The 57,671-nt window shown below is 59.0% G+C and carries 54 protein-coding genes (1 of these 54 running past the window's edge); 19 read left to right on the top strand and 35 right to left on the bottom strand.

Annotation, left to right across the window (positions count from 1 at the left end; genetic code table 11):
- A protein-coding gene (locus ACNA0J_RS18615) for an SDR family NAD(P)-dependent oxidoreductase (protein WP_415820342.1) crosses the window boundary here: on the top strand, window positions 1-54 show its 3' portion. The gene continues 741 nt to the left of window position 1, outside the view; 54 of the gene's 795 nt are visible here — the last part of the coding sequence; its start codon lies off the left edge, out of view; it ends in the stop codon at window positions 52-54.
- A 3-nt stretch (window positions 55-57) separates the two neighbouring features.
- On the opposite strand, the gene ACNA0J_RS18610 is transcribed toward ACNA0J_RS18615, so the two are convergent.
- The 4 genes from ACNA0J_RS18610 to hisC are packed head-to-tail and all read right to left on the bottom strand — an operon-like array spanning window position 58 to window position 5,632.
- Window positions 58-1,473, bottom strand: coding sequence for an aldehyde dehydrogenase family protein (locus ACNA0J_RS18610; protein WP_415820341.1), 1,416 nt, complete (start codon window positions 1,471-1,473; stop codon window positions 58-60).
- Window positions 1,473-3,149: a thiamine pyrophosphate-dependent enzyme gene (locus ACNA0J_RS18605; RefSeq protein ID WP_415820340.1), complete on the bottom strand. Its 1,677-nt coding sequence runs from the start codon at window positions 3,147-3,149 to the stop codon at window positions 1,473-1,475. Before ACNA0J_RS18605 ends, ACNA0J_RS18610 begins: the two co-directional genes overlap by 1 nt.
- Before the next feature lie 55 nt (window positions 3,150-3,204).
- Window positions 3,205-4,530 (bottom strand): FAD-binding oxidoreductase, encoded by a 1,326-nt coding sequence (locus tag ACNA0J_RS18600; protein ID WP_415820339.1) that lies wholly within the window; start codon window positions 4,528-4,530, stop codon window positions 3,205-3,207.
- Window positions 4,523-5,632 carry a histidinol-phosphate transaminase gene (hisC, locus tag ACNA0J_RS18595; protein ID WP_415820338.1) on the bottom strand — a complete coding sequence of 370 codons (1,110 nt, stop codon included), beginning with the start codon at window positions 5,630-5,632 and terminating at the stop codon, window positions 4,523-4,525. Before hisC ends, ACNA0J_RS18600 begins: the two co-directional genes overlap by 8 nt.
- A 227-nt stretch (window positions 5,633-5,859) precedes the next feature.
- Here hisC and ACNA0J_RS18590 point away from each other — a divergent pair, with 227 nt between their 5' ends.
- Both ACNA0J_RS18590 and ACNA0J_RS18585 read left to right on the top strand, forming a co-directional pair.
- On the top strand, window positions 5,860-6,795 hold the full coding sequence (locus tag ACNA0J_RS18590; RefSeq protein WP_415820337.1) for a LysR family transcriptional regulator: 936 nt from the start codon (window positions 5,860-5,862) through the stop codon (window positions 6,793-6,795).
- A gap of 176 nt (window positions 6,796-6,971) precedes the next feature.
- Entirely contained in the window at window positions 6,972-8,327 is a 1,356-nt protein-coding gene (locus ACNA0J_RS18585) for an MFS transporter (RefSeq protein ID WP_415820336.1), read from the top strand.
- Between the two features lie 141 nt (window positions 8,328-8,468).
- Here the strand turns inward: ACNA0J_RS18585 and ACNA0J_RS18580 are convergent, their stop codons facing one another.
- From ACNA0J_RS18580 to ACNA0J_RS18500, 17 genes are all read right to left on the bottom strand, one after another.
- The gene (locus ACNA0J_RS18580) at window positions 8,469-9,434 is read right to left on the bottom strand and encodes a Bug family tripartite tricarboxylate transporter substrate binding protein (protein ID WP_415820335.1); all 966 of its coding nucleotides are present in this window, start codon (window positions 9,432-9,434) and stop codon (window positions 8,469-8,471) included.
- A gap of 47 nt (window positions 9,435-9,481) precedes the next feature.
- Entirely contained in the window at window positions 9,482-10,612 is a 1,131-nt protein-coding gene (locus tag ACNA0J_RS18575) for an alpha-hydroxy acid oxidase (RefSeq protein WP_415820334.1), read from the bottom strand.
- Window positions 10,613-10,616: 4 nt separating this feature from the next.
- Window positions 10,617-11,417, bottom strand: a complete 801-nt coding sequence (hpaI, locus tag ACNA0J_RS18570; protein ID WP_415820333.1) for a 4-hydroxy-2-oxoheptanedioate aldolase — start codon at window positions 11,415-11,417, stop codon at window positions 10,617-10,619.
- An 8-nt stretch (window positions 11,418-11,425) separates the two neighbouring features.
- Window positions 11,426-12,241, bottom strand: a complete 816-nt coding sequence (gene hpaH / locus ACNA0J_RS18565) for a 2-oxo-hept-4-ene-1,7-dioate hydratase (protein WP_415820392.1) — start codon at window positions 12,239-12,241, stop codon at window positions 11,426-11,428.
- A complete protein-coding gene (locus ACNA0J_RS18560) occupies window positions 12,241-12,678 on the bottom strand; it encodes a 5-carboxymethyl-2-hydroxymuconate isomerase (RefSeq protein WP_415820332.1) in 438 nt (145 codons plus the stop codon). Before ACNA0J_RS18560 ends, hpaH begins: the two co-directional genes overlap by 1 nt.
- A 1-nt stretch (window position 12,679) precedes the next feature.
- A complete protein-coding gene (gene hpaD, locus ACNA0J_RS18555) occupies window positions 12,680-13,543 on the bottom strand; it encodes a 3,4-dihydroxyphenylacetate 2,3-dioxygenase (RefSeq protein ID WP_415820331.1) in 864 nt (287 codons plus the stop codon).
- A 2-nt stretch (window positions 13,544-13,545) separates the two neighbouring features.
- Window positions 13,546-15,015: a 5-carboxymethyl-2-hydroxymuconate semialdehyde dehydrogenase gene (hpaE, locus tag ACNA0J_RS18550; RefSeq protein WP_415820330.1), complete on the bottom strand. Its 1,470-nt coding sequence runs from the start codon at window positions 15,013-15,015 to the stop codon at window positions 13,546-13,548.
- A 12-nt stretch (window positions 15,016-15,027) separates the two neighbouring features.
- The gene (locus ACNA0J_RS18545; protein WP_415820329.1) at window positions 15,028-15,795 is read right to left on the bottom strand and encodes a fumarylacetoacetate hydrolase family protein; all 768 of its coding nucleotides are present in this window, start codon (window positions 15,793-15,795) and stop codon (window positions 15,028-15,030) included.
- A complete protein-coding gene (locus ACNA0J_RS18540; protein WP_415820328.1) occupies window positions 15,792-16,451 on the bottom strand; it encodes a fumarylacetoacetate hydrolase family protein in 660 nt (219 codons plus the stop codon). The genes ACNA0J_RS18545 and ACNA0J_RS18540 overlap by 4 nt, the downstream gene beginning before the upstream one ends.
- A 41-nt stretch (window positions 16,452-16,492) precedes the next feature.
- Window positions 16,493-17,467: a Bug family tripartite tricarboxylate transporter substrate binding protein gene (locus ACNA0J_RS18535; protein WP_415820327.1), complete on the bottom strand. Its 975-nt coding sequence runs from the start codon at window positions 17,465-17,467 to the stop codon at window positions 16,493-16,495.
- A gap of 38 nt (window positions 17,468-17,505) precedes the next feature.
- Window positions 17,506-19,155, bottom strand: coding sequence for an FAD-dependent oxidoreductase (locus tag ACNA0J_RS18530; RefSeq protein WP_415820326.1), 1,650 nt, complete (start codon window positions 19,153-19,155; stop codon window positions 17,506-17,508).
- A 164-nt stretch (window positions 19,156-19,319) separates the two neighbouring features.
- Entirely contained in the window at window positions 19,320-19,502 is a 183-nt protein-coding gene (locus ACNA0J_RS18525) for a hypothetical protein (protein WP_415820325.1), read from the bottom strand.
- Between the two features lie 36 nt (window positions 19,503-19,538).
- A complete protein-coding gene (locus ACNA0J_RS18520) occupies window positions 19,539-20,123 on the bottom strand; it encodes a 3-phenylpropionate/cinnamic acid dioxygenase subunit beta (RefSeq protein WP_415820324.1) in 585 nt (194 codons plus the stop codon).
- A 10-nt stretch (window positions 20,124-20,133) separates the two neighbouring features.
- A complete protein-coding gene (locus ACNA0J_RS18515) occupies window positions 20,134-20,943 on the bottom strand; it encodes an SDR family NAD(P)-dependent oxidoreductase (protein WP_415820323.1) in 810 nt (269 codons plus the stop codon).
- Complete coding sequence (locus ACNA0J_RS18510) at window positions 20,940-22,295, bottom strand: aromatic ring-hydroxylating oxygenase subunit alpha (protein WP_415820322.1); 1,356 nt, start codon at window positions 22,293-22,295, stop codon at window positions 20,940-20,942. The genes ACNA0J_RS18515 and ACNA0J_RS18510 overlap by 4 nt, the downstream gene beginning before the upstream one ends.
- Before the next feature lie 31 nt (window positions 22,296-22,326).
- A complete protein-coding gene (locus tag ACNA0J_RS18505) occupies window positions 22,327-23,328 on the bottom strand; it encodes a 2Fe-2S iron-sulfur cluster-binding protein (RefSeq protein WP_415820321.1) in 1,002 nt (333 codons plus the stop codon).
- A 12-nt stretch (window positions 23,329-23,340) separates the two neighbouring features.
- On the bottom strand, window positions 23,341-24,309 hold the full coding sequence (locus ACNA0J_RS18500; RefSeq protein ID WP_415820320.1) for a Bug family tripartite tricarboxylate transporter substrate binding protein: 969 nt from the start codon (window positions 24,307-24,309) through the stop codon (window positions 23,341-23,343).
- Between the two features lie 172 nt (window positions 24,310-24,481).
- Here ACNA0J_RS18500 and ACNA0J_RS18495 point away from each other — a divergent pair, with 172 nt between their 5' ends.
- The gene (locus ACNA0J_RS18495; RefSeq protein ID WP_415820319.1) at window positions 24,482-25,273 is read left to right on the top strand and encodes an IclR family transcriptional regulator; all 792 of its coding nucleotides are present in this window, start codon (window positions 24,482-24,484) and stop codon (window positions 25,271-25,273) included.
- An 81-nt stretch (window positions 25,274-25,354) separates the two neighbouring features.
- On the opposite strand, the gene ACNA0J_RS18490 is transcribed toward ACNA0J_RS18495, so the two are convergent.
- Together ACNA0J_RS18490 and ACNA0J_RS18485 are read right to left on the bottom strand one after the other, a co-directional pair.
- On the bottom strand, window positions 25,355-26,272 hold the full coding sequence (locus ACNA0J_RS18490) for a LysR family transcriptional regulator (RefSeq protein WP_415820318.1): 918 nt from the start codon (window positions 26,270-26,272) through the stop codon (window positions 25,355-25,357).
- A gap of 59 nt (window positions 26,273-26,331) precedes the next feature.
- Window positions 26,332-28,740 carry a DNA internalization-related competence protein ComEC/Rec2 gene (locus ACNA0J_RS18485; protein WP_415820391.1) on the bottom strand — a complete coding sequence of 803 codons (2,409 nt, stop codon included), beginning with the start codon at window positions 28,738-28,740 and terminating at the stop codon, window positions 26,332-26,334.
- A 344-nt stretch (window positions 28,741-29,084) separates the two neighbouring features.
- Between ACNA0J_RS18485 and ACNA0J_RS18480 the strand changes: the two genes are divergently transcribed.
- The 3 genes from ACNA0J_RS18480 to ACNA0J_RS18470 all read left to right on the top strand — a co-directional run bounded on the left by ACNA0J_RS18480 (window position 29,085) and on the right by ACNA0J_RS18470 (window position 31,580).
- Window positions 29,085-29,693, top strand: a complete 609-nt coding sequence (locus tag ACNA0J_RS18480; RefSeq protein WP_415820317.1) for a helix-turn-helix domain-containing protein — start codon at window positions 29,085-29,087, stop codon at window positions 29,691-29,693.
- On the top strand, window positions 29,690-30,238 hold the full coding sequence (locus ACNA0J_RS18475) for a GNAT family N-acetyltransferase (protein ID WP_415820316.1): 549 nt from the start codon (window positions 29,690-29,692) through the stop codon (window positions 30,236-30,238). Before ACNA0J_RS18480 ends, ACNA0J_RS18475 begins: the two co-directional genes overlap by 4 nt.
- Window positions 30,239-30,365: 127 nt before the next feature.
- On the top strand, window positions 30,366-31,580 hold the full coding sequence (locus tag ACNA0J_RS18470) for a diaminopropionate ammonia-lyase (RefSeq protein ID WP_415820390.1): 1,215 nt from the start codon (window positions 30,366-30,368) through the stop codon (window positions 31,578-31,580).
- Window positions 31,581-31,635: 55 nt separating this feature from the next.
- Here ACNA0J_RS18470 and ACNA0J_RS18465 read toward each other — a convergent pair whose 3' ends face one another.
- Entirely contained in the window at window positions 31,636-32,352 is a 717-nt protein-coding gene (locus tag ACNA0J_RS18465; protein ID WP_415820315.1) for a 2OG-Fe(II) oxygenase, read from the bottom strand.
- Between the two features lie 280 nt (window positions 32,353-32,632).
- Here ACNA0J_RS18465 and ACNA0J_RS18460 point away from each other — a divergent pair, with 280 nt between their 5' ends.
- The 6 genes from ACNA0J_RS18460 to ACNA0J_RS18435 all read left to right on the top strand — a co-directional run bounded on the left by ACNA0J_RS18460 (window position 32,633) and on the right by ACNA0J_RS18435 (window position 40,388).
- The gene (locus ACNA0J_RS18460) at window positions 32,633-33,853 is read left to right on the top strand and encodes a CaiB/BaiF CoA transferase family protein (RefSeq protein WP_415820314.1); all 1,221 of its coding nucleotides are present in this window, start codon (window positions 32,633-32,635) and stop codon (window positions 33,851-33,853) included.
- Window positions 33,854-33,879: 26 nt separating this feature from the next.
- Complete coding sequence (locus ACNA0J_RS18455; RefSeq protein WP_415820389.1) at window positions 33,880-34,671, top strand: enoyl-CoA hydratase/isomerase family protein; 792 nt, start codon at window positions 33,880-33,882, stop codon at window positions 34,669-34,671.
- Window positions 34,672-34,766: 95 nt separating this feature from the next.
- Window positions 34,767-35,990, top strand: a complete 1,224-nt coding sequence (locus tag ACNA0J_RS18450) for a CaiB/BaiF CoA transferase family protein (protein ID WP_415820313.1) — start codon at window positions 34,767-34,769, stop codon at window positions 35,988-35,990.
- Complete coding sequence (locus ACNA0J_RS18445; protein WP_415820312.1) at window positions 35,987-38,317, top strand: acyl-CoA dehydrogenase; 2,331 nt, start codon at window positions 35,987-35,989, stop codon at window positions 38,315-38,317. The genes ACNA0J_RS18450 and ACNA0J_RS18445 overlap by 4 nt, the downstream gene beginning before the upstream one ends.
- A gap of 34 nt (window positions 38,318-38,351) precedes the next feature.
- Window positions 38,352-39,329 (top strand): Bug family tripartite tricarboxylate transporter substrate binding protein, encoded by a 978-nt coding sequence (locus ACNA0J_RS18440; RefSeq protein WP_415820311.1) that lies wholly within the window; start codon window positions 38,352-38,354, stop codon window positions 39,327-39,329.
- A 96-nt stretch (window positions 39,330-39,425) separates the two neighbouring features.
- Entirely contained in the window at window positions 39,426-40,388 is a 963-nt protein-coding gene (locus ACNA0J_RS18435) for a LysR family transcriptional regulator (RefSeq protein ID WP_415820309.1), read from the top strand.
- A 23-nt stretch (window positions 40,389-40,411) separates the two neighbouring features.
- Here the strand turns inward: ACNA0J_RS18435 and ACNA0J_RS18430 are convergent, their stop codons facing one another.
- The 11 genes from ACNA0J_RS18430 to ACNA0J_RS18380 form a co-directional block, all read right to left on the bottom strand.
- Complete coding sequence (locus ACNA0J_RS18430; protein WP_415820308.1) at window positions 40,412-41,314, bottom strand: amidohydrolase family protein; 903 nt, start codon at window positions 41,312-41,314, stop codon at window positions 40,412-40,414.
- Complete coding sequence (locus ACNA0J_RS18425) at window positions 41,311-41,925, bottom strand: carboxymuconolactone decarboxylase family protein (protein ID WP_415820307.1); 615 nt, start codon at window positions 41,923-41,925, stop codon at window positions 41,311-41,313. The genes ACNA0J_RS18430 and ACNA0J_RS18425 overlap by 4 nt, the downstream gene beginning before the upstream one ends.
- A gap of 25 nt (window positions 41,926-41,950) precedes the next feature.
- Complete coding sequence (locus ACNA0J_RS18420; protein ID WP_415820306.1) at window positions 41,951-42,568, bottom strand: glutathione S-transferase family protein; 618 nt, start codon at window positions 42,566-42,568, stop codon at window positions 41,951-41,953.
- Between the two features lie 183 nt (window positions 42,569-42,751).
- Window positions 42,752-44,071 carry an MFS transporter gene (locus ACNA0J_RS18415; RefSeq protein WP_415820305.1) on the bottom strand — a complete coding sequence of 440 codons (1,320 nt, stop codon included), beginning with the start codon at window positions 44,069-44,071 and terminating at the stop codon, window positions 42,752-42,754.
- 52 nt (window positions 44,072-44,123) lie between these two features.
- A complete protein-coding gene (locus ACNA0J_RS18410; RefSeq protein WP_415820303.1) occupies window positions 44,124-44,597 on the bottom strand; it encodes a RidA family protein in 474 nt (157 codons plus the stop codon).
- A complete protein-coding gene (locus tag ACNA0J_RS18405) occupies window positions 44,594-45,661 on the bottom strand; it encodes a DUF4392 domain-containing protein (RefSeq protein ID WP_415820302.1) in 1,068 nt (355 codons plus the stop codon). The genes ACNA0J_RS18410 and ACNA0J_RS18405 overlap by 4 nt, the downstream gene beginning before the upstream one ends.
- A gap of 11 nt (window positions 45,662-45,672) precedes the next feature.
- On the bottom strand, window positions 45,673-46,674 hold the full coding sequence (locus tag ACNA0J_RS18400; RefSeq protein ID WP_415820301.1) for a threonine ammonia-lyase: 1,002 nt from the start codon (window positions 46,672-46,674) through the stop codon (window positions 45,673-45,675).
- Window positions 46,675-46,858: 184 nt separating this feature from the next.
- Window positions 46,859-47,785, bottom strand: coding sequence for a LysR family transcriptional regulator (locus ACNA0J_RS18395; RefSeq protein ID WP_415820300.1), 927 nt, complete (start codon window positions 47,783-47,785; stop codon window positions 46,859-46,861).
- 132 nt (window positions 47,786-47,917) lie between these two features.
- Window positions 47,918-48,724, bottom strand: a complete 807-nt coding sequence (locus ACNA0J_RS18390) for a TatD family hydrolase (RefSeq protein WP_415820299.1) — start codon at window positions 48,722-48,724, stop codon at window positions 47,918-47,920.
- Window positions 48,725-48,748: 24 nt separating this feature from the next.
- The gene (lolD, locus tag ACNA0J_RS18385; protein ID WP_415820298.1) at window positions 48,749-49,456 is read right to left on the bottom strand and encodes a lipoprotein-releasing ABC transporter ATP-binding protein LolD; all 708 of its coding nucleotides are present in this window, start codon (window positions 49,454-49,456) and stop codon (window positions 48,749-48,751) included.
- Window positions 49,449-50,681 carry a lipoprotein-releasing ABC transporter permease subunit gene (locus ACNA0J_RS18380; RefSeq protein ID WP_415820388.1) on the bottom strand — a complete coding sequence of 411 codons (1,233 nt, stop codon included), beginning with the start codon at window positions 50,679-50,681 and terminating at the stop codon, window positions 49,449-49,451. Before ACNA0J_RS18380 ends, lolD begins: the two co-directional genes overlap by 8 nt.
- A gap of 230 nt (window positions 50,682-50,911) precedes the next feature.
- Between ACNA0J_RS18380 and ACNA0J_RS18375 the strand changes: the two genes are divergently transcribed.
- From ACNA0J_RS18375 to ACNA0J_RS18350, 6 genes are all read left to right on the top strand, one after another.
- The gene (locus tag ACNA0J_RS18375; protein WP_415820297.1) at window positions 50,912-51,892 is read left to right on the top strand and encodes a hypothetical protein; all 981 of its coding nucleotides are present in this window, start codon (window positions 50,912-50,914) and stop codon (window positions 51,890-51,892) included.
- Window positions 51,874-53,574: a single-stranded-DNA-specific exonuclease RecJ gene (recJ, locus tag ACNA0J_RS18370; RefSeq protein WP_415820296.1), complete on the top strand. Its 1,701-nt coding sequence runs from the start codon at window positions 51,874-51,876 to the stop codon at window positions 53,572-53,574. Before ACNA0J_RS18375 ends, recJ begins: the two co-directional genes overlap by 19 nt.
- 47 nt (window positions 53,575-53,621) lie before the next feature.
- A protein-coding gene (prfB, locus tag ACNA0J_RS18365; protein WP_415820295.1) for a peptide chain release factor 2 occupies window positions 53,622-54,726 on the top strand; the annotation gives its coding sequence in 2 pieces (ribosomal slippage) (window positions 53,622-53,702 and window positions 53,704-54,726; 1,104 coding nt in all).
- A gap of 56 nt (window positions 54,727-54,782) precedes the next feature.
- Window positions 54,783-55,538: an SDR family oxidoreductase gene (locus ACNA0J_RS18360; protein ID WP_415820294.1), complete on the top strand. Its 756-nt coding sequence runs from the start codon at window positions 54,783-54,785 to the stop codon at window positions 55,536-55,538.
- Window positions 55,539-55,543: 5 nt separating this feature from the next.
- Complete coding sequence (gene lysS / locus ACNA0J_RS18355) at window positions 55,544-57,067, top strand: lysine--tRNA ligase (protein WP_415820293.1); 1,524 nt, start codon at window positions 55,544-55,546, stop codon at window positions 57,065-57,067.
- A gap of 15 nt (window positions 57,068-57,082) precedes the next feature.
- Window positions 57,083-57,400: a hypothetical protein gene (locus tag ACNA0J_RS18350; RefSeq protein WP_415820292.1), complete on the top strand. Its 318-nt coding sequence runs from the start codon at window positions 57,083-57,085 to the stop codon at window positions 57,398-57,400.
- The last annotated feature ends 271 nt before the right edge of the window (window positions 57,401-57,671 follow it).

Below are 57,671 nucleotides of genomic sequence, written 5' to 3'. Positions count from 1 at the left end.
GCCGCCTACGTCACGGGAACGCTGTTAGTGGTGGACGGCGGGTCGAGTCTATAAACATCAAGCACCGTGCAGCGAACGATACGTCAAACATTCCTCCACCCCGAACCGGCCGTTTTCGCGTCCCAACCCAGAATCACGCCTGCCACCAAACGGCGTGGCCAGATTCTGGGGTGCGCCATTGATGATGACTTGTCCCGTGATCATTTCACGGGCAAAACGCGTGGCACGATCCTGATCCGAGGACCATACGGCGCCAGACAGCCCGTAACGCGTGGCGTTGGCAAACGTTAATGCCTGCGACTCCGAATCATAGGGCATGACCGCGAGTACCGGGCCAAAGACTTCCTCCTGCGCAATCGTGAAATCCGGATCGATATCCGACAGGATGGTCACGGGGCAGAACCAACCCTTTGTAAAGCCCGCTGCCCTGCCCGTCCCACCGGCGACCCGTCTGGCGCCTTGATCCAGGGCCTGCTCGACCAAACGATTAATACGAATGAATTGCCGCTGGTTCGCCACGGGACCTAATCGGGTAGCCGGATCAAGCGGGTCACCGATGGACCAGTCGCCTAGCAACCCGGTCAGACGTTCTTCAATCTGACCGAGGCTCTCGCGGGGCACGATCAGGCGGGATTGACTGACACAGGCTTGGCCCGAGTTGGCGACCGCCATGCGCAGGGCCACGGGAATGGCCTTGTCCAGATCCGCATCGGGCAGCAAAACCGCTGCCGACTTGCCCCCCAGCTCCAGCGTGACGCGTTTGAACGCATTGGCCGCATCGACCGAGACGGCGCGTCCCACGGCGGTGCTGCCGGTAAAGCTGATCTGATCGACCTGCGGATGAATGACCAGTTGTCTGCCGATATTCGCATCACCCCACACCAAGTTCACCACACCCGGTGGCAAGCCGGCATCGTGGCACGCTTGAATGAACGCCCACGCCGCACCGGGCGCGAGCTCGCTCGGCTTCAACACGACAGTGCAGCCCGCCGCGCTCGCGGCGGCGACCTTGGCAACAATCTGATGCACCGGGAAATTCCACGGCGTAATGGCAGCGATCACGCCGACAGGAATGCGCTCTACCAACCCATTGCCTACACGCTCCTGCCATACGACCTGGTCCAAAGCGTCGCGAGCGAATTCCAGGCCCTTCATCGCCATAGGTAATTGCATCATCTCACCCAACCAGACCGGGCAACCCATTTCACGAGCCAAACTGTCCACCACGTCGGATGACCGCTGTTGCAATGCGGCAGCCAGCTTCTGTAGTGCGGCACGCCGCTCGTCGAGTGTGGAACGAGACCACTGCGGTAGCGCATCGGCTGCACACTGTATGGCACGATCCAGATCCTGCGCGGAGCAAGATTGGACATGTGCAGTAATGGCCTCTGTGGACGGATTGCACACAGGCAACGCGGCCGCTCCTGTGCAAGCCTCAAAACGCCCCCCCAGATAAAACTGTTCGTAGCGCATCAAAAGACTCCATCAAGTGGATTAGCGGGTGCTGCTGGCCCTGCCATGCCTTTCATCGGCTGCAGGCGCAGCAAGTGCCATGGGCTGGGCACCACGCCGATTTTGACCTCGACCATGACGGGGCCTTGTGCGGTCATCGATTGCTGAACCACAGACCGCAATGCGTCGGGCGTATCGACTTGCTCAAAATTCACGCCAAACGCCTTTGCCAACAAACCGAAATCGGGATTGGCCAATTCGACGGCGACTTCCGCATCGAACGTTCGACGCTGGATAGCGCGAACATTCCCGTAGTGCCCGTCGTTGAACACGATCAGCGTCACGGGCAGGTTGTAGCGCTTCGCTGTGGCCAGCTCTTGCAGGTTCCAACCGAAGCCGCCATCTCCAGTAATGGAGACCACCCTGCGCCCGCCTCCCCCCACCGCTGCGCCAAGCGCGACAGGGAATCCGTAACCCAAGGTGCCCTGATAGCCGGGACCGATATAAGTACGAGGCTCATATACAGGAAACGCAATTCGTGCCAGGTAGCCGATCTGGGTCAATTCATTCACAAAGATCGCATCATCAGGCATCGCCTCTCTGAGGGCATGTACATACTGTGCCTGGGGCGTGATCGCATTGATCTGATCCTGTGCCCAACGCTTGACTGACAGGGCGTCGGTTTCCTTGATGGACTGCCTGGGCTTGAGCCGTTCGGCGAGCTGCGGCAACACGTCGACGGCATCGGCAATCAAAGCGATGTCCGGCACTCTGGGAGCAGTAACGTCGGCGGGATCGATATTGATATAGACATACCGCACACCATCGCCAGCAGGCCAGGAGGCGGTAGGCGTCATGGCGTCGATAAAACGGCTGCCGACGACCAGCACGACGTCCGCGTGCTGAAAGACCGCGCGGCCCGCCAGAGAGTTCATCGCCAGCGGGTGCCTGTCGCTGAGCGCGCCGCGTCCGTTATCGCTGGCCACCACGGGCGCGCCGATCCTCTCTGCCAACGCCTGCAGCGCTTTTCCGCCCTCTGGGTTGCTGACTCCGCCGCCCGCATAGATGATCGGAAATTTCGCCGAATTGATCAACGTCGCGGCGGCGTCCAGCAATTTTGCATCGACGGGCCTGGCTGTCTTGTCGGTTACCGCCGCCTTGCCGGTATGGCTCTGATCCACCGTGGTATGCAGATAATCATGTGGCACCTCTACGCCGACGGGACGCGGGCGGCCCGATTCCAACTGGGCGAAGGCTTCATCGAACGTCACGGAGATACGATCGGCTGATTCAACCACCGTATTCCATTTCGTCAGTCCAGCCACGAAACCTGTCTGGTCCTTGATTTCATGGAGCAGCCCATACCCCTTGCCAACGCCTTCAGAGTGGATCTGAGGCGTAACAAACAGGACTTTCGAATTGGATGCGTAGGCAGTTGCCAATCCCGCGCCCGTATTCAATGCGCCGGGCCCAGGCACCACCATCGCGGTGCCGATTTTTCCCGAGGCGCGGTAGTAGCCATCCGCCATGTATGTGGTCGTCTGCTCATGCCTGGGCACGAATAGATTGATCTCCGAGGCGCGCTGACGCAGTGCGTCCACGGCCCAGTCCAATTGGATTCCGGGAATCAGGAAAAGATCTTTTACGCCGTGCTCAATCAAACTGCCGGCCAACGCCTGTCCACCTGTCATTGTCATTATCTAATTGCTCCTGCTTGCTAGCGATGAATTGTCTCGACCAGGCCCACACGGCCTAGAGATCAAAAATTCTTCCGGGATTAAGGATGTTCTTGGGATCCAGCGCGCGTTTGATTGCGATCATTGCGCCGATGTCGGCCTGGGTACGGGCGCGGCCAAGCATGGATTTTTTCTTGCGGCCCACCCCATGCTCCGCTGTCACGGTGGTGGTGTAGGCCGGCAACAGGTCATATAACGCTGCCTCTACGCATGCCCGAACGTCATCTGTCGGGCACGGTCCGATGACCGCATGGAGATTGCCGTCTCCTGCATGGCCAAAGAAATACGACTTGATGGGCAGGCCCGTTGATTCCAGATTGCTGCGCGCCGCTGTGACGAACGCATCGTATTGGCTTGCCGGCATGCCCAGGTCAAATCCTGCATAGGGGCGGATATCTCGTTGAATTTCTCCCACCGACTCGCGAATCGCCCACAATGCCTGTCCGTCCTTGATCGAACTGGGCAGGACGATGTCACGAACGATATTTTTGTCGTAGAGCTGTGAGAGCACTTCCTCTAGCTGTGCGCCGATCGCGGTCTCTGATTGACCCTCGACTTCGATCAATACAGCACGCATGCCATCGAATCCTTCTGGCAAACGCCGAACGTCTGCCTTTTCGGACAATGCCGCCTCGACGTACTCGGGCCACATGACCTCGAATGCGGACAACGACTCGCCAAACCCGACCCGGCAACAACGCAGCAACTCATCTACGCCAATCTGAGGCGCGACCGCCAATAACGCAGCCAGCCGTACAGGTGGCGTAGGGACCAATCGGAGCGCGACTTTCGTGATGACTCCTAGCGTGCCTTCGCTGCCGACAAGCAACTGCGTCAACGAGTAGCCGGCATTGTTCTTCACCAATACGTTCGGAGGCCCGATGACCGAGCCATCAGCCAATACGGCCTCGACGCCCAGCACCATATTGCGCATGTTGCCGTACTTGATGACCCTGCAACCGCCTGCATTTGTGGCCGCATTGCCGCCTATCTGACAGGATCCCCGGGACCCCAGATCCAGAGGCAGGGTCCAGCCCTCCTCCTCCACCAGCGCTTGTACGTCGGCGAGGATCATTCCCGACTCCACGACGATCACTCCCGCCTGACGGTCAAAGCTGATCACCTCGCGCAGGTTTTCGAGAGAGAGGATGTGCTCACCATCGCCCGGCGCAGCGCCACCAGACACGCCTGTGCGGCCGCCTTGCAACGCAACGGGGGACCCGTCTTCGTTGCAACGCTTCAGCCATTGCGCCAGGCTCGTCACGCTGCCGGGTTTTTCCAGCGATAGCGGCTGCCCATATCGCGTACCGCTCCAATCATGGAGATATCGTTCGTCAATCATGGACTAGGCTGACCTCCACCTGCAACGCGCGCAACAACCGTTCATTGTTCTGCTCGGACCCGACGGAAGTTCTCAGCCACGCAGGCAAGCCATATCCCCCCACCGGCCGGACGATCAATCCATGCTGTTCCAGTTGTTTGGCCATCGCAGCGCCATTGCCCACGTCTACCAGGACAAAATTGGCGAACGATCGCACATACCGCAGTCCCAGCTCGTCAAAGCCGGCATACAGTTGCTTGAGCCCGAGCTCGTTAACGCTGACGGTCCGGTCCAGAAATTCGGTATCTGATAGTGCGGCAATGGCAGCGGCTTGCGCCATCGCGGTCACCGAGAAAGGCGCGCGCAGACGGCGCAGCATGGCGATTACTGCTGGTTGGGCAACGCCGTAGCCGACCCGCAGCCCTGCCAAGCCATAAGCCTTTGAAAAGGTGCGGGTAACGATGAGATTGGGATACCGCTCTACCAATTCGAGCGAGGTCGGCCCATCGTCCTGAGGCACGTATTCAAAGTACGCCTCGTCCAACACGACAACAATCTGCGCCGGTACTCGAGCCATAAAATCGGCGATTTCTTGCTGTGGCAGTCTAGTCCCAGTAGGATTGCCCGGGTTCGCCAAATAGATCATCGACGTATTGGGACGAATCGCGTCCAGGAGCGCCGATGTCGAAACAGTGAAATTCGGCGACGGCACCTCGATGGCCTCTGCGCCAACGCGCTGGACAGCATTCACGAATGCCTGGAATGAGTATTGCGTGTAAACCGCTGACCGCTCGGCAGAAAGAAAGGCTGCCGCCGCAATGCCAAGCACGCTCTCTGAACCAGCACCAATCACAATCTGGCCTGGCGCGACATTCAGCGCCTCGCTCAATGCATCGAGTAGCAAGGTGCAGTCATTATCCGGATACAGCGACGGGTCTATGGCCGCTTCCCGCATGGCCGCCAATGCCAGCTCGCTGGCACCCAATGGGTTTTCGTTTGAGGCGAGCTTGGCGATTTTCTCGACCGGCATGGCCAAGCGTCTGGCCAGGTCCTCGATCGGCAGACCCGGTACGTAGGCCTTCAGGCCGGCAATATGATCGGGAACATTCGGAGCATATGACATGTAACGACACCATTATTATTCGGAGAGTAAAGCCGGATTCCTCGATGCCCTGCTCCTGAACATCGAGCTTATCGGGTGAATGGAATACGGCGACCGGTATGGCATCTTCCCGATCTGCGGCCGCCCACGTCAACGGCAACTCGGCTATCGTGATTCCTAACGGCAATCGCCTTGGACGTCGTATGATCGCGCTATCGCTCCCTCTCTAAAGGATGATTGGCGTGGCCATGACACTGCAGCAACTTCGCGACTTTCTCGCCGTGATAGAACACGGCGGATTTCGCGCGGCGGCACGATCACTGAACGTTTCTCAAGGGGGGCTGACCAAGAGCGTGGCCAAGTTGGAAGACGACTATTCGGCCATCCTTGTCAGGCGCGACGCCAAGGGTCTGCAACTCACGCCCGAGGGGGAAGCCTTTGCCCCCATGGCCCGCGCCGTGGTGCTGGAGGCTGACCGGGCGTCGGCCTGGCTGTTGCAAACCAGCGAACGGCTGCGTCCCACTATCAATGTGGGCGTATCCATTGACCCCGCGCTCAGGCTGGCCCCCACGGTCTTCAGCGATTTTCGGCGCAGCAATCCCAATGTCGCGCTCCACATCACGCATTCGATCACCAGCGACCTGCTCGTGCAGCTGCGCGATAACCGTATCGAATTGGCGCTGATTCGTATCCCACCCTCATCATCACCCGAACTGTCAGACGACATTCACGTCGAGCCCCTGTATGACGGCGAACCCGTGATCCTGGCCAGAGCGGGCCATCCGCTGAACGACGTGGTCGGCGTCAGCGCATTGACGGCCTACGATTGGATTGTCGTGGGCGGCGCGCCGGACGAGAAAACCGGCGACGCGAGTCTGGTCGAACTGTTCGACAACTTCAATATTGGCCGCCCCAAGGTCGCTGCTTATTCGTCGTCGCTGTTTGATGCGGTATCGCTATTGTTGAATTCCGATTATCTCGCCCGGTTGCCGGGTGTTGTACTGCAACATCCGCTCGTCAAAGGCAAACTCAAGGCGATCAAACTCAATGAGCCCGCCGCCAAGTACAAAGTCGCGCTTGTCTACAAATCAGGCCGCAAACTCAGCCGGGAGGCCCAACGGTTGAGTGCCATGATTTCGTCCTTTGTGAGGATTGACGCAGCGCGCAATAGCCAGCGCACATAAGGCCACGGATCATCTCTTTTGCCGGCCAGGTTTGGCCAGCAGCTACGCGGTACACCGTCTCCAGTATTCCAAATTCTCATCGCGATCACTGTGACGCGATTGACGCTCTGAGTGCCCAAAATCCAGAATTTGCGACGGCGATTATTCGTCAAGAAAATTCTAATTTAGGGACAAACATGCATATCCACGCAACGACCTCAACGGTGAACAAACAGAAACCGTGGAAAGTGATTCTCTCTGCCACGATAGGCAATGCGCTCGAGTGGTATGACTTTATCGTCTACGGCTTTCTCGCCGCTGCCTTGAGCCGTAATTTCTTTCCCCAAGACGACCCCAAGGCGGCGATTCTGCTCACTACGTTGAGCGTCGGCATCGGATTCGTGGCCCGCCCGCTGGGCGCGATCCTGCTGGGAATCTACGCGGACCGCGTGGGTCGTAAGCCTGCCATGATGCTGGTCATCGGCCTGATGTTCATTTCCACGGCCATGATCGCATTTGCGCCGACCTACGCCCAGGCCGGGATCTGGGCGACATTGCTGGTCGCTTGTGCTCGATTGATTCAAGGCTTTTCCGCCGGCGGTGAATTCGGCACGGCAACGTCATACCTGATCGAATGCGCCCCGGCGCATCGCAGGGGTTTTTACGGCAGCTGGCAGATGTTTGCACAAGCTTCCGGTGCTTTGCTGTCGACGATCGTCGGCGCGCTGCTATTTCAGTTCTACAGCCAGGCCGAGGTCGATGCCTGGGCATGGCGCCTGCCATTTTTCCTGGGTCTGTTGATCGGGCCTGTGGGCCTGTACATCCGGCGCCATCTTCACGAGGCCGACGAATTCGTCCAGACCAAGAAACAACACGTTCCGTTCAACGTGCTGTGGAATCAACATCTGACGGATCTGTTCGGCGCGACCGCTCTCAGCGCCGCCATCAATGTCATGTCTTATGTGATCATCACCTATCTGCCGCTCTATGCCAAACAAACGCTGGGCATGAGCCAGGAGGATGCCTTTCTCGCCTTGTTTATCGCCGTGGCCCTGCGGATGGTGCTGATCCCGCTATTTGGTCTGTTGTGCGATCGACGCAGCCGCAAGAGCATCATGGTCTGGTCGCTGCTCTTGTTTGTCATCACGATCTATCCGGCATATAGCTATATCCTGGACAATCCGCGGTTTGTTCCACTTTTGCTCGTCGAACTCTGGTTCGCGGTGTTGATTGCTGCAGCCTATGCACCCAGTCCCACCTATTTGTCGGAGATGTTTCCTCCCCAGGTCCGCGCCACGGGGCTGTCGATTTCCTACAACGTGGCCGCTACGATCTTTGGCGGATTCTCGCTGTTCTTCGTTACTTATATCCAACAGGTGACCGGCAGCAAATTTGCTCCTGCGCACTATTCGTTTTTCTTCTTTGCCATCGCATTGCTAGTATTGCTGACGCGGCGCGACAATGCTGCAGACAAGAATGCCGCAGGCTCACACCCGACGACACAAAGCGCAAATGCCGCTACTGACAATCACATGACCATCACATCAACTTAAAACCCCGCCGATCACATACACGGCCTCAAAAGAATGCCCCGGGACCATACGGAACCGGGGCATTTTCATGTATATCGTTCAAAAAAAAGCTATTTCACTTCACCTCGGGCAACGCACCTTCTGATCCTTGTTTAGTGTGCGTCACATGGCTCCTACGGCCTTGACCACGCCGCCCCACTTTTGAGTCTCCTCATTGATATAAGCGGAGAACTCCTTGGGACCAAGGTAGGCCGGTTCTACAGCCAACGTTGAAAACTCAGATTTGACTTTGGGGTCGGCCAATATCGTTTTTAGTTGTGATGACACTTTATTCACGATGTCGTCAGGTGTCTTGGCCGGGGCGAACACACCCAGCCATCCGCCTGCGGAATATTCCGGAAATCCCGATTCGGCAATCGTGGGAACCGTGGGTGCGTCTAACGCACGGCGGGCACCCGTCACGGCCAACGCCGTTACTTTGCCGGCCTTGATCGCACCGATGGCAGACGTCAAATCCACAATAGCCAGCGGTATCTGTCCGGCCATTACATCCGTCAATGCAGGTGCGCTGCCTCGATATGCGACGGACACCATATCTGCTTTGGCCTGTGAGGCGAAGAGTTCGCCCGCCAAATGATGCGATGTGAACTGGCCTGATGTGCCATAGCTCAATCCGCCGGGTTGATGCGAAGCAGTGATCACCTCTTTCAGACTTTTCAGGCCAGATTTCCCGCTGGCGACCAACACCAGAGGGATATCCGCCACTTTCGACACCGCACTCAATTGCGTATCGGGGTTCAGAGGAGCAGCATCCGGCAAATGCCGATTGACGGAAATCGCGCCGGTCGCGCCAATACCCAGGGTATAGCCATCCGGCTTTGCATGCGCCAGGGCGATCAGGCCGGTTGTTCCGCCTGCGCCTGCGCGATTCTCCACGATCACGGTCTGCCCCAGGGACTGCGACAGTTGCCGCGCGATCAGCCTCGCCACGCCATCCGCGGAGGCACCCGGCGCAAAGGGGGCAATCAATGTGATGGGCTTGTTCGGGTAAGCCTGTGCACTGGCCACGCCTGCGCTACAGAGCAACGACATTCCTATCACCGCATGAATACACACTTTAATTTTCACGATCTTGTCTCCGTGTTGTTGTGACTACTGATTTTTAGAATCGACGCTCACGCGCCCTTGATCAAAGACCCATCGAGTTCTTTGATTTTGTTTGCGCCAAGCAAAGTCATCGCCCTGCGCATTTCATCTTCAAAAATCTTGAGAACATCCGCCGCGCCTGCCGGCCCGCGCGCGGCGATACCGTATAACGTGGCGCGCCCCAGCCAGACACAGTGCGCGCCCATGGCCAACGCTTTCACGGCCTCGCTGCCGCGGCGAAAGCCACTATCGATCATGACCTTTACGGTGGACCCCACCGCGCGCACGATTTCCGCCAGTATCCGCATCGGGCTCTGCGCGCCATCCAGCTGCCTACCGCCATGATTCGACACCACGATGGCGTCGGCACCCATGTCCCGCGCCAGCAGCGCATCCTCCACGCACTGGATACCCTTAACGATCAACGGCCGATCCCAGTTCTTGCGCAACCAGGCCATATCGTCCCAGCCGATTCCTCGTTTCAGATGCTCTTCCATGATGAAGGGCGTTTTTCGCGAATACGGAAAATTCGCCAAATGGGGTTCGCCGTTCAGAAGCATCTGGATCGTCCATAGCGGATGTCTTGCGAAATCCAGGATCTTGCGTGCGTCCAAGTGCAATGGCAGACGAGCTCCCCCTCGAATGCTCGCCTCGCGTTTTCCCGCGCAAGGCGTATCGACTGTCAGGACGATCGCCTCATAGTCGGCGTCCCAGGCGCGCTGCAGCATCGCCGCCGTCGCGGCCTGGTCCTTGAGCAAATAGAGTTGAAACCACCGACTGCCAGCTGGGTTGCTGCGTCTCGCAACGTCCTCGATAGACATCGTCGATGCCGTCGACAGCACAAATGGGATTCCTGCTGCGGCCGCACAGTCTGCCAGTCCCAGATCCGCGTTGGGCCAGAACAACCCGGCAAAACCAGTAGGGCCAATCACCAGAGGCAGTCTCGACGCTTTCCCGAAGGTTTCCACCGACAAATCGATCTCGCCCAGCGACGTTCCTCTCAGTACTCTGGGTTGAAACTGAATCGCTGCCAGCTGTTCCCGGTTCATCCGGCACGTGATCTCATCCTCTGCGCCGGGATCCAGATAATCAAAGGCGATCCTTGGCAGGCGACGGGACGCCTCTCGACGATAGTCCTCCGTGTTTACAAACGTCCTCATCTGCTCAGTACACCGATTGAGATGTACTAACGGGCGCAACACCCTTGAACTCACCTACTAGCTGTCGCGCGGCCTTTACCAACAGCGTCGTATCAACTCCTACAGCCACAAACACCGCGCCGGCTTCGATATAGCGCTTGGCCAACTCGGTATCGGCACACAGAATGCCCGCCGCTTTACCGGCTGCTCGCACTCGCTTGATCCCTTCGACAATGGCGTTTTGCACGTCGGGATGATTCGGCTGCCCCAGATGTCCCAGAGAAGCCGACAAATCCGCCGGTCCGAAAAACACGCCATCGACACCGTCCACTGCCGCGATCTCGTCCAATGCATCCAGTCCAGCCCGGGTTTCGACCTGCAGCAGTACGCACATCTGCTCGTCCGCTTTGTGCAGATACTCGGGAATCTGGTTCCAACGCGAGGACCGGGCCAATGCGCTGCCTACGCCCCGAATGCCTCGTGGCGGATACCGGGTAGCCGCCACCATTTGCGCGGCCTGCTCTGCGGATTCGATCACCGGAATCAACAAGGTCTGCGTCCCGACATCCAATATCTGCTTGATCAGCGGAACATCGCCAATCACCGGACGGACGATAGGATGTACGGGATAAGGGGCAACCGCCTGCAACTGAGCGAGCACCTGACGCACATCGTTGGGCGCATGTTCCCCGTCGATCAACAGCCAATCAAATCCGGTCCCGGCGAGTGCCTCGGCCGCATAGGCATCCGCCAACCCTACCCACAAGCCTATCTGCAGCTTTCCCTCGCGGATGGCTTCCTTGAAAGTATTACGCGCGATATCCATGCCATCCCTCACACAAAGCGGAACTGCAGTTTGCCGAGCGCGCCGTAATCGGCCTCGAATTCATCTCCGCGACGCGCGGCCACCGGACGAGTAAAGGAGCCGGCAAGCACGATCTGCCCGGGCTCCAGGCGCTCGCCCCATGGTGCGAGCTTGTTTGCCAACCATGCCACGCCAACGGCGGGATGGCCTTGAACGCCTGCGGCCAGACCCGTTTCTTCCACCACCCCGTTTTGCCGCAACACCGCGCCACACCAAGGTAGATCCACCGCCCCGGGTTTGACGCGCTTGCCGCCAATGACGACACCGGCATTCGCAGCGTTGTCGCTGATCGTGTCGAACACCTTGCGCATTACCTTCGTGTGACGATCGAGCTGCTCTATGCGGGCATCGATGATCTCGATGGCCGGCGTGATGTAGTCCGTGTTGTACAAAACGTCCTCGAGCGTGACATCAGGCCCAGCCAGAGGATGTTTCAACACAAACGCCAACTCGACCTCGACCCGTGGCGCAATGAACTGGTCCATGGGCAGATCCAGTACACGTCCCGGCTGACACGTAAAAAGCATGCTGTCCAGCAAGGTGCCGAAGTCCGGCTCATCGATCTGGCTCGCCTGCTGCATCGCGCGCGAGGTCAAGCCAATCTTGTGGCCGATGACTTTGCGTCCCTCTGCCTGCTGCAACGCGACCCAGGCGCGGCTGATCCGATAGCCGTCTTCCAGGGTCATCTCCGGATAGCGTTTGGAGAAATGCTCAACTTGCACCCGGCTTTTTTCCGATTCGTGCAGCGATTCGGCCAGCGATTGAATCAGGGTATCGCTCAACATCATTTGCCTCCTTGTTGAAACAGCGGGTGCAGGTTTCCGAACTTGGCGTCGAATACCTCCGGCCCGACATCTATCTGAAACGTCAGCCCGACTCTGCCTCTCGCCATCAACGGACTCAGTTGTTCCTTGGCCACCGCAGTGATCGCCTGTCCGGCGTGTTCGATGGTTTCCGGTGTACGGCCGCGTCCCATACGCAAATTGAGATAGACAAAGCCATACTCGCCTGACTCACCCGCCGCGCGGCCCGCCTCACCGGCATCGGCGATCGCGTGATACGCCGCCGGGTACGCCAGCACACGGATTCCGCCTATTGGAAAAACGGGCTTTCCAGCATCATCCTTTACCTCGCGCATCGCGCCCGCCAGAGCGCGGCATACCGCGCTCATGTCCAGCTCACGTTCCAGGTTGCCGGAATAAAGCATCACCAAATGCGGCATCTCAGCCTCCTAGCGGCGTTACGGGAAAGATCGCATTGATCTGCCCTGTGCCCGAGCTGCCGAAGTACGGCGTCACGACCTCGGCAGGCGCCCTATAGTCCGTCCATCCGAGCGCGCCCAGCAGCATGGCGGTATCGTGCATGCCGCCCTCGCCCCAGCATTTCTCGTTGTACAGATTCAGCATGGGGCAAAAGGTCTGCCAATCGCCGCGTTCCCACAACTCGACGACACGGCGATCGACCTGTTCCAGAAACGGATCCCAGACCTTATGCATATACTCTGGCGCGGTGCCGTTCTCGGCGAAATGATGGCTGAGCGAGCCGCTGGCCAGAATGGCGACCGTGCCGTCGTAGCGTTCTTCTATCGCTTGACGCACCGCACGCCCAAAGCGCACGCTCGTGGGCAGGTCATGCCACACGCACCACCCGGAGATGCTCACGACCTTGAAATGCTGGTCCTGGTTCATGTAGCGCATCGGGACCAGCGTGCCGTATTCCATTTCCAACGTGGTGTCGCTATGCGCACGTGTGGCAATCCCCTGCTCGTTAGCAACATCCGCGATCAAATGACCCAACTCAGGATTCCCGGGATACTCATACGAGAGATTCTTGATGAAATGCGGCAGCTCGTTGCTGGTATAGCAGCCGGAAAAACGGGGTGCGCAATTGATGTGGTATTCGCTGTTCACCAACCAGTGCACGTCGAACACGACAATCGTATCTACACCCAGCTCACGGCAGCGTCGGCCTATTTCGATATGGCCGTCAATGGCGGCCTGGCGGCATCCTTTGTTCGGGCCATCCAATTCACTCAGATACATCGAGGGCACGTGTGTGATCTTGGCGGCCAGGGCTAGCTTTCCCATCGTCAGACTCCCCAGTGAGGAATGTGATGGCCACCGAGCGATACCGCTACGTTCTTCGGTTCGCAGAAGACTTCGTAGCTCCAGGTCCCGCCTTCGCGACCGGTGCCCGAGGCCTTGGTTCCGCCGAATGGTTGGCGCAGATCGCGTACGTTCTGGCTATTGACGAAGCACATACCAGCCTCGATCGCCGCGGCGACGCGGTGTGCACGGCCGATGTTCTCCGTCCACACATAGCTGGACAAGCCATACTGTATGTCGTTGGCCAACTCGATCGCATGCGCCTCGTCGCGAAAGGGAATCAGGCAGGCGACGGGGCCAAAGATCTCGTCTTGCGCGATCTTCATGCGGTTGTCGACATCGGCAAAAACCGTGGGCCATACATAGTTGCCATTGCGTACACGCTCGGGCAGGTCTGGCGCATAGGACGGCTGATCCAACCCGCCACACAACAGGGTCGCGCCTTCTTTCGGGCCGAGCTCGATATAACCGCGAACCTTGGCCAGATGCGCTTTGCTGATCAACGGGCCGACAATGGTTTTCTCGTCCAGCGGGTCGCCCACAGTAATACGGCGCGCGCGCTCAGTGAATTTCTGTACGAAATCCGCGTAGGCGTTCTGCTGAATCAAAATGCGGCTGCCCGCCGTGCAACGTTGGCCGTTATTGGAGAAAATCATGAAAATCGCGGCATCCAGGGCGCGATCCATGTCCGCATCGTCAAAAATCACAAAAGGACTTTTGCCGCCCAGCTCCATGCTGAACTTTTTCAGCCCGGACGCCTGCACGATGCGATTGCCCGTCGCGGTCGAGCCCGTGAACGACACGGCACGCACATCGGGATGCGCCACCAGCGGCTCGCCCGCATCGCGGCCATAGCCGTGCACCAGGTTCAGGACACCCGCAGGAATTCCCGCCTCCAGTGCCAGCTCGCCCAACCGCGCCGCTGTCAGCGGCGAGAGTTCACTCATCTTCAGCACGGCAGTGTTGCCAAAGGCCAGGCAGGGTGCGACCTTCCAGGTGGCCGTCATGAACGGCACATTCCATGGGCTGATCAAGGCGCAGACGCCCACCGGATGGAAAAGCGTGTAATTCAGATGCGTCGGCGTCGGGTACGTATGACCATCGACCCGAGTGCACATCTCGGCGAAATACGAGAAATTGTCCGCGGCGCGCGGGACTAACTGCTTGCCAGTCTGCGCGATCACCTGTCCACAATCATTCGTCTCGGTGCGGGCCAACTCGGGCACATTGGCAGTGATGAGCTCGCCTAATTTACGGATCAGGCGGGCACGCTCTGGCGCGGGAGTGGCGGCCCATTTCGGGAAGGCGTTCTTGGCGGCGCTCACGGCCGCATGCACCTCGGCCTCGCCACCAGCGGCGACTTCGGCCAGGACTTCCTGTGTAGCGGGGTTGATCGTCTCGAAATACTGCTTGCTCTCGACAGCCTTGCCGTCGATCAGATGTTGAATGTGCATTTTTTTCCTTCCTTATCGACCAAATACGGAATCGCCGACGATGGTGTTTTCCAGAGCGCCGATGCTCTCGACCTCGCACACCACTTCATCGCCCTCGTTCACGTTGATGACACCATCCGGGGTGCCGGTGAGAATGACGTCGCCCGGTAACAGCGTCATGAAGCTGCTCAGATACTCGATCAAAGCCGGAATATCGTTGATCATGTTTGCGGTGCTGCCCTGTTGCGTCACCGTTCCGTTGACGCGTGTTGACAGAGACAAGGCATGAGGATCGGGTACGTCTGCTGCATCGACGAGCCACGGCCCCAGCACGGTGCAGGTATCGCGGTTTTTCACACGCAGATTCGGCCGATACCAGTTTTCCAGGTAGTCGCGTATCGCATAATCATTCGCCACGGTGTAGCCCGCGACATGGGCCATGGCGTCAGCAGCCCGCACCCCACGTGCCGGCTTGCCGATCACGACGGCCAGCTCACATTCGTAGTGCATGAATGTGGCGTCACGAGGCCGCCGGGTTTGTCCGCGATGGCCGATCACCGCACCGGGCCCTTTAAAAAACACCAGGGGCTCGTCCTTGCTCGTCACGGTCAGTTCTTTGGACAGCTCCTTGACGTGATCCGCATAGTTCAAGCCCAACACGATCAACGTCCCGACGGCTACGGGCGGCAGCCACACCACGGCGTCCTCCGACACCACACGGCCGTCTGCCAACCTGAGTCCATCGTCGTGGGGAGTGGCGGTGTGAATGGCGCCACCATATGCAACGCGTGCGGTTCTCATCGTGCGTGTCCCTCCAATTGTCCCAAGCCCTCCGCGCGCAACATGAAACGTTGCCCGCGACGCAGCAGCGGCCCGTCTATACGGGTGCCCAACAGCAGCACATCGCCTGCAGAGAGCGTCATGAAGTCGGTAACGTCGGCCAGTAAACGCGCCGCAGGACGCACCATGTCGCTCATCGTTATCTGCGTGGCCACACCACCGTCTATCGAGACATCTATCGACACCGCGTCCGGATCAACGCCGGACGCAATGCGAGTCCCCAAGAAACAAGAGCCATCCCGTGCGACGAACCGCACCGATGGGCGATAGAAGGTCTCATGAGGCACAGTCAGATCCGCGACCAGCATGACGCCGCTCAGGTAGTCGAGCGCATGCTCCGGCGCGACCCGGCATGCGGTACGCCCGATGACCAGGCCTACTGTCGCGCCGATGCGTAGCGATTGCTCTTGTTCAGGAATGTCCACCTGACTGCCGCTTTCGGCCAGCGTGTTGCGTGGCTTCATATACAGCACGGGCCCTTTCGGCGGCGCTTTGTATGGAGGCTCGTGCGCGGCGGCACCGATCTGCTCCAGCACAGAACGAGGATTCAACAACGCGCCATACACCACGCCCGACAGGCGATATGGCGGATCGTCGTAAAACGGAAAATGCGGCATCTCGGGCCTCCGTATTCAATGAAAAAATTTACCGGCCAGGATCACTCCACCGTGGCGCCAGAGGCTTTCACGACGGTTGCCCAGCGGGCACTTTCGGTCTCGATATAGCTTTTCAATTCCTGTGGAGTGCTTGTGCGTATCGAGACGCCATAGGCCAGGAATTTTTCTTGGACGGCAGGATCGTTCAACACCTTGTTCAACGCGGTGTTATAGGCTTGGGTAGTCGCCTCGGGTGTCCCCGGCGCGGCGACCAGACTCTGCCAGGCGACTGCCTCGAAATTTGCGGTCCCGGGCACCTGTGTCTCTCGTACCGTCGGCACATCGGGCAGATTGGGCAGACGCTTTGCCGAGGTCACCGCCAACGCACGCAGCTTGCCGGCCTGGATCTGCGGCAACACCGGCGCCAGATCCGCGAACATCATTGACACTTGCCCACCCAAGACATCGTTCAACGCGGCCGATGTGCCCTTGTAGGGCACATGCGTCAGAGATATTCCCGTATCCGTCTTGAACATTTCCCCCGCCAAGTGCTGAGGACTGCCATTGCCGGCAGAACCAAAGGTCAACGCCCCCGGATCCGCTTTGGCCAATGCCACCAGTTCCGGCAACGTCTTGGCTTTCACCGAGGGCGACACCACAATGACCAAGGGCACCTCGGCCACCATGCCCACCGGCGCGAAATCGCTGGGGTTGTAGGGTAGAGACTTGTACAGGCTGCGATTGATCGCCAACGTCGTACTGGTCGCCATCAACAGGGTGTTGCCATCTGGCTCGGCCCGCGATACCAACTGTGCGCCGATGATCGTGCCTCCGCCTGCGCGGTTTTCCACCACCATCGAGCGATCCAGCTCTTGCGAAAGAGACTGTGCGAGCGTGCGGGCAAGAATGTCGGTCGCGCCGCCCGGTGCATAAGGCACCACCAACGTCACCGGCGGTTGCGCGGCTACCGCCATGCTGGCTGCCGCCGACACTGCCACCACGGCCGTCAACTGCGCGAAAAATTTGGATAGTTTCATTGTCCTGTCTCCGAAAATAGGTTTTTTATTGGGCTGATTCAGTTCAATACCCCTCGGAGTCTGTCCAGCAATGCGGTGCAATCGACGGGCAATACATCTCCCCGCCATGCCACATGCTGGTCAGGACGTGAAATCAACAACGCATGGCGATACGCCTCGGGCGCGCCACGGCGATCCAGATCCAACACCTTGATCGGCACTCCCTGCTGCGCGGCCGCTTGCAGCAATGGCTGTACATCGGCATCGGGATCCAGGCGCAATACGCAATAATCCGCTCCCATGGCGTCATACAACGAACGCCCGTCGGGCAATACAAAATGCGGGGTACGGCAGCCAGGCACCGTAGACGGCGTGAAGCTACCCATGGTGTAAGCCGGCTGCTTTTCGCCGTCGTAGGCGATCAATGGCGATTGATCGTAGAAATACCCAAAATTCAGGCCTGCACAGCAGTACTGCTGCACGTTCAACTCGTAGGCGCGCTGCCCCACTTCGCGGCGCACTGCTTCACCGGCCTCGTCTTGGGCTTCGATATTTTCAGGAACGATGCGGCGCTCGGTAGCCATAGCGTGCGCATGATCCATGACAAAATGCGAGACCTGCGACGTAATCGGATGACGCTCGCTGACGTACGCCTGCAACATGCGTTCATCGCCCCACCCCCGAACCACTGCCGCCAGCACCCATGCCAGATTCGCGGCATCGGCGATACCGGCATTCATCCCATAGCCGGCATAGGGCACCCACAAATGCGCGGCATCGCCGCAGATAAAGATTCGGCGATCCCGGAATCGATCGGCGACCAGGCGGCGTCCGTACCAGTCCTCTTTGCTGATCACCTCGTACTCGAAATCTTCGCCCACGCCCAGGATCTGACGGATGCTGAGATCCCGATCCACCGATTCAAAATCGGCCTCGTCGTCTTTCAAATAATTATGGACCAGCCAAAGCGTCTTGCCGTCGATCGCGTACATGTTGCCGCAGCGCTTCGGATTCAAGGAAAACGTTGCCCAGGCCGGTTCATACCGGAACATTTCCAACAACTTGGGCGCCCGGATATAGGTGGATTGAACGCGTTGAATGACCGCATCTCCCACCAGATTCGCGCCGATCACGGTACGAATATAGGAGCGTCCTCCATCACATCCCACCAGATAGTCTGCGGAAAACGACAAGGCTTCACCGGTATCGAGATCGCGTCCTTGAACACGGATACCCAGCTCGTCTTGGGTGACTTCGGAGACCTCGAATCGATTCTGAATTGTCACGCCGGGCATTGCCTCTGCGTGAGTGAACAAAATGGGCTCCAGATAAATCTGGTTGATACGATGCGGTGGCTCCATGGTAGGCCAATCGGTATCGGGTCCCGGATCTTTGCGCACTCGGCCAGCACGTCCGGGAATCGGGATGCGCGTCAACTCGATCCCGGTGGCGCTGGTGCGATAGGCGATGTCATGCGGATACTCGTCGGGCAGGCCCGCCGCCCGTACAGCGCCCGCCACGCCCAATCGACGAAAGATCTCCATGGATCGTGCCGACACATGGTTGCATTTGACGCTGGGCGCCTCGCCGCGATAGCGCTTTTCGAGCACCAGGACGCTCACCCCGCGCGAGGCCAAATCCATCGCGACGGTCAGGCCGACCGGGCCGGCCCCCACGACGATGACGCTGTGTTGTTGTGCTCCACTCATGATCCGTTTCTACCTAAGGTGTTGTTAGACCACCGCAGTGTAGGAATCGCCTCTACGCAGGACAAACGAGCTCTTTTTATTCATTTATAAGAAAATTTTATTTATTTGATAGCCCATATCCTTGGCGGACATCAGGCCGCGTCCACCAAGGGTTTCCAGAGGGGTCAGTCCGAGTCGGCCAGTCCTGCGACTTCTTCGCAGTGCACCAATTCGGGTTCGTCGCCGTCGCTTTCCGTCATCGCGACCTGGACCCAAATACCGTCCCCCATATTCTCGACAACCGAGCCTACGCGGCCATCCCGCAGCTTCAGCCTTTGGCCGGGCTGCAATTGCATGAAATTAATCACGACCTATCTCCTACTGAATGCGATCGTCGGGCGGTATCAGAAAAACATGGTGAGGTTCTTGGCCAACAACACGTTCTGGGGCAGGTGGATCTCGCGACGCGCGAGTTTCCATGTATCTCCCACGCGTCGGAAACAGTCGTATCGACGGCCAGTGAAGAAGTACTCTTCATACTCGCAACGGTTCTGGTACATCAGGAAACGGCTGCGCACGTAAACCTCCAGTTGTCCGTCCGCGTTCTCTCGAATATCGGTAAGCTGCACATTGCTGACCATGCGCGACAATCGCGACAGCGGCTCCTCGGCCCAATGCACGCCGGTAATGATTTGCTCGGCCCGTTTGGTCAACGTCCACTTGCCTTCGTTGAACCAACTCATGTCCTTCTCCATGCGTGTACGCTCGCCGTCCTCGTGGCGACCGAACTTGATGTTGAAGTTCATCGGCATGAAATACACCAGGTCGTCAGCCAGGGTATCCAGCCATTCCGCAAAGCAGCGCATATCCAGCAGCTCGCACTCGTCGTAGAGATGCTCTTCGATCTCGCGCTTTAATTCGTAATAGCGGGCATCCCGCACGATGGGCGCACGTTCACGCGCCGTCGCTTCCGTCACAGTCTCGTTCATCTTAGTATCCTCAATGCGCTTGGGGCCGGCTAGGCACCGGTCCTCCCTGATGGGCAAAGCACCCGACATCGACCACCGTGCCGGATACGGCGGCAGCCTCGTCAGACAGCAAAAACGCCACGGCGTTGGCCAGGTCTTCCCCGGTGGCAGGCCGCCCTGCCGCGGTACCGGCTGCCGGCCGGTTCTTGAATACATCCACATCGCCGCCAAATCGGCCCACGCTCATGCCCGAGACAATGCCGCCGCCACCGGGGATGGCGACATTGACGCGGATATGGTCATGAAAATGGTCATAGGCCATCGCCGCCGACAGCGCGAGCATTGCCCCTTTGCTGGCCGCGTACAGCGCCATATTGGGTTTGCCATAGCCGGCGCCGGAGCCGATATTGACGATGGCGCCCGCGCCTTGGCGCCGCATGATCGGAATCACTGCCCGGCTCATCAGATAAACCCCTTTGATGTTCACCGCCAGAATCTGATCGGCCATCGATGGTGAAGTGTCCAATACCGTTCCCAATGGTCCGATCGCCGCGTTATTCACCAGGCCATCCACCTTCCCGAATGCTTCGAGCGTGCGTTCTATCACCTTGTCAACATCAGCCTCGCTAGACACATCGGCTTGCATGACAACGACGGCATGTTCAAGACCTTCGTCTGCCAAGCGACGGCGCAGGTCCTCAAACCCCTGCGCGGTGCTGGAAACCTGCGGCGAGGCCAGGCCAAAAGCCAGCACACGATGTCCTCGACGAGCGAGATTCAGCGTGATCGAGGCCCCTAACCCAAAGGTGCCGCCCGTAACGATGGTGACAGGGCCGTTCATTGCGCCAGACTCGCCGGACCGTTGTCGTGCTTGCCCAGCAGCGTGTCCCAATCCGCGCCATTCATGTAATCACGCCAACGGCGGTAGTACTGACGCGGGTTCTCTTCGCTCACTTGCAGGCTGACATTGCCTGGCACCGGGCCGTCCGCAGTGACCTTACCCAGCGACTGCTGGTAGTTATAGGGATAGCGCTTGGCTATCACACCGCGGCTGCCGGCCGTAGCGTAGTTCCAGTTTTCCATATCGTCCTGCTCGGTCATGCCTGCCGGGCCGGAATACCGCATGTAATACATGCGCAGGAAATCCTTGACCTCTTGTGGTGCATTGGCGTCCACCAGGAAGAATCGCCATGCCTCGGTAGCCTCGGGCCCATGCGGATGCCAGACGCACAGGCTGCGCGGCTGTTTACCGTGGAACGAAAGATTGGGGTAAATCGTGCCGACGAACGGCACCAGCCGGCTGCGCTCTTCACCTAAGCGGCGCTTGCGTTCCTCGTGGCAATGGCGGAAGTACTCGGCGATGATGGGATTGTTCTGGAACGTATCAATGAACGGCGCATTCTCGGGCACGATGGCGCTATGTACACCGTGGCCCGCCGGGAAGTTGACCCACAGATGCTGCGCGAACTCCAGCTCGTTGTCGCGCCGACCTTTCACCCCTACCTCGGCACTGGGGCCGATACCGATCAGATCCACCGAACGATGGCTCACGTTGTGATAGGTGTCACCCAGAAAATTCTCGGCGGCGAATTTCCAGTTGCAGGGAATGATCCATTTGTGCACGCCCACCAAGACCTCGGAGCCGCCCTCGCTGCCATCGCGATGATCCAGCGCCAGATCCAGGTGTGTCTTGGCATCACCCAGATAGGTCAGAAAATCGGGCGCATCCTTGTCCCAACTCGCCCAAACGGTGCCCTTGTACAAAGCAAGTTTGGGGACTTCGATCAACGACCAGTTTTCTTTTTCCAGACATCCATCGTAAATGGCCTTGTATTGCGGCACGCCAAAGAGTTTGCCTTCGGTCGTGTAGCTCCAGCTGTGATAGGGACACGTGAAAAGCTGGGTATTACCATGATCGTATTGGCAGACTTTCATGCCGCGATGCCGGCAGGAATTCAAGAAAACATGGACTTGTTTTTTCTTGTCCCGCGTCAAAATGACCGACTCGGCCCCCATGCGCGAGGTATAAAAGTCACCGGGATTGGGAATCTGGCTTTCATGGCCGACGAACAGCCAGGCACGGGTAAAGATCTTTTCCAATTCCTCTTGAAAAATGTCTTTGTCGGAGAAGATCTCACGGCTGATGATGCCCTGCTTCAGATCGACCATGCGGTTGTATTCGGAGCTATTCACGATAGAGTCCTGCCTGCAAAAAAGAAGGTGTTCAGTTAAAGCGTTCGCACAACATGTCCTGGCGCGACAGGCCGGCGGCTTGTGCAGCCTGCCGTCCGGCCTCGACCATGGCGGGAGGACCGCAGAGATAAACACGGGCGCGCGGATCCGCGTCCAGCGACGCGATGAGATCCGTGGCATAGCCCTGGTGGCAATCCTCTGCAGGCTCGGATTCAGCGGCGATACGTAATTGCAGTTCAGGCCAGTCCGCACGCAATGCGCGCAACTGTTCCAGCGCAAAGAGATGCGCGCCGGTGCGCACGCCCACGAGCAACGTGGTCGGTATCGCGCGGGCCTGCGCGTTGTCTGCGAGCGAAGACAACATCGACAAGAACGGCGCCAACCCTGTGCCGCCGGCCACAAAGAGCCGAGGCCTGTCTTCGTCTCTCAGGAAAAAACTGCCATGAGGTTCAGTCAATTCGATCCGGCTGCCGACAGCGGCGCTGCCTTGCAGCCAAGTCGAGAAAAAGCCGCCTTCTACCAACCGGATATAAAACCGCAAACGCCGGTCGCCCGAAACACCTGCCATCGAATACGAACGCCATTGATCACCGCCCTCGGGACGCAAGCGCACATACTGGCCCGGCTGAAATTCCACGCCCTGCTCGACCTCGATATCGAGCATCATGGTCTCGCTGGCCACTTGCTCCAGGGCTGTCACCAGCCCGATGACCGGCGGCATTTCTTCAGCGGTCGCTTCGGCCAAGTCGTAGCCCAACTCGACCACACACGGGTTGGTCACTCGACTCACGCAACAGAGAATGGCCCCATCCTCACGATCGCTGTCCGGCAAGACCGCCCGGTCGTATTTGCCCAGTTCGACCTGACCGCTGACCAACTGCGCCACACAGGTGCCACACTGCCCATTGCTGCAATCCGTCAACAAACCCAAGCCGGCATCGGCGGCCGCCTCGACAACACTCTGACCGCACTGGGCGTCGATACGCCGCGATGCGCCGTCAGAGAACAGTAAAGTAATAGGCACTGTGCTCATGTTTCACTTCCGTCAATTGACTTTGATGTTGGCCGTATGGGCCACCTCGGTCCATTTGGTAATGTCATCGGCAATGCGCTGCTGAAGGGCTGCGCCATCGACATTTCCTACCTCCATCCCCAGCGGGCGATACTTCGCTGCCGTGTCCGGATCCGTCAGAACATCCTTTAGTGCGGCCTGCAGCACAGTCACCACTTCATCAGGCGTGTCGCGCGGCACGACTAGTCCAGTCCAGACGGGCACGTCATAGCCAGGCAGACCCGCCTCGGCAATCGTCGGCACTTGTGGCAGTACGCTGGAGCGCTGGGCCGTCGTCACCGCGAGCGGTGTGAGCTTGCCCGCATTGATCTGCGAAATAACGCCAGCTACATCCACAAAACCGATATCCACTTCGCTGCCTAACAACGCAGCGACCAATGGCCCTGTACCGCGATAGCTCACATGCACCATGGGTGTACCGACTTGCCGTGCGTAGTACGCTGCGGCGAGCTGAAACGTCGAGGACGCCACCCCGTGCGTCAGAGCGCCGTCCGGGTTGCTGGCAGCCACCGCCTTCAGGTCAGCCAGCTTGTCCCCTTTGAAGGAAGCATTGCCTACCACCACCAGCGGGAACGACCCCAGCAAAGCCACCGGTTTGAAATCCTTTTGCGGGTCGTACCCGAGCTTGGAATAAATGGCAGGGTTAATCGTCAGTGCCCCGCTTGAGGCGACAAATATCGTGTAGCCGTCGGATTTGGCGCGCGCCACATACTCGGCCGCAATGATCGAGTTGGCGCCCGCGCGGTTCTCGACCACGAACGGCTGTTTGAGCTTGGCCTGCAGTTTCGAGGCGATCAGTCGAGCCAGGATGTCATTGGTACCGCCTGGGGCGAATCCCACCACGACATTGACGGGGCGGTCCGGGTAGGCCGCCACGGCGACCGGTGCCGAGATAGCCAGTGCGATTGCCGCCAGCCATCTGCGCATACAGGAAGTCCTCATGAATCCGTCTCCTTTTTTGATTTTTATGTCCGTCTGTTGGACAACAATCTCATTATACGTACAGAATTGAGCAATTCAAGAAAATTTTTGAGCCACGAGGTCGCATGCCGCTGGGCCGCGGCCATGACGCCCGGCAAGGTAGACTTGTGTGTTCTAGCAACAGGAGATGGCTTTGGAAGGAAAAACGGCGCCCAACCCAGAGGCGGAAGAAAAGGGGGAAAAAGGCGCGGACAGCGTGCGGGCGGTCAACCGGGCGCTGGATATCCTGCTGGCCTTTACGCGCCAGGATGCCCAGCTATCGGCCACCGAATTGCTGCAACGCGTGTCCCTGAGCCGCCCTACTCTCTACCGGCTGCTGTACACGCTGGAGACCAAAGGCTTTATTACGTCGTCCGGCGATCCACAGCGATTTCGTCTTGGTCCGGCGGTCGCGCGTCTGACGCATATTTGGACAGAGACTTTGGACATCACGGCGATTGCCGAACCCGTCATGCGGCTGCTGTGGCAGGAAACGCAGGAGACCGTCGCCGTCTTTGTAGAACGCTCCGACATGCGTCTGTGCCTGGCGGAGATGCCCAGCCCGCAGCCGCTCAATTTCAAGCGCGGGGTAGGCTATCAAGAACGCATTGCCGTCGGCGCGACCGGCCGGGCGATCTTGGCATTCAAGCCTGATGCGCAAAGCAATCTGGATCAATATTTGAACGGCCTCACCATCGACCGCGCCAAGTTTCTAGAGGAACTGGAGCACACCCGCCAAGTCGGCTATGCCGTCAGCCGTAATGAATTGATCACCGGCGCGGTGGCGGTCGCTGCCCCGTTCTTTGACAGCAAAGGCGTCGCGGGGTCGATTGGCCTATTCGGCCCTGCCACCCGGCTGGACGATGAGGCTGTGAAAAAACTCGCTCCGCAAGTCATTGCAAGCGCGCAAACTTTATCCCGTGCGCTGGGTGTCGAGCCCGCCTGAAGTCAGCCCAGAGAGCACTGAGACAGAGCAGGCCTAAAAATAAGACCGGAAAGTGCAGGAATTCGAGTCCATCCAAGCTGGCTAGAGCGCGGCAGCGCCTGGCAGCAGATCTGCAAACGCCTGCGCAGCCGGTGACAATTGCCGGTTCTCCTTGCACACGACGGCCAGCGCGCGCGGCACGACTGGCCGTATCAACCGGCGACCCACCAAGTTCGGATAATACGTCCGCGCAAACATGGACTGCGGAATGATCGCGACCCCCAGGCGACTCGCCGCCATGGCAAGCGCAGTCGTTAACAGAGAAACTTCCTGCGCGATCTGCAGTTCAACGCCTGCGACGGCAATCGCGCGGTCAATCGCTCGCCTGACACCGTATCCGGCCTGCACCACGACGACAGGCCATTCCGACAATTGCTTCCACGTCATGGGCCGATCGTCCAGAAACTCGTCCGACGTCGCCACCGCACATAACGTGTCATTCAAAAACACAGTTTGCGCCAACCCTGGCACAGGTCCTTCCAGGGCGCCCACACCGAAATCGACCTGCTCGCCCAGGACGCGTTCTACAAATTCGCCTGGCGCACAATCGTCTACGGACACCCGGACGTTTGGATACTGATCCAGATATTGCCGTATCACCCCGGGCAACAATGTCTGTGCAACGGTCGAGGTGGCAGCCAGGCGGATCCTGCCTCGTTTGACATCGACCAGGTCCGACATGCGCTCGCCTAACGCCGTCAAATCTGCCAGCGCACGCTCTGCATAGGTGATCGCCTCCGTCGCCGCATGCGTGCGGCGCAAAGAGCGGGTCGTGCGGTCAAATAGCTTGATGCCCAGTTTGTCTTCCAGCTCTTTCAACAGCAACGTCACCGCCGGCTGCGTCAATGCCAAGGTCTCGGCAGCAGCCGACAGACTGCCGGTGTGATAGACAGCCACGAACGCGCGCAACTGCCTGATAGAGGGCGTGCTCTTGAGAGAGATGGTAGTGCGATAGGACATGTTTTCTAATCGAGACGCCGGATGAGGCGCATGGGCAGCGTAGCACACAAGCACATCCTCTACGGCAGGTCGCGATGCCAATATCGGCGCGATACATGCGCCTGCGTCTCGATGCGCAGCCCTGCTTTCGGGTCAGAAATAGCCACAGTCGCGCCATGATGATCGGTCCGCCAGAAATCCGCGCCTGCCTCGCGCCAACGCGCTTGCACCGCGGCTGCAGGATGTCCGAACCGGTTCATGTATCCGACCTGCGCAATGACGTGCTTTGCATCGACCGCCCTCACCAATGCCTCACCGGACGATGTCGCTGAGCCATGATGCGGCGCCATGACGACATCGACACGCGGCAGACTCTGTACCAGACGACGCTCTTGCGCAACGCCGATATCGCCAGGCAGCAATGCGGTATGCGCTTTGCCTTGGATCATCAGCACACAACTGCGTGCATTGCCCGGGCCATCGGTTTTTATCGCGGCATCGGGATGCAAAAAGCGAAACTGCACTCCGTCTATGGTCCATGCTTGTCCAGCCTGACAATGTTGCATGGATTGAGGCATGCGTATCTCGGCGTAAAGCGCCGATGCCGCTTTGCCTGCACCCTGCTTGCGTATCAACGCGGGTAAATCAAATGAGCTATAGGATTGGTCCACAACCACCGAGGACAACACGCTGCGCACGCCACCGGCATGATCCATGTCTGCATGAGACACCACGAGTCCGTTTAGCGCCCGATATCCTAGGGCACGTAAAAATGGCACGACAACGCGTTCTCCAGCATCGTTCCCCTGCCGCGTCATCGGTCCCGTATCGAACAGCCACACTTGTGTCGCCGTCTCGATCACGATAGCGCTACCCTGCCCCACATCCAGCGCCGTCAACGTCCAGTATCCAGGCGCAGGCCGCTCAGGCCGCCAACACAACATCGGCAACATCAACAACCATGCGGCCGTACGCAAAGGCAAGCCATACGGCTGTACGGCCCACGCGACGCCAAACAAGGCCAACGCCATCCAGGGCCATGGTGCAGCGGCGACATCCAACACGGCCCAGTTCGAGGTGCTCATCCACTTCACCGGCAGCATCATGGCATCGAAAATCACATGCCCGAGAACGCCGGCCCCATGAGCCAACCATTGCAATCCGGGAATGGTGCTCAATAAAGCACAGGCCAACGCCAGTGGCGTCACCAGAAAACTCACGATAGGGATGGCATACACGTTGACCAAGGGCGATGCCAAAGACACCTGTTGCATCAGATAGGCCAGCAATGGCACCAGACCCAATGTGATTGCCGACTGTACCCAGCCGAACTCTACGAGGATCGCGCGCAGCCGCCCCCTCCAATTGGGACGCTCGCGCCGCCCGCCTGAATCCATTGATGCGCCTACCCGCAACAAGATCGCCACAGCGCCAAATGACAGCCAAAACCCTGGCGCCAGCACCGACCACGGATCCAGCAGCGACACCACAGCACCTGCCAGCGCCAGAATCCGCGTGGGCGACAAAGGCAAACGCACCATGGCAGCCAAGGCCACTACCGCCAGCATGAAAAAAGTACGGCGTGCGGGCACGCCCCACCCTGCCAATAGGCAATACAACAACGCGACCCACAACGCAGCGGCTGCGCCTACGACCTGCGCAGGCAAATACTCGGCCACCCGCACGGTTCGCCAGCGCACGCGCCGCCATAAAAAAGCCGTCGCCACCCCACCCACTGCCGCAATCAAGGTGACATGCATGCCGCTGATCGACACCAGATGCGTGATGCCCGCGCGGTTGAATATCTGCCAATCGACACGCTCAACGGCGGCTTGATCTCCCATAGCCAGGGCGATCAATACCGGTGCATAACGGCGGTTCCCTAACGCCTGTTGCATGCCATCTCGCATCCAATGACGGACACGCTCGATCAGGATGCCAGGACTATGCCAAGGCTCGTCCCCCAACAAGCGTGGCACGCCACGCACCGTCGCCGTCGCGCGAATCCCCATTGCGAATAATCGTCCCTCAGCGTCATAACCATGAGGATTGCGCGCACCATGAGGTTGACGCAGTACCAACGCCATGCGCCAGATCTGACCGGGTTTCAACGCTGGCAATGGGGCACCAGACTGTGCATGCCAACTCACGGCAATACGCGACGGGATGCCCTCGGGACGAGGCTCATCAATATCCGCCATGAATCGATAATGTTTTCCATCACCCTGCGGCAAATCAACGATCCTCACAATCAAGCGGCTGACCACGTCATGATGAGCCCCGGCCAACGCATCGTCCAAGCGGAGCTGAGCTTGCCACATAGCTGACGCTGCGCCGATGCACAGACCTAACACTGACGCCATGCCTAAACGGGCCAGACGCCACAGCAATGCAGATCGTGGGGTGGACACGACCGCGGCCGCGCCTGAAAAAACCATTCGTGCGATGGACCACACTACCCCTGCAATAACGGCCGACGCCAGTACCATCGGCGCCAACCATCGCTGCTGCGGCAATGCCGGCAAGCACTGCACCCATCCCGCCCCCGCGACAACCCCCAACAACAGCAAACGACCAGTAATGTCCGACTCCCAAATCACACAGCATAGGAGTTGAGCCAAATCGTTGGTAGAAGCAGTGAATGGAAATGTCCGTCCGTAAATCCCGCAGATTGGAGGGAATATTGCGAAACGCCGAAGTCGTCTCGATCAAGTGCAACGGAAAATTGAGCAGAGCCTCATGAAACTCGCGCTCCAGCAACCAGCAACGTAATGTTGACAAGGCTCACTTTTAATTTCTAGAATACTAGAAATTAAATTCCAATATTGTAGAAATGCCCGACTCACCTCAAGACGTCAACAGCCTGATCGCCCGGCGCTTGCGCGAATTGCGCGATGCACAGGGCTGGTCTCTCGACGAATTAGCGGAACGCAGCACGGTCAGCCGCTCTGCTATCTCGCTGATAGAGCGGGCACAAAGCAGTCCCACCGCCACCGTACTCGACAAACTCGCGATGGCGCTGAATGTGCCGTTGGCCTCGCTGTTCGAGCCCGAGGCGCGTCAAAACGAGGCCGCCCCCTCACCGGTGTCGCGTGCCGACGAACAGCATTCGTGGTCCGATCCGTCCTCGGGTTACATCCGCCGCAATCTATCGCCCTCGTTTCCTTCGCCCATCCAACTGGTGGAAGTCGAGTTTCCGGCCAGGCAACGCGTCGCCTATGACACCGCCATTCCCGATACGGATATCTATCAGCAAGTCTGGCTGATCGAGGGCACCATGGACATATCGGTCGGCGCCCAACAATGGCGACTGAAACGTGGCGACTGCCTCGCCATGCGCCTGGATAGCCCTATCGTCTACCACAACCCCACCAACAAGCCCGCGCGATATCTCGTGGCACTGGCTCGATTGGGGTTTAATAAACCCCGGAAACCATCATGAACAGCGCAATCAATATACGCCGAGTCGATGACCATGACGCCGACGCCTGCATACCAGGCTTGGCCGACGTTCTGATTGATTGCGTAGAAGGCGGCGCCTCGGTCAGCTTTATGCTGCCGCTATCGCGCGACAAGGCGATACGGTTTTGGCAAAACGTGATGGATAGCGTCGCGCGCGGTGAACGGGTACTACTCGTTGCAGAAGACACATACGGGCAGGTCGTCGGGACGGTGCAGCTCATCATGGATCAGCCAGAGAATCAACCGCACCGCGCCGACATTGCAAAAATGCTGGTCCACCGCCGCGCACGCCGCCAAGGCATTGCCGCGCTATTGATGGCCGAGATTGAACAGATCGCCCGACATGAGGGCAAGACCGTGCTGGTGCTGGACACCACGACGGGCGGGGACGCGGAACGCGTGTATGCGCGGGCGGGCTGGCAACGCGTAGGCAGCGTGCCGGACTATGCGTTGATGCCTGATGGCACGTTGAGCGGGACAACGTATTACTACAAACGGCTGGAAACGAATTCTCTAGCCGGGTAAAGATTTCAGAAAACGGTCTCTATGCATGTTGAGCGCAGATACTCAAGGTGGTTAGCATTCCCGAAATGTTGAAAGGTTGATCCGCAGTACCCTGATAAATCCAATACATCAAAAGCACACCAGACCTATGCTCTATCTGAATCCCAATGCGAAACTGAGCCCGTATCCAAGCTCACTGCAACGCGTGATGAACATCGAGACAGCGCGTCAAACTCGAACATGGCTTCAAGCATGGACAGGGCTCAGGTCTGGTCCGACACCGCTTTATGACATGGCCATGCTGGCCGACCGCCTTGGAATAGGTCAGTTGGCACTGAAAGACGAATCTGTCCGTTCGCCACTAGCAAGCTTTAAAGCGTTAGGCGCACCCGCGGCTTTGATTCGGTACATATTGTGCAAATATAAAGACCAGGGCATGGATCCCGCTAAAGTACTGCGCGGACAATACGCCAGCACCTTAGCGAGCGAAACAGTGATCAGCGCCACAGACGGAAATCACGGGCGCGCCCTCGCGGCCGCAGCACGCGATGCGGGGTGCCGCTGCGTCATCGTCTTGCATGCCCATGTCAGCGAGGAACGAGAACGCGCCATCGCTGATTTCGGAGCACAAATCGTTCGAATCAATGGTAACTATGACGATTCCGTCAATGTCGCTGCCGAACAGGCGACCCAGAACGGTTGGCAAGTCATTTCCGATACATCCTATGAGGGATACGAGACCATTCCCAGGGATGTGATGCAGGGTTATGGCGTCATCGCCGACGAAATCTTTGAACAAGACATTGCGCGGGGACACGAGGGCTATACCCACGTATTTTTACAGGGAGGCGTCGGAGGGCTTGCTGCAGGCATCGCCAGCTATTTTTGGGAAAAACTCGGTGACAAACGGCCCGCTCTATACGTCGTTGAACCCACGCAGGCCGACTGCCTGCAACAAAGCGCCATGCTCGGCCGAGCAGCCAAGGCCACCGGATCCGTGGACTCGGTCATGGCAGGATTGGCATGCGGAGAAACATCGCCATTGGCCTGGACTTTTCTCGAGAGTTCTATTGACGCCTTCATCACAATCGAGGATCACGAAGCCGTCACCGCGATGTCGGCCCTCGCCCGCTGCCCTGACGTTCCGGTTGTCTCGGGCGAATCAGGCGCTGCAGGGCTGGCCGGTCTGTGCAATATCCTCACTCAGGAAATTGCAACGGGCAGGTTAAAAATAGACGGAACATCTCGCGTGCTATTGATAAATACAGAGGGCGCCACAGCACCATCTGTATATCGAGAATTGACGGGAGAGGACGCTGATGACGTTTTGCAGCGGCAACGGGATCACCTGGCTGATATCTAGGTCATGGCGATAACACGTTGAAGGCAACTGCCTCACTCACAGCATACTCATTGGCTCATTGAGCGTCATGAAAAATCAAACCTGCGGTGTATCGCTCACCACATTGGATACGACTGACGCCATGCCTCATCGCGCCCTTGCGTGTGCCTCGTTTCCCCATCACAGGCCTTTCATTGACGGCGAACACCACGGCATCCCCTTGGCGTAACTGCACCACTTCCACGCGTTGGCTTCGCGCTGAAAGCTCTGTCATCACGAATTCTCCACCGACGAAATCCTTGTCAGGCCTGGACAACAAGATGGTCGCCTGCAGCGGAAAAACATGTTCGCCGTACAAGTCCCGATGCAAACAGTTGTAACCGCCCTCGGTGTAATGCAGCATCAGTGGCGTTGGTCGGGTTTGGCCGGCATCTTGGCACCGTTGCAAGAAGGCATCCAACTCGTCTGGATACTGCACATCGATCCCTAGTTGCTGATTCCAGTGATTCGCGATCGGTGCCAGGCCGCGATACAACTCGTGACGCAGTTGGTCTATCACCGGCGGCAAAGGATAAGCGAAATACTTGTACTCGCCCTGCCCGAACCCATGGCGAGCCATGACGATGCGCGAGCGATACGCGTCGTCTTTAGCGTAAAGCGCAGCGAGGGCTTCGCACTGCTCTGCGTTCAATAGCCTGGGCAGTACGGCGTGTCCATGAGTATCAAGCGAATGTTCGATGTCCGCCCAATTGCAGGTCAAGGCAGGTCGTTCGCGTTTGGCGGTGGCTCTCAACGGTATGCCTCTCCATAGACTTAAAGGGATGAGATCAGTATAAAAACCCTGCCTCATGTGCGACACCCCGGTCTTTGCGGTCGAATTTATTCTGGTCAACGGTGCGCGATACGCACTCAAGTCCTGGCCTCATATCCGGACGCCTCTCGTTATGGCTCCATTGCTCATCATCGACCCTTCTTGACGCCAAGCACATAACAGCTTTGTCTGTCAGACCCCTGCCTTCTCGTACCGGGAATTCCTAGACTGGCAACACGTTACAGGAATCAAGGAGAGGGTCTTGCCTGCGCTGTTGTCAAATATCAAAGTGCTGGATCTCAGTCGGGTGTTGGCAGGCCCGTGGGCCAGCCAGATTCTGGCCGATCTGGGCGCAGACGTCATCAAGGTAGAACGCCCCGGGCGCGGGGATGATACCCGATCCTGGGGGCCACCCTTTCTGAAAAACAACGCGGGCGAGGACACCAGCGATGGGGCATATTTCATTGCGACCAATCGCGGCAAACGCTCCATCACCCTTGACCTGCAGACCCCGGAGGGGCAAGAGCTCGTCAAAACACTATGCCGCGACGCCGATGTGGTTCTGGAAAATTACAAAGTCGGTACGCTCGCACGCCTGGGCCTGGACTATGCCGCGCTGTCTGCTATCAATCCGCGGCTGATTTACTGCTCTGTCACCGGCTTTGGGCAGACCGGCCCCCGCGCAGCAGAGCCCGCCTATGATTTTCTCATCCAAGCCATGGGCGGTTTGATGAGCGTGACCGGAGAGCGGGATGATAAACCCGGCGGCGGCCCACAGAAAGTCGGCGTTCCTATTGTGGATCTCAGCACCGGGGTTTACGCCGCACTGGGTATTGTGGCGGCATTGCTGCGCCGCACCCAGACGGGTCAAGGGGAGTACGTCGATGTCTCGATGCTGGATGTGCAGGTAGGTCTGCTGGCTAACCAAGCAATGAACTTTCTATTGGGTAACCGTATCCCCAAACGTACCGGCACCGCTCACCCCAACATTCAACCGCAGCGCACGTTCAGTTGCGCCGACGGCGACATCATCATTGTGGTCGGCAACGACGCGCAATTTGTGACGCTATGCGATGTCATTGAACAGCCAGGGTTGGCCCAGGACGCCCGCTATGCAACCAATAGCCAGCGCGTCAAAAACCTGGAAAGCCTGGATCCGATACTGGATGCCGTCTTTGCAAGCCAGCCACGAGCATATTGGCTGGACAAGCTCAAGCAGGCAGGCGTGCCTGCAGGCTCTATCAACAACGTTGCCGAGGTCTTCGACGACCCGCAAGTGCAGCATCGCGCCCTGCTGCGCCACCTGCCTCATCCCGTCGCGGGCTCAGTCCCTCAAGTCATGAACCCCCTGCGTTTCGGCCACTCTGACTTGCGTGTGGATCGTGCCCCGCCGTTATTGGGCGAACACACGGACGACATTCTCAACGAACTGGGGATGAGTACCGAACGTATCCAGGATTTGCGCGCCCGCAAAATTATCTGATCCATCACAAGGAGACAGCTTTGACTATGCCCCCCGCTCTGCAAGGTCCTTATACCGCCCTGGATATCACGCTGGACAACGGTGTCGCCGTGATTCTCCTGGCCAACCCGCCCGTCAATGCACTCTCGACAGAGATGATGAACGAGCTGTCGTGGGTGCTGGACCGCATCTCCGAGACCCCAGAGGTCAGAGCGGTCGTGCTATCGGGACAAGGCAAGACGTTCTGCGCCGGCGCGGATCTGAAAAACCGTGCCGCCACGATCAAAGGACCGGGCGATCTGCCTCAGCACTCGCGCAGGACGCGGGAGTGTTTTCACGCCATTCGGGAATGCGCCAAACCGGTCATCGCAGCGATTAATGGCCCGGCCTTGGGTGCCGGTCTGGCGATCGTGGCTTCTTGCGACATCCTGATTGCCGCGACGACTGCCACGGTAGGCCTGCCGGAAATCAATGTCGGGCTATTGGGAGGCGGCCGTCACGGCATGCGCTTGTTCAGCCACTCGCGCCTGCGCCGCATGATGCTGACGGGCTTGCGAGTCGATGGCAACGAGCTATACAGATTGGGCATTGTCGAGGCTGCCGTGCCGGCCGAAACACTGATGGACGAGGCCATGGCGTTGGCGCGCGAGCTTGCCTCCAAGAGCCCGCTCGCCTCGGTGCTGGCGAAACAAACGCTCAATGCCATTGAGGAAATGAGTCTGCGCGATGGCTATCGCTACGAACAGGATATGACGGCTGCCATCGCAAAAACGGAAGATGCACAAGAAGCGCGGCGCGCCTTTCTGGAAAAACGCCCGCCGGTTTTCCAAGGCCGGTAAGACATCCGATCCGTTCACGCAGAACGTTCACGGGTAACGAGACAAGGCCTGCATAGGGTTTTGCTCGACACGCGTCCAACAAACAAGGAGACATCATGTCAGGAGCGCTGGACGGCGTAAAAGTATTGGATCTGAGCCGTGTGTTTTCTGGCCCCTGGGCGGCGCAGATGCTGGCGGATTTCGGTGCACACGTCATCAAGGTCGAACGTCCTGGCCGCGGTGATGACGTGCGCCATCAGGGCTACAAGATGCCAGGCCCTGATGGCACCCCCGGCAGTGAAACATCGTCGTTTGTAGCCATGAATCGGGGTAAACAGTCGCTGACCATCGATATTTCGCGCCCGCAAGGCCAAGACTTGATTCGCCGCCTGGCGCAGAATGCGGACATTCTGATTGAAAATTTCAAGGCCGGCGACTTACGCCGTTATGGCTTGGACTATGCGGCGCTATCGGAACTGAATCCGCGGCTCATTTACTGCTCGATTACGGGATTCGGGCAGGATGGCCCCTATAGCCATATGCCCGGATACGACCCGATCTTTCAATCGATGAGCGGTTTGATGAGCGTGACCGGCGTCCCCGACGGTGAACCAGGTGCCGGCCCCGTCAAGGCCGGCTATTCGGTATCCGACCTCACTGCCGGGTTCTACGCCGTGTGCGCCATGTTGGCTGCCCTGCACCATCGCGATCAGCATTCCGGCCGTGGACAGCACATCGATCTGGCATTGCTGGACGCCCAGATCGCAGCGATGTCGCATATCGGCATGAACTATCTGGCAACGGGCACGCTGCCTAGGCGTACGGGGTCGTCTTCCCAGATCACGGCTCCGTTCAGGGCCTTTGCCTGCGCAGATGGGCATCTCATGGTAGCCGTTGGCAACGACACCCAATTCCAAAGTTTCTGCAGCGTGATCGGCCTGCCTGATTTGGCCAACGATCCGCGCTTTGTCACGAATCCCAAACGCGCTGCGGCACAGACCGAGCTTTCCAGCCTGATAGAGCCGGCCATGCTCACGAGAAAAGTCGGTGATTGGATCGTCGCGCTGGAACAGGCCAAGGTGCCGTGCGGCCCGATCTATACCATGGATCAAGTCTTCGAAGACCCTCAAGTCAAACATCGGCAGGTAGTGGGACAGATGCCGCATCCCAGCCTGGGCTCGATGCCTTTCATTCGCAACCCGATTCATTTTTCCGGCACGCCAGTGACAACGAACCGGCCACCTCCATTACTGGGCGAACACACGGCCGAGGTCCTGGTTGATGAACTCGGACTCACTTCAGACGAGATCGCGCAACTGCAACAGGACGGCATCGTATGACCTGCCCCGACCCCTCTCTGATCGAAGAAATCCGCGATAGCGCACGAGACTTTCTGCAACGGCTGGATCAAAAGAAGCGTAAACGTCTGAATGCACCACTGGACCGAGACTATTGGCGCACCATCGCGGACGTCGGTTGGCTAGGGCTGGCAGTGCCCGAACAACATGGAGGGCTGGGTCTAGGCTGGCATGCGATGGCAACCGTGATGGAGGAAGCCGGTCGAGCCCAACTGCCCGAACCTCTGATCAGCGCTGCCATATTGCCTGCCGCAGTCCTGACGCGCCTGGAGGACCCGCAGGGCGCACAGTTCCGCGAATCGTTGTTGAAAGACATCTGCAACGGTGAGCGTATCGTCGCACTCGCGTGGCAGGAAACCGATGGTCAGTTGGAGACCGAAGAAGCCGCCGGCGCGTTCGGTGTCAACGTCACCTGGCTCGAAAACACCTATGTGCTCAATGGCGAAAAACGCCATGTCATCCCAGGCGACGATGTTGACGGCTGGCTCGTGTCCGCCGACGGCGAGCAAGACCTCGCACTGTTTTACGTTGCGGCCCATACACCTGGCGTTCAGGTCCGCCGTTATATGCGCGCAGACGGCAGCCGAGCCTGCCACTTGATACTGGAATCCGTTGCTGTATCGCCAGAAGCATTGATAGCCCGGCACGGCGTGGCAGACGCGATTGATACGGCATTGGACTTGAGTCGTCTGATGCAATCTGCCGAATTGATAGGCGCAGCTCGTCAGGTATTGGCGGACACGGTAACCTATCTGAATACGCGTCAACAGTTTGGTAAACCATTGGCCTCGTTTCAGGCCTTGCAACACCGGCTCGTTGATACCACGCTGCAAGTCGAGTTGGCGGCAAAGAGTCTATTGAATGCGCTGAACAGCCTCGAGCACGGTGATCGCGCTGCTATCCGAGCCACCGCCAGCCGCGTAAAAGCACGCGCCGCCAAGGCCGGACTGGAAGCCGGACGCCAAGCGGTGCAATTGCATGGCGCCATCGGATACACCGACGAATGCGACGTCAGTCTGTATTTCAACAACGTGCTGCATCTGGCCTCGTGGCTGGGCAACGCCACGGCACATCGGCAGCGGTTTCAGGCGCTGACGCCTGTTCCCCCGCAAACGGACGACGAGGACCACGAGACCTCAATCATAGACGAAGCATTTCCCCGCCATGCCGACTGGAACACCATGCCGGAGGAAGAGTTTCGCGCCCTGCTTCAGCGATTTTTCCGGCGCTATTACCCGCCGCACTTGCGCCATGTGGCGCGGCGCTTGCACTGGAGTGAAATCAAAGACTGGTATTTCACACTTTCCCGCCAAGGCTGGATTGCACCGTCGTGGCCGCTGGAGCATGGCGGCATGGCCTTGTCTCCGGCACGGCTGATCGCCTACATCGAAGAAGCCGAACGCTACGGCGTAGCACGCGCCCCGGATCAAGGCCTGATCATGCTCGGGCCCATCCTGTTTCGCTACGGCACTCAAGCACAGCGCGACCGGTTTCTACCCGGCATCCTGTCAGGTGAAGACGTCTGGGCCCAGGGATATTCAGAACCGAATGCGGGCTCCGATCTGGCGGCGGTCCGCTGCGAGGCGGTCATTGACGGCGACGACCTGATCGTCACCGGGCAGAAAACCTGGTCTACGTTGGCGCAGGATGCGACACATATGTTCATGTTGGTGCGTACCGACAAGACAGTCAAAAAACAGGCAGGCATCAGTTTCCTATTGGTCGATCTGCGCACACCGGGCGTCACTCGCCGTCCGATCCGGACACTGGCAGGCCACGAAGAATTCTGCGAGGTGTTCTTTGACCAAGTCCGTGTCCCGCGCAGCAACCTCGTAGGCGAGCTCAACGCCGGCTGGACTATTGCCAAGGCCTTGCTCGGCTTTGAACGCTTGTTCAGCGGCAGCCCCAAGCATGCGAATCACACGCTGCAGCAGATATTCCACCTCGCGCGCCAGCGAGGCTTGCTGACGGATCCCGCCTTTTGCGACAGATTGGCGGAACTGCGCATGGATGCGGCTGACCTGACCGCAATGTACGAAGTCTTTGCCGACATGGCACGGGCAGGCCAGCCGTTGCCGCCCGAGCTATCGCTATTAAAAATCTGGGCGACCGAAACCCACGAACGCTTGGGCGCATTGCTGATTCAAGCCACCGAAGAGTATGGCGGCGCGGCAATCGAAGAGGCACATGGCAAGGTGTACGCACTAGCCCCGTATATCAACGCCATGGCCGCCACCATTTTCAGCGGCACCAACGAAATACAACGCAATATCTACGCCAAACAGGTTCTGGGTTTGGACGTGGCATAACTCGCGCGACGATCGCGCCACAAGGAGACGACTAATGACAAGCCCTCGCGCCATCCTGGCCGCCGTTTTTGCCCTGGCACTAGGTGCAGCACAACCCATTTCCGCACAGGCGGCTCAACCCTGGCCCAATCAACCGATACGTCTGATCGTGCCCTACCCGCCTGGAGGGTCGGTCGATAGCTTGGCGCGGTTACTCGCGCCTACTCTGGGCAAAAAGCTGGGACAAACCATCGTTGTGGAAAACAAGGCCGGCGCCTCGGGCACCATCGGTGTAGATGCCACCGTCCGTGCCACACCGGACGGATCGACGTTTGGATTCGGCGTTCCAGGGGCGATATCTGGACTACCCCACGTGATGAAGGTGCCCTACGATGTTTCCAAGATCCAGTACGTTTCGCTCGTCGCACGTATTCCCATGGTGTTCGTGGTCAATCCCACATTACCAGAGACCACCCTCTCCGCCTTTGTCGACGCCGCGAAACAGCATCCCGGGAAATACAATTATGGTTCGGCAGGTAATGTGACCACGCCGCATTTAGGGGTCGAGTTGCTGAAGCAGCAGACAGGTATCGACATCGCACACATTCCCTACAAGGGCGCCGCGCCGGCTGTCACTGCACTCTTGGCCAATGAAGTGCAGTTATTTCTGGGCGATGCTTCGGCAGTGCTGGGGTTCATCAAGGCCGGCAAATTACGTGCGCTGGCGGTCGGCAGCGCCGAACGCTTTGAGGGCCTGCCCGATATCCCAACGACTAAAGAACTGGGATTTCCCGGCGTGCAGGTTGAATCGAACTATGGGGTCATTGCCCCGACGGGCACTCCCACGGACATCGTGAACAAAATGGCCTCAGCGATTGCCGAATCACTTGCCGACCCCGAGTTGCATCGCAAGATGATCGACCAGGGCGCCGTACCTGCAGCCACCACACCGGACGAATACCGCTCGCTCATGGAAGCCGAATCAACGAAATGGGGAGACGTCATCCGCCGAGGAAAATTGGGCCTGCAGTAAATAGACTGCCCTGACTACTAGGGCGCGCACTATCAAAGCTGCACGCCGCTGCAGGCTGCCGTATAGTGTGATCGCCCTCTGCCTCTCCGAACGACCATGCCCTCTGTCAAAGCCACTAGCCCAAGCCTGGACCTGACTGCCGACCTGCATAAATGGCGTGCTTTCATCGCCATTGCGGAATTGGGCAGCATCACGCGGGCCGCCTTGCATCTGGATCAAGATCAGTCCGTGCTCAGCCGCCGCATCAACGCGCTCGAACGCGAGTGCAATGCTCGCCTGTTCAATCGTACCGGCCGCGGCGTGCATTTGTCTGAGGTGGGGCAACGGCTCTTTCCACTCGTTCGCACACTATTGGATGATGCCGAACGCCTGGAGCTCGAGGTCAATGGCCAGGCTCGAGAACCCGCTGGCGAAGTCAGGCTGGGCCTGCTGCCATCGACTGCACACCCCATGATACGCAGGCTATTCTCACGTCTGCGCAAACAATTTCCCAAGGTCCATCTGAGAATATTCGAGGGCTCCAGCGGGCAGATCGAAGAATGGCTCACCGATAGCCGGGTGGATATCGCGATCCTGTATCGTTATGCGGAAAAATGCCCGCCCGGGGAAACAGCGCTGGCCTATGTGGACTCGTATTTGATTGGCGCGGCGAACGATCCGCTCACGCAATCCGCTGAGATCGATTTCGATGCGCTGGACGGCCTGCCGTTCATTTTGCCGGGCGCGCCGAATGGTTTGCGAAATACGCTGGATGGCCTGGCGCGGGCACGCAAAATTACCATATCACCGCTAATTGAGGCCGATTCGCTACCCTTGATGAAGTCTATCGTGGAACACGAAAACATGTACACGGTGCTGCCTCTGCATGCAGTATGGCAGGAAGTGCACGAAGGACGGCTCAGCGTCGCCGCACTGCGCAACCCGACCATGGGGCGGATTATTTCCATGGCTTACGCTCGCAGCAAAGGCCCCGGCCGCACGGTCAAGGAGGTCGCAGATCAAATCGAGGCGCTAGTGCGAGAAATCGGTGATGAGGGTATCTGGCACGTCAGTCCATAGCCGTACGTGCCTTGGCCGCAAGATTAAAACCCGTACAGATGCGCCGGATTATCTACCCATACCTTCTGACGCAGCACATCAGTTTCCAGCCAGTCCCACGCCAGATCAATCAACGCATCCGCAGCCGGGGCGTTCTCGCCCATGCGTACATAGGGCCAATCCGATCCCCATAAGACCTGATCCGGATTCGCAGCGACAAAAGCATCGTGCAGTGCTTTGACGTCGGCATAATCAGGCGCTGCCCCGACCCGGCAGACGCTCAATTTCATCCAGATCGTGCCCTCAGCCAACTGCGCACGTAGCAGTTGAAACACCGTGTCGGCGTATCCACGTGCGGGCGCCAGGCTGCCCATATGGTCGATCACCAGCGGCAGACCCAGCCGTACCAGTGACGGAAGATGCCGCTCATAGACATCGCTAGGTCCCCATAGCTGGGCATGCAGGCCAAACTGCTTCATGCGCGGCGCCAGTGCCGCCACCTGTTCAAAACCTATGCTGCCTGGGAATAACCGGCCAGCAGGGTCTCTCGCCTCGACAAAGCGCAACGCCCGCACGCCCGCGTCGGCCATCTTCTGGAGCTCGGTATCGCTGACACTGGCGTCCGCTACAGCGGCCCCTCGCAGACGCCCCTGCCCACGCGCGAGGGCATCCAGCAATGCTGCGGGATTTGTCCCATAGGGCGCAGGCTGAACCAACACGCCCCGCTGGGCACCCAATGTGTCCAACATCGTCAGATAACGCTCGGCGGGCGCATCCGGTGCTGCGTACGATGACGCATGCTGCAATGGAAACCGGTCATACGGCCCAAACACATGGCAATGCGTGTCGCACGCCTGCGCCGGCAATTCATGGCGCGGCCGGCCAGGCATACGCGGGGTTTCAATGGTTTCGGGAACGTACGAGATCGCCTGCGATTCGAGCATCATGGCTTATCCTGATTCACGATAGGAGGCAACGTGCTCAAGCTCGGTTGGCCAGAGGCGATCGGCACGTCCAATGGCTCCGGCGCCTCGTCGGGCATGGGAATCTCATGCGCATTCAAGGTCATCGATACCAGCGTGTAGTAGCCAATGACGGCCGTTAATTCGACCACACCCGCGACACCCCATTGTGCAACCGCCTTTGCGTGCAGAGCCGACTCCACGCGGCTGGTTTCCTGCAGTTGCCGCGCGTATTCGTAGACGATCTCGTCGGCGGCCGTTTCAAATTCCGGCACGCGCCGTTCGCGGATGGCATCCAGGACACTGGCGTCGATACCGGCGTCCAGCGCGGCCTGCGCATGAATATGCCACTCGATCTGGCTGTTCCAGCGCCGTGCAGTAACGACAATCGCCAACTCGCTCACGCGCGGCGGCAGGCTGGTACCGAATCGCAGCAAAGCGCCAAAGGCCTGCCAGCGTTCCGCCAACTCAGGGTTGTGCAGCGCAGCACGCAACGGGCCCACCAATCGGCCACGCGGCCCGGATACGATACGTTCATAGACGCCACGCTGCGCCTCGTTCATCGTATCGGGCGTGGGAAATGGAATACGGCTCACTGAATTCTCCTGGCTGCACTGGCACTCATACTGCAGCATCGTCTGGTTGACTGCGGACGACCGAAGGGCGCTCACTGAAACGGCGATGCCAAACCGCCAAGGCAGGATGATCATCGCGCCATGGCAGATCGGCAAACCGATAATCCATGTACGACAGGGCGCAACCTATCGATAGCAATCCTAAATCAAAAGGAGTTTTCTCTAGTTCGGGAGCCTCTTTTTCCAGAGCGGCCAACACCGCTCTCACCTTCAAGTCAAAAGCGCTCAGCCATGCGGGCGTCTGCCTTTCCTGAGATTTATTGCGCTCTTGACGATACAGCAACAGTGCATCGAGAAACCCGTCACCCAATGCCTGGCGGCGCTCGGCAGTCAATCGTGCTTTCGGTTCGCTGGGCAATAATCCCGTACCTGCCAGCCCATCCAGATACGCGCAGATCACCCGCGAATCGTAAATGCCTGTGCCATCGTCCAATACCAAAGTCGGCAATTTAATCAGTGGGTTATCCGGCACCAGATCCAAATTGGGTTTGTCCATCGCAACAGGCGTACGTACGCACGTCACCTGATCTTCCATGCCGGCCTCGTACAACACGATCATGACCTTGCGTACAAACGGCGAGCGTGGCGACCAATGCAGTTTCATGCGTTTCTCCTGATATGGCTTTACCTTCTTAGACAGGATGATATGAGACCGTCTTTTAACTGGCTATGCCAGGAATGACAAATCTGCTATGCAGGGTTTGAGAATGGTTGTTGACTCGTCTCCCAGAAAGTCAGACATCCGCACACTCTGCGTATGCCTGACATCAAGGCAGTATTGGCACAATCAACGATTCACCAACGTTTTCGGCAACGTCAGCGTCAACGCCGCACCGATCACCGCTATGCAGGCAATAAAAATTACACCGTTATCCGTACTACCTGTCACGTCTTTCACAACCCCGACGACATAGGGACTGACGAATCCGCCCAATCCACCAAAGCAATTAATCATCGCTACCCCCGCCGCCATCCCAACCCCTGATAGAAAGAGCCCTGGGATCGTAAACAACATAGAGGTCGTGCTGTAGGCACCAATTGCCGCAATGGTCAGAGCAAAAAGCGCCATGCCCATCGAATCGTGGAACCAGACACTACCAATGAGACCAGCGCATACACACATGAACGGTCCCACCAGATGCCAGCGACGTTCACGCATACGATCCGAATTGCGGCCGATCAAATACATAACAATAAAGGCAGCGGTAAAGGGAACAGCGGTGTACAACCCCACATGCATGACGTCGCCGACGTTAAGTTGCTGAACCAGTGTCGGTAGCCAGAACGACACACCATAAGAACAAATGGCCGAGCAAAAGCAGATGCAGGTCATTTTCCAGACGCGACGGTCTCGCAGTGTTGCCGCCAGCGAACCCGTGGACTTATCGTTCTTGGCCAACGCTTTCTCGGCCGACAGGTCGGCCTCGATCAGTTCGCGCTCGCTGGATGACAACCAGGTTGCCACAGCGGGGCTGTCCGCCAAATACTTCAAACAAAGCAGGCCCAACAGTAATGACGGTACGGCCTCGATCAAAAACATCCATTGCCAACCGGATAGAGCGTGCGCGCCGTGCCCCAATTCGATGATAGCGCCCGATAGCGGTGCTCCTATCATGCCTGACAGAGGAACAGCGCCGACAAACAAAGCCACCATCTTGGCGCGCTTATTGGCAGGAAACCAATAAGTCAGGTACAGAATGACGCCCGGATAAAAGCCGGCCTCAGCGGCTCCCAACAAAAAGCGGGCAATATAAAACTGAGTGGGCGTCTCGATAAAGGCAAAGCTGGCCGAGATCACCCCCCACAGAATCATGATGCGCGAGATTGTTTTCTTGGCGCCAATGCGCATCATCAACAGATTGCTGGGGACTTCAAAGATCAAGTAGCCAATGAAGAACAGCCCCGCGCCCAATCCGTAGACTGTGTCGCTGAAACCCAGGTCGTTCAGCATATGCAGTTTGGCAAAACCGATATTGATCCGATCCAGGTAGGCGGCCACATAGCAAAGCATCAAGAACGGCATGATGTGTAAAGCGACCTTGCGGTACACCGCGTTGCGCTCAGTCGCCTGGCCCGCGTGCACAGGTGGATTCAATGTTGCCTGCATGGTTTATCCCTTGAGAATGTTGCATAGGTACCCGGCGAACCGGGCCTCGCGTTTATGACTTGAGTTGAAAAATAGCCTCGACTTCGACCGCCATCCCGGACGGTAACGAAGACGCGCCTGTTGCAATACGAGCATGGCGGCCACGATCGCCCAAAACGGCTGCAATGAGTTCAGAGGCCCCGTCCAGCACCTGGGAATGCGCCGTGAAGTCTTCAGCACAATTGACCACACCAGCCAAGCGCACGGCGGCCACAACGCGATCCAATTGGTCATCGCAGGCGTGCGCCAAATGGCCCAACACGTTCAACGCACATATCTGTGCAGCCTCACGACCGGCCTCGATACTGATGTCACGGCCGACGCGACCGGAGAACTTCAGCACCCCATCCAGACGTGGCGCCTGGCCCGCAATAAACAGCAGATCTCCCGCCCGCATGGCGGGCACATATGCGCCGCGTGGCGGATTTGTGGAGGGCAGCGTCATCCCCAATTCGCGCAAGCGTGCGGAAAGCGTGGCGGTACTCATTTCAACTGCCTCCAGTCGCCCTGGTGGCCCTGCCAATTGATGGAATGTCCGAGCGCACGCATGACGCTGCCTCGCAACGCACGGACCATACCTGCGTATTCCTCCATCGCGATGCCATCGTGCGCGGGCTCCGGCGCCATGAACATGCCGTCCACTCCGCCACTGGCCACACATAATTCAGTACTGCGCGTTTCCAGCTCCGGAGAATGAAATACCACTGGGTTCTCGAGCAATGCCGACAAGGCCGCCACAACACCGGTAGCACCAAAGTTGGACACATTGGATACGACGAGCCAGTCTGCCGCTGTGACGGCAGCAACTCCACCGCGCCCTGGAATACCTGTGTCCGCTGCTTTGGGAGAAAAGCCCGGCAAGTCTTCAGCAATCACTCCCATGCCCAGTTCGTTGCCCCCGTCACCGATGCCAATGAACGGAATTCCTGCGGCTTTGGCTTGATCGAACAGATAGTCCAAATTGGCAACCAGACCGTCCAAGGGTCGACCGCCGAGGCCGTGATACAGGCCCTTGGCGTTACGGCCAGGCCGCTCAATCGCGATGGCCGCACTGGGTTGCGTAATGCGGATCAGATCGTCGCATATGGCGTGCGCCCCAAGATTGTCTTTGGGAACTGTCTTGATATAGACAGGCCGTAGGAAATCGAAAGGTTTAATCACGCCATCGTGTGGAAACGGCATGGGCGCCAAACCCGCTCCACGGCAAGTAGCAACCATCATTTCCTCCCAATCTTCGTCGATGACGATCACTGTCTCGCGGCTCAGCCCGAGAAAAAACGCGCGCGCCATCAAGGCCGCACCAATCGGACCATCGGTTTCAGGCGCGCCGCCTCCCTCCGGAAAACCCGTAGCGATCAAGATTGGACCTCTACTTTGCTGAACAGCCTGCACTAGCCGCTCAGCCGCCCCCATGCAGGCATAACCAGGCTGGCGTTTTTGCAGCGCGTTATAGAGATTGCCGATCAGGCCCACGCCGGTGTAATCGACACGCATGAAATCGTCGATCGTGCGAGCGACGCGATGATAAGTAGTGGAATCAGAATTCAACATGGCGGGTACACTCAAGCGGTCAACGCGTCAACAAACATGGCGGCATCAACATTGCCGCCGCTCAGTACGACAGCAATGGTCTTGCCGGTCACATCCAATTTGCCTGCCAATAACGCAGCTAACGGCACGGCGCCGCCGGGTTCGACTACCAGCTTCAAATGCTGATAGGCGATCTTCATTGCGCGCCTGACATCGTCATCACTGACGACCAGACTACCCGCCAGAAAATGCAGATTGATAGGGAACGTCAGCTTGCCGGGGCGTACGACTTGCAACGCATCGCAAATCGATTGCGCGCCTGGTGCATTGCTCTCGGGCTGGCCAGAAGCGAGCGAACGCGCCAACTCGTCAAAACCCGCTGGCTCACCCGCATAGACCGCAGTCTGCGGCGACAGAGCCTTGACCGCTGTTGCCACGCCGGCCACCAAACCGCCACCACTGCTGGCAGCGATCACCGCGTCCAACGTCACGCCCAAGGCCTGGGCTTGTTCGACCAGTTCCAGACCTACCGTGCCCTGCCCAGCCATGATGTCGGGGTCATCGTACGGCGGCACAATGACTGCGCCGGTTTTGCCGGCGATCTCTGCACCTATAGCCTCCCGATCGTCTTTTAGGCGGTCGTACAAAATAACGTTCGCACCGTTAGCTCGCGCACCTTCGATTTTTGCTTTGGGCGCATCGGCAGGCATGATGATCGACGCGGGAACGCCCAGCGTGCGTGCGACCGCAGATGTCGCCAGCGCATGGTTGCCCGACGAAAACGCCACGACGCCAGCCTGTTTCTGTGAAGGGCTGAGCTGCAGAAGCCGATTGCAGGCGCCACGAAACTTGAACGCGCCGGTATTTTGCAGCGACTCGGCTTTCACCAGAATGCGGGCGCCCAACAAGTCATTGAGCGCGGCGCTTTCCAACAGTGGCGTACGCACGATGTGCGGGCGAATGCGCTCGTGGGCCTGTTGTATGTCGCTAAGCGACACAGCAAAAACGTCTGGGGTGGTTGAGATAGTGGTCAAGACTGTTCCTGGCTGAATGTGAAATTGCTCAGCCATTACAGCCCGCCACACCTATAACAACAAATTTTGTTTTTGGATGGAAATCAATAAGATAAGCTTATTCATAACCACTTTCCCAGGGAAAACCTCACCAAGCCGCTCAGCTAAGTGAGTGGCGATCAGGGTAAGCACTAATGTATGAACCCTAGCGTTCGACCGGCTTGGCGCGTGGGCGGCGACGCGGTCCCGCAGCTGCCTGCCGGGCCACCTCGCAGGCCAACTCGGCCAAAGCGACCTTGGTCGCTTGGTCACTGCCCCGCGCGTAAGCCACGGCAAAGCTCAAATCCCGCAGCTTCAATTGCGTACGCCGCACCTTGAGACGTCCCTGCTCCACCTCTTTCAACACAGCCAGGCGAGGAACCACGCAAACGCCGAACCCATCCTCTGCCATGCGTACGATGGTCGACAGCGACCAATTCGTGAAGATCCGCGGAGAGCCGTGTTCAGGCGTAGTCAGCTCCTGATAAAGATAGGTGTAGGGATAGGTCCGCTTGGGAAAGGTAATCAATGGATGAGCCGTCACATCGCTATTGGACAAAGGTTCCTTGCCCAGCTTTAACGACGGCGCCGACAAAAAATTCAGTTCATAACTGCAAAGCGCCGTTTCAATCAAGTCCCCGTCCTGTTGCGGTCCCAGCAAAAACGCCATGTCCAACTCACCGGACTTGACCGCCTCACGCAATGTCGGCGTGATGTCCACCACAATATCGATAATCAGATTGGGATACCGCTGACGGCACTGTTCCAGAAACTCTACCAACCATGTGTGCACGATCGTTTCAGCAACACCCAACCGCATGACGCCGCTCACCGCTTGATCCTCTGCAACTTTCAGCATCATCTCCGCATGCAATGCCATGAATCGCTCGGCGTAGTCATAGAGCACTCGGCCCTTGGCTGTCAGCTTAATAGCGCGAGCGCTGCGATCCAGCACCTTGATGCCCAGCTCCGTTTCCAACGCGGCAATGCGCTGCGATACCGCTGGCTGAGTAGTATGCAGTTTGACTGCAGCCTTGTTAAAGCTGCTGAGATTGACGACCCAGTAGAAGACCTCGAGGCTTTTGAAATTCATCTGACCCGCCCCCCTGCTGCTCGGAGATATCGCTCATGCCGCCGAGACAATAAAAGATTTTTCCACGGGATTGTACATAGGCGCTGATCGCCTATAGGAGACTCGCTACCGTTCCTTCCGCTCGCAGGAACGTCAGTCCTGAAGCGCCAAACGAGGCAATACCCGTCGCGCTGTTGCCGTCGTCGCCTCGGCAATGTCGGACACACTCTGCCCTCGCAGTTCGGCTAGAACCTGAGCAATACGCGGCAATTGATCGGGGGAATTGCGCCGATGCGGCTCATACAACCAAGCAGGAGGAATATCCGGAGCATCGGTTTCCAAGACCAGATGCTCCAGCCCGACATCCACAGCGTGACGACGGATCTGCAGGGCACGCGGGTAAGTCATTGCGCCCCCTAACCCCAACGCAAAGCCGCGATCCACAAAGGCATGCGCTTGTTGTTCACTGCCGTTAAAGGCGTGGGCGATGCCTCCGCGCACGTCCGTGCGACGGCGCAGGTATTTCAGCAGGATGTCTTGCGACCGGCGCACGTGCAACAACACGGGCAGATCGAACTCCGCGGCCAAGGCCAGCTGCGCATCGTAGAAATATTCCTGGCGCTCGCGCGGCTCGCCTGATGCGATGTCCTGGACGAAAAAATCCAATCCAATCTCGCCTATCGCCACGAAACGGGGGTCATCCAACGCGCGGATCACGGCTTGGCGCAAGGTATCCAGATCGGCATCCTGGGCACGGCTCACGTAAAGCGGATGGATACCCAAGGCATACGCGCCGCCCGGGATCTGTGCGGCCAGATCCTGCACAGTAGCGAAATTTGCGACCTCGACCGCCGGAATCACGATCCTGCGCACATCGGCCGCCCATGCCGCCTCAGCCACCTGCGTTCTGTCAGGATCGAATTCAGAGGCGTCGAGATGACAGTGTGTGTCGATCAACATGGCAGCCTCGTGCCGATGAGTGGGTTACCCCGAAACCAATTGCCCGCGCTCCATCAGCAATTGCCGATCCGCGCGCGCAGCCAATTCGATGTCATGCGTCACAATAGCAAATGCCGTGCCGGACTCGCGATTCACCTGGGTCAGCAGCTCGAACATTTTATGGGCGGTGCCACGATCCAGGTTGCCAGTCGGCTCGTCGGCCAACACGCAGGCGGGCCGTGTGACCAGCGCACGCGCCAGCGCGACACGCTGACGCTCGCCACCGGACAACTGACCTGGGTAATGCTCGGCACGCTCGGCCAAACCCACGAGCGACAGCACTTTGCGAGCCGCCTCGCGCGCCGTGTCACGATTTTCGCGGCGCACGATCAAGGGCATCGCGACGTTGTCCAGTGCAGAAAATTCCGACAGCAGATGGTGAAATTGATACACGAACCCCAGACTGCGATTACGCAAGGCGCTTTTTTGGACCTCGGACAGCCCCGCGGCTGAGACGCCGTCAACCGTGACCTCGCCAGCGCTCGGCACATCCAGCAGTCCCAGGATGTGCAATAACGTGCTCTTGCCAGAACCGGAGGCGCCGACAATCGCCACCATCTCGCCGCGTTCGACGGTCAGGCTGACGTTGTCCAGGACCTGGATACGGGCGGGACCTTCGTCATAGACCTTGCTCAGGTTGTTGGCCTGCAAGGCGGGGGTACCCGCCTGTAGTGTCAAGTCGTTATCAGTCATGGCGCAGCACCTGTGCGGGTTGCAGGCGCGAGGCGCGCCAACTGGGATACAAGGTGGCCAACAACGACAGCACGAACGACGTCACTGCGATCACGACGATATCTTGAGATTGCGGATCGGACGGCAACTCGCTGATGAAATAGATTTCGCGAGGCAGGAAATGAACACCGAGCAGGCCTTCGATAAATGGCACGATGACATCCACGTTGTAGGCGATCAACACGCCGAACACAACGCCCATGATCGTCCCCACCACACCGATCAACATGCCTTGCACGAGGAAAATGCGTGCAATCACGCTCGGTCTGGCGCCCAAGGTGCGCAAGATCGCGATGTCGGATTGTTTGTCCTTGACCACCATGACCAGCGAGGACAACAGATTAAAAGCCGCGACCGCAACGATGATCGCCAGGATCAGGAACATCATGCGTTTTTCGGTCTGCACGGCGGCAAACCAGGTGCGGTTGTTGCGCGACCAGTCGCTTGCCATCACATACGGCGGCAAGGTTTTGGAAAGCTCGAGCGCCACCTGCGGCGCGCGCTGCATGTCCTTCACCCGCAGGCGTACGCCGCCGGTGCCGCTGTCGCGGAACATCTTTGCCGCGTCTTCGTTATCGACGAAAACCAGGCTGGAGTCGTACTCGTAATGGCCGGATGAAAAAATGCCGGCCACAGTGAACTGACGCATGCGCGGCGCAAAGCCTGCCGGGCTGATCGAGCCCTGCGGCGCCATCATCATCAACGTATCGCCGACCTTTACCCCCATCATGTTGGCCAGGTCACTACCCAGGATGGCGCCAAAGCTTCCGGGCTGGAGGTCGGAGAGTTTGCCACTGACCATTTGCTGGGGCAGATCCGACACCTGCCCTTCGCGCTCGGGGTCGATACCACGCACCTGTGCGCCACGCAGCGTCTGACCGCGCACCACCATGGCCTGCGCGGCGACAAAGGGCGCGGCCCCTTTGACCTCGGGATTGCGCTCGGCCACGCTGGCAAATTTTTGCCATTGCTCGATGACACGCTCGGGCGAAGCGCCCGGGATGTACAGCTCGATATGCGGCAGCACCGACAACATGCGGTCGCGCACCTCTTTCTGAAAACCGTTCATCACGGACAGCACGACGATCAGGGCAGCGACGCCCAGCGCAATACCCACCATGGAACTGGCGGAAATGAAAGAGATAAAGCCATCGCGGCGGCCACGGCGTTTGCGGAGTCGGGCCATCCCCGCATAGCGGGCGCCGATCCATAGTTCATAAGGTATTTTCAGCACGCGTGCATTATGGCATTAACTGGGACGTGAGTTTGAACCGCAAACACCAGGGCAGTTCCCAGATGTACCAGGAAACAACATTCGGAAATATGTGGACGGAAATCGGGAAGCGTGTCGATCTCTGATAATTCCGAGACAGTGTCTCGGAAATTCGATAGCTCGCAACGACTACAATCGTCGTCATGCTGATCGTAATTCCGGGCGCTCTGCCCTCTTTACCTGTTGCCGCCGAGTTGGCGCGCTTGCTGCCGCAGCGCGCGCCTGTTCTGCACGGCTGGCTGCAGTCCGCCGCCGCCCAGGTGAACGGTTTTGATGTCCGCGCGCAAGGCTGTACGCCGTATGAGGCTTGGCAGCTTGAGCAAGCTGGCTATCGGCCCGCCGCCGGGACACCTGCAGGAGCAGGGCTGGGGCCATTTTTGGCAGGTGACGTCGTCAACGACGACCGTCCGGTATGGCTGGCCGATTTGGCGCATCTGTCTCTAGGCACGGATCAAGCCGTCTTGCTGGATCCAGGCCTGATGGACATCCGGGCGGACGAGGCCGAGACCCTGTTGGCCACGGCGCTGCCCAGCATTGAGGCTGCGGGCTTCGGCGTCACTGCCCTGACACCGCAGCGCTGGCGGTTGACGCTGCCCGAGGGTCTGGAACCCCGCACAGGCAGCCCGGCCGCCGTCGCCGGTCAACCATTGCGCGACTGGTGGAGCCAGGACGCCGCAATGCGGCCCTGGCGGCGTTTGCTCAATGAAATACAAATGGCCTGGTATGAACATCCGGCCAACGAGGCCCGGGCCGAACGAGGGTTGCCGCCCGTCAACGCACTGTGGCTGTACGGTGGCGCACGGCGCTGGGAAAAAGCTCCGACGAGTTCGGTCACGAGAGATGATTCCGCCCCGTCTGCGGGCCAAACGCATCTCCTCACGGAACTGGATGCCGCCCATCGCGCCGAAGACTGGGCGACTTGGCTCGACGCTCTGGCCGATCTGGACAAGCATCATATCCAGCCGCTCAGCGGCGCCTCCGGCCTGCCTGCGCAGCCGGCACAACTCATATTGCTGGGCGCCGATCGACGCGCCACGCTTACCTTGCAACCGCGCAGCCGCCTGCTCGCCTGGCTGCCTGCGCCTAAAAAGAATTGGAATTCCTGGTGGTCTCGCCCCGTCTAACTGTCCGATCGACCAATCACGATGCCCGACTCTCGCTGGAGGCCGCGGGCATTCATCCGTTGCTAGCCCGACTATGGGCGGCACGCGGGGTGACTCATCCCGAGCAAACCCGCATGGCGTGGCCCGCGTTGATTCCTCCCGGGGGCCTGACCCACGTGGATCACGCCGCCCGCATTCTGGCCGACGCGATCTCGGCAGGGAAACGATTGCTGATCGTCGCCGATTATGACTGCGATGGGGCCACCGCCTGCGCCGTCGGGTTGCGGGCGTTGCGTGCCTTTGGGGCCAATGTCGATTTCCTGGTTCCCAATCGTTTTGAAACCGGCTATGGCCTGTCGCCTGCCGTGGTCGATCTGGCCTGCGCCCACCGCAATGGCAAACCAGACCTGATCATTACCGTGGACAACGGGATCGCAAGCGTGGATGGGGTCGCCGCGGCGAATGCAGCCGGCATTGGCGTGGTCGTCACGGACCACCACCTGCCCGGCGACACCCTGCCCGACGCGTTGGCCCTGGTCAACCCCAATCAGCCGGGCTGCGGCTTCCCCTCTAAAAACCTGGCTGGAGTGGGCGTCATCTTCTACGTGATGCTGGCCGTCCGTGCCGAACTGCGCCGGCGCGGGGTTTACCCGGCCGACGGCGGCCCCCGCCTGGACGCATTGTCCGATCTGGTTGCCTTGGGCACCGTGGCCGACGTGGTCAAACTGGACAACAACAATCGCCTGCTGGTCACCCAAGGCCTGCAGCGCATGCGGGCGGGACGGATGCAGCCTGGGCTGCGTGCCCTCTTTGCCGTCGCCTCGCGCGAGCCGCGCAATGCCAGCGGCTTTGACCTGGGATTCGCAATCGGTCCTCGTATCAACGCGGCTGGGCGATTGGCGGACATGAGTCTGGGTATCGCCTGCCTGACCACCGATGACGAAGCCGAGGCGCTGGACATGGCGCGCCAGCTCGACCAGATCAATCGAGAACGCCGCGGCATCGAAGCGGAAATGCGCGAACAGGCCCTGGCTGCCATGGAAAGCGCAGGAGCCGCCCCTGGCGCGACAGTCTGCGTGTTCGATCCAGGCTGGCACCAGGGGGTGGTAGGCCTGGTCGCCTCGCGCCTGAAAGAGAAATTCTGGCGCCCTACCCTGGCCTTTGCACCGGCCGACGATGACGAAATCCGGGGTTCCGGCCGGTCTATTCCCGACGTGCATCTGCGAGATGTCCTGGATCTGGTGTCCAAGCGCCATCCGGGGCTGATCCGCAAGTTCGGGGGGCACGCCATGGCGGCGGGCCTGACGCTGGGTCGCCAGGATTTTGCCGCCTTTGCTCCCGCCTTTGACGCGGCGGTCCAGGAACTGACCGGGCGCAATCATTTCGAGCCCCTATTGGAAACAGATGGTTCGCTCGAATCCGGCTATGCCAATGCCGAGGTGGCCACCCTGCTGCAACAACAGGTTTGGGGCGCAGGCTTTGCCGCCCCGCTGTTCCTGGACGAATTCATTGTCCGCAACCAGCGTCTGGTGGGCGAAAAACATCTGAAACTCTCCCTGGAGCGCGGCCACCAGCGTTTTGACGCCATCTGGTTCAGCCACGACCAGTCGCTGCCTGAACACGTGCAGGTCGCATACCGTCTCGAGCCCAACGTCTGGAACGGCGTCGTGTCCGCTCAGCTCGTCGTCGAGCACGCGGAGTAATCCACGCTAAAATGTTGGGTTTCGCTTAATTGCTATCAGGATTCACCATGGAAGCCGAACGTCAGAACCAACTCGCCGCCCGCCTCGCTGACTACGCAGAGCGCGAGTTGGCGTTACGGGGGTATCTTTGACTACGATCTGAAGGCCGAACGCCTGCAGGTCGTCAATGCAGAACTCGAAGACCCCGCGGTCTGGAATGACCCCAAACACGCCCAGGATCTGGGGCGCGAGAAAAAGTCCCTCGAAGACGTCGTCGAAACGCTGAGCGCGCTGCACAGCGGCATCGCGGATGCCCAGGAGCTCTTCGAACTGGCGGCCGCCGATGACGACGACGCCACGCTGGAGTCCATTGAGGGCGACGCCGGCAGTTTCCAGGAGAAACTGGAGGGCCTCGAATTCCGCCGCATGTTCTCGAATCCCGCCGATCCGATGAACTGCTTCCTCGACATCCAGGCCGGCGCTGGCGGCACCGAAGCCCAGGACTGGGCCTCGATGCTGCTGCGGCAATATCTGAAATACGCCGAACGCAAGGGTTTCAAAGCCGAGGTGCTCGAAGAATCCGAGGGCGAAGTCGCGGGCATCAAATCCGCCACCATCAAACTCGAAGGCGAGTACGCATTCGGCTTTTTGCGCACCGAAACCGGCGTACACCGCCTGGTGCGCAAGAGTCCCTTTGACTCGTCGGGCGGCCGCCATACCTCGTTTGCCAGCGTGTTCGTCTACCCCGAGGTCGACGACTCGTTCGAAATCGAGGTCAACCCGGCCGACTTGCGCGTGGACACCTACCGTGCCAGCGGCGCGGGCGGCCAGCACATCAACAAGACCGATTCGGCCGTGCGCTTGACCCACATGCCCACGGGTATCGTGGTGCAGTGTCAGAACGACCGTTCACAGCACCGTAACCGTGCTGAAGCCATGCAGATGTTGAAATCCAAGCTCTACGAGCTGGAGATGCGCAACCGCATGGAGGAACAGCAAAAGCTCGAAGACTCCAAGACCGATGTGGGCTGGGGCCACCAGATCCGTTCGTACGTGCTCGACCAGAGCCGCATCAAGGACCTGCGTACCAATGTGGAAATTTCCAACACACAGAAAGTCCTGGACGGCGACCTGGACCCATTCATCCAGGCCAGCCTGAAGCAAGGCGTGTGATACGACGGCTTGCACCGCGTCCTGGTGCAAGCCTCACTCCTAAAGAGGGCAAGCGCATGACCGATACGATTGCAATTCTGACTGGCGCCTCGCGCGGTATTGGCGCAGGCTTGGCTCGCGGCCTGGTCCGCCCCGGCACGCGGCTGATCACTCTGGCACGCCGCGCCGACCCGGAGCTGGCCGCCTTGGCACAGGCGCAGGGCGTTGAGCTCGAACAAATCCAGGTCGATCTTTCCGATCTGCAGGCGGCCGAACAAACCGCCGAACGTGTCTGCGCCTCCCTGCCTCGCGATGCCAAACGCTATCTGCTGATCAACAATGCCGGCACCGTCGAGCCCGTCGCGACCGTTGGGACATTGACTGATGGAGCCGCTATCAATACGGCCTTTACGCTGAACGTGTCCGCCGTGATCCTACTGACGGCCCGGTTCATCGCCGCCGTGCAGGGTCTGCAAGCCGATCGCCGCGTCTTGAATATCTCGTCGGGCGCGGGCCGCAATCCCAACGCAGGCTGGGGCGTTTATTGCGCCACCAAGGCCGCCGTCGACATGTACACCCGCGTGCTCAAACAGGAACAAGGCAGCAACGGCGTACGTACCGTCGCGCTAGCTCCCGGCATCGTTGACACCGGCATGCAAGAAACTATCCGCGCCAGCGATCCCGCCGATTTCCCGGCGCTGGCCAAATTCCAGGAATTCCACGCCACCGGCAAATTGGCCTCCCCCGCCGACGTCGCCGCTCGCATCCTGGCCTATCTAGACCGTGACGATTTCGGCACAACTGAAATCGACGATATCCGCAATTACCAGTAATCACCATGACCGACCATACGCCCGCCGCCCCGTCCGCCCAAGATGAAAACCGCTTGATCGCCGAGCGGCGCGCCAAACTGGCCAAACTCCGCGAAACCGGCGTCGCCTATCCCAACGATTTCGTCCCGGACGCGCGTGCAGCCGACTTGCACCGCCAATACGGCGAACAAGAACAACAAGCCTTGGCTGATGCCAGTGTGCAAGTCAAAGTCGCCGGCCGCATGATGCTCAAACGCGTCATGGGCAAGGCCAGCTTTGCCACCGTCCAGGACAGCAGCGGCCGCATCCAGATCTATCTGGAGCGCGGCACGCTGGGCGAGGACGTCTACGCCGCGTTCAAACAATGGGACATCGGTGACATCATCGCCATCGAAGGGTCGGTCTTCAAAACCAACAAGGGCGAGCTCTCGGTGCACGCGACCACGGCGCGCCTGCTGTCGAAATCGCTGCGCCCCCTGCCCGACAAATTCCACGGCGTTGCAGACCAGGAACTGCGTTACCGTCAACGCTACGTCGATCTGATCATGACCGAAGGCACGCGCCGCACTTTCGAGGCGCGCAGCAAGGCCATCGGCAGTATTCGCCAAGTCATGCTGGACTCGGGCTTTCTCGAGGTCGAAACGCCCATGCTGCACCCCATCCCTGGCGGTGCCGCGGCCAAGCCTTTCGTCACGCACCACAATGCGCTGGACATGGAAATGTACCTGCGCATCGCGCCCGAGCTCTATCTCAAGCGCCTGATCGTGGGCGGTTTCGAGCGGGTCTTCGAGATCAACCGCAATTTCCGTAACGAAGGTGTCAGCCCGCGTCACAACCCCGAATTCACGATGATGGAGTTCTACGCGGCCTATGCGGATTACCGCTGGTTGATGGATTTCACCGAACACGTCATCCGCGAAGCTGCCATCGCCGCCACCGGCAGCGCCGTGCTCACGTACCAGGAACGCGAGCTGGACCTGTCCAAGCCCTTTGACCGCCTGACCATCTGCGAAGCCATCCTCAAATACGCGCCTGATTACACGCAGGCCCAACTGGATGACATCGATTTCGTCCGTGGCGAACTCAAGCGCCTGGGTGCCGATGTCTCGGGCCCCGTGCTTGCACGCGCCGGACTCGGAGCATTGCAACTCGCGTTGTTCGAAGAAACGGCCGAAGCGAAACTGTGGAGCCCGACCTACATCATCGACTACCCAGTCGAGGTCTCGCCACTGGCCCGCGCCTCCGACACGCGCCCCGGCATCACCGAGCGTTTCGAGCTGTTCATGACCGGCCGTGAGATCGCCAATGGTTTCTCGGAATTGAATGACCCCGAAGACCAAGCCGAACGTTTCCGTTCCCAAGTCGAAGCCAAAGACGCTGGCGACGAAGAAGCCATGTACTACGACGCCGATTACATTCGCGCGCTGGAATACGGCATGCCTCCGACGGGTGGCTGCGGCATCGGCATCGATCGCCTGATCATGCTGCTGACCGACAGCCCCACGATCCGTGATGTGCTGTTGTTCCCTCACCTGCGACGCGAAGACTAATCGGACTGGACCGCCATGCTCGTCAAAATACTGATCATCGCGGTCTTCATCGTCCTCATCATGTACGTGGTGCTGCCCAAGCGCCGCGCCCCTGCCGTATCAGCCGCACCCACACGCGGCAGCCGGCTGGCCCTGAACTTGTTCGCCAGCGCGGCCACACTGCTATTCATCCTGGCGCTTTTCTGCCTGCTGCTCTGGCTCGGCGGATTGGCGGGCGTCATCACGGGCGGTGGCGAGGTGCTCAATGGCACTGGCCTGCTGCGCATCGGCGGTGTGCTGTTCGTGCTGTCTATCGCTTGCGCGCTGGCTGCTTGGACAAAGCGGCCGCGCTGATCCGATACGTGGCAAGCTCGCCGTTGTGTGCGAGGAAAGATGCCGGTTTATTGAGCGTTGCAACGCGAGGATATGAGTGCTATCAGGCGTTGGCGCGCTGGCAGGACGGGGATCTAGTGCTATTGGACGTCGAAGCGGGGCAGTGACCGTGTTGGCGCTTCACGGAGTCGGTCGGCCGCCTGCGCGTCCGACTGCCGCATCGCTCGTCTCGTNCGGCCCCTTCGGGCCTNCCTACGACNTCCGCTCGCGCGACTCCGAGGCGCGCCAACAC

Source organism: Bordetella tumbae (assembly GCF_965139195.1).
Classification (GTDB): domain Bacteria; phylum Pseudomonadota; class Gammaproteobacteria; order Burkholderiales; family Burkholderiaceae_B; genus Bordetella_A; species Bordetella_A tumbae.
The sequence above is the reverse complement of the archived record's forward strand: the minus strand, read 5'-3'. Positions and strand labels throughout refer to the sequence as shown.

Coding starts and splice junctions, on each gene's coding strand:
- ACNA0J_RS18505 (WP_415820321.1), bottom strand. CDS start 23,328: ATGAGCACAGTGCCTATTACTTTACTGTTCTCTGACGGCGCATCGCGG.
- ACNA0J_RS18410 (WP_415820303.1), bottom strand. CDS start 44,597: ATGAGTACCGCCACGCTTTCCGCACGCTTGCGCGAATTGGGGATGACG.
- hpaH (WP_415820392.1), bottom strand. CDS start 12,241: ATGTTGAGCGATACCCTGATTCAATCGCTGGCCGAATCGCTGCACGAA.
- ACNA0J_RS18475 (WP_415820316.1), top strand. CDS start 29,690: ATGAACAGCGCAATCAATATACGCCGAGTCGATGACCATGACGCCGAC.
- hpaE (WP_415820330.1), bottom strand. CDS start 15,015: ATGCACATTCAACATCTGATCGACGGCAAGGCTGTCGAGAGCAAGCAG.
- ACNA0J_RS18375 (WP_415820297.1), top strand. CDS start 50,912: ATGCTGATCGTAATTCCGGGCGCTCTGCCCTCTTTACCTGTTGCCGCC.
- lolD (WP_415820298.1), bottom strand. CDS start 49,456: ATGACTGATAACGACTTGACACTACAGGCGGGTACCCCCGCCTTGCAG.
- hisC (WP_415820338.1), bottom strand. CDS start 5,632: ATGTCATATGCTCCGAATGTTCCCGATCATATTGCCGGCCTGAAGGCC.
- ACNA0J_RS18380 (WP_415820388.1), bottom strand. CDS start 50,681: ATGGCCCGACTCCGCAAACGCCGTGGCCGCCGCGATGGCTTTATCTCT.
- ACNA0J_RS18455 (WP_415820389.1), top strand. CDS start 33,880: ATGCCCCCCGCTCTGCAAGGTCCTTATACCGCCCTGGATATCACGCTG.
- lysS (WP_415820293.1), top strand. CDS start 55,544: ATGACCGACCATACGCCCGCCGCCCCGTCCGCCCAAGATGAAAACCGC.
- ACNA0J_RS18450 (WP_415820313.1), top strand. CDS start 34,767: ATGTCAGGAGCGCTGGACGGCGTAAAAGTATTGGATCTGAGCCGTGTG.
- ACNA0J_RS18575 (WP_415820334.1), bottom strand. CDS start 10,612: ATGAGGACGTTTGTAAACACGGAGGACTATCGTCGAGAGGCGTCCCGT.
- ACNA0J_RS18540 (WP_415820328.1), bottom strand. CDS start 16,451: ATGCCGCATTTTCCGTTTTACGACGATCCGCCATATCGCCTGTCGGGC.
- ACNA0J_RS18520 (WP_415820324.1), bottom strand. CDS start 20,123: ATGAACGAGACTGTGACGGAAGCGACGGCGCGTGAACGTGCGCCCATC.
- ACNA0J_RS18440 (WP_415820311.1), top strand. CDS start 38,352: ATGACAAGCCCTCGCGCCATCCTGGCCGCCGTTTTTGCCCTGGCACTA.
- hpaI (WP_415820333.1), bottom strand. CDS start 11,417: ATGGATATCGCGCGTAATACTTTCAAGGAAGCCATCCGCGAGGGAAAG.
- ACNA0J_RS18420 (WP_415820306.1), bottom strand. CDS start 42,568: ATGAAACTGCATTGGTCGCCACGCTCGCCGTTTGTACGCAAGGTCATG.
- ACNA0J_RS18590 (WP_415820337.1), top strand. CDS start 5,860: ATGACACTGCAGCAACTTCGCGACTTTCTCGCCGTGATAGAACACGGC.
- ACNA0J_RS18415 (WP_415820305.1), bottom strand. CDS start 44,071: ATGCAGGCAACATTGAATCCACCTGTGCACGCGGGCCAGGCGACTGAG.
- ACNA0J_RS18605 (WP_415820340.1), bottom strand. CDS start 3,149: ATGACAATGACAGGTGGACAGGCGTTGGCCGGCAGTTTGATTGAGCAC.
- ACNA0J_RS18535 (WP_415820327.1), bottom strand. CDS start 17,467: ATGAAACTATCCAAATTTTTCGCGCAGTTGACGGCCGTGGTGGCAGTG.
- hpaD (WP_415820331.1), bottom strand. CDS start 13,543: ATGGGAAAGCTAGCCCTGGCCGCCAAGATCACACACGTGCCCTCGATG.
- ACNA0J_RS18515 (WP_415820323.1), bottom strand. CDS start 20,943: ATGAACGGCCCTGTCACCATCGTTACGGGCGGCACCTTTGGGTTAGGG.
- ACNA0J_RS18600 (WP_415820339.1), bottom strand. CDS start 4,530: ATGATTGACGAACGATATCTCCATGATTGGAGCGGTACGCGATATGGG.
- ACNA0J_RS18585 (WP_415820336.1), top strand. CDS start 6,972: ATGCATATCCACGCAACGACCTCAACGGTGAACAAACAGAAACCGTGG.
- ACNA0J_RS18435 (WP_415820309.1), top strand. CDS start 39,426: ATGCCCTCTGTCAAAGCCACTAGCCCAAGCCTGGACCTGACTGCCGAC.
- ACNA0J_RS18470 (WP_415820390.1), top strand. CDS start 30,366: ATGCTCTATCTGAATCCCAATGCGAAACTGAGCCCGTATCCAAGCTCA.
- ACNA0J_RS18610 (WP_415820341.1), bottom strand. CDS start 1,473: ATGCGCTACGAACAGTTTTATCTGGGGGGGCGTTTTGAGGCTTGCACA.
- ACNA0J_RS18350 (WP_415820292.1), top strand. CDS start 57,083: ATGCTCGTCAAAATACTGATCATCGCGGTCTTCATCGTCCTCATCATG.
- ACNA0J_RS18430 (WP_415820308.1), bottom strand. CDS start 41,314: ATGATGCTCGAATCGCAGGCGATCTCGTACGTTCCCGAAACCATTGAA.
- ACNA0J_RS18405 (WP_415820302.1), bottom strand. CDS start 45,661: ATGTTGAATTCTGATTCCACTACTTATCATCGCGTCGCTCGCACGATC.
- ACNA0J_RS18445 (WP_415820312.1), top strand. CDS start 35,987: ATGACCTGCCCCGACCCCTCTCTGATCGAAGAAATCCGCGATAGCGCA.
- ACNA0J_RS18360 (WP_415820294.1), top strand. CDS start 54,783: ATGACCGATACGATTGCAATTCTGACTGGCGCCTCGCGCGGTATTGGC.
- ACNA0J_RS18500 (WP_415820320.1), bottom strand. CDS start 24,309: ATGAGGACTTCCTGTATGCGCAGATGGCTGGCGGCAATCGCACTGGCT.
- ACNA0J_RS18545 (WP_415820329.1), bottom strand. CDS start 15,795: ATGAGAACCGCACGCGTTGCATATGGTGGCGCCATTCACACCGCCACT.
- ACNA0J_RS18395 (WP_415820300.1), bottom strand. CDS start 47,785: ATGAATTTCAAAAGCCTCGAGGTCTTCTACTGGGTCGTCAATCTCAGC.
- ACNA0J_RS18390 (WP_415820299.1), bottom strand. CDS start 48,724: ATGTTGATCGACACACACTGTCATCTCGACGCCTCTGAATTCGATCCT.
- ACNA0J_RS18530 (WP_415820326.1), bottom strand. CDS start 19,155: ATGAGTGGAGCACAACAACACAGCGTCATCGTCGTGGGGGCCGGCCCG.
- ACNA0J_RS18485 (WP_415820391.1), bottom strand. CDS start 28,740: ATGGTACTGGCGTCGGCCGTTATTGCAGGGGTAGTGTGGTCCATCGCA.
- ACNA0J_RS18490 (WP_415820318.1), bottom strand. CDS start 26,272: ATGTCCTATCGCACTACCATCTCTCTCAAGAGCACGCCCTCTATCAGG.
- ACNA0J_RS18560 (WP_415820332.1), bottom strand. CDS start 12,678: ATGCCGCATTTGGTGATGCTTTATTCCGGCAACCTGGAACGTGAGCTG.
- ACNA0J_RS18480 (WP_415820317.1), top strand. CDS start 29,085: ATGCCCGACTCACCTCAAGACGTCAACAGCCTGATCGCCCGGCGCTTG.